The sequence below is a fragment of the Prosthecobacter fluviatilis genome (assembly GCF_055388355.1).
In genome coordinates this window covers 1547140-1601396 of the sequence record NZ_AP043782.1, presented here as the reverse complement: position 1 = coordinate 1601396, position 54257 = coordinate 1547140, and the positions used below count along the sequence as shown (strand labels likewise).

Sequence of the window (54257 nt, the reverse complement as noted above, 5' to 3'; positions counted from 1 at the left end):
TCGAGCGCGCGCAGCAGGCGGTGGCGGAGCGGTATGGCAGCGCGGATCTGAAAGTGATGAGTGATTTCCGCGAGTTGAACCGTGACAAGTCCATCGACGCGGTGCTGATGGCGCTGCCGGTGCATTGGCACAGCATTCCGGCCACGGATGCCATTCTGAATGGCAAGCACATCTACCATGAGAAGCCGATGGGCATGTCCATGCAGGAGTCCAAGCACGTGCGCGCGGCCGTGAAAAAGACAGGCGTGGTGTTCCAGTTCGGCACTCAGCAGCGCAGCGATCTGAAGTTTCGCTGGGCCTGCGAGCTGGCTCAGAACGCCCGCCTCGGAAAACTGAAGGAGATCCAGGTGGGCGTGCCGGGAGGCAAGATCGGGCCTGATTTCCCCGAGCAGCCAGTGCCGGACTACGTGGACTGGGAGCGCTGGGTGGGACCTGCGCCGATGACGACATTTAACGAGGGCAAGCTCAAGCGCGACAACCACGAGAACCTCACAAATTTTTCGCTCGGCATGATTTCTTGCTGGGGCATTCATCATCTGGACATCGCTCAGTGGGGCAATGGCACGGATGACACCGGCCCTGTGAGCGTGGAGGCGGAGGCCACCTATCCTGACAAAGGCGGCTGCGATGCCGTGCTGACGTGGAAGGTGCGCATGGAGTATGCAAACGCCGCGCCGATCACCTTTGTGAACGAGAAGAACATGGACATCGGCCACGGCACGCGCTTCATCGGCGAAAACGGCTGGGTGCATGTGCTGCGCGGCAACATCAAGGCGAGTGATGACGCGCTCCTGCGCGATCCCGCGAACAAGGAAGGGACGATGCCCATCAAGCTCATCGCCAGCCTCGAACACACCCGCAACTTTGTGGATGCGATCAAGAACAAGCAGCGGGCGATTTGTGACATCGAGACGGCAGTGCGTTCGGACACACTGCCGCAACTGACGGCGATGGCGCTGAAGGCGAAGCGCAAGCTGGTGTGGGATCCGAAGACGGAGAGCTTTGCGAATGATGAAGCGGCGAATGTCCTCATGAATGCGCGGCCTTTCCGCGGGGAGTGGAAGCTGCCGGAGATCGGGTGACTCTCCTTCGAACTGCGAGGCGCAGTTTTCGATAGCAATGCGAATGGGATTGCTATGCTGGTCCATGGGCGTTCGGCGCCATGTCACGTAAGCTCGCACCTCAAACCGTATGAAAACACTGGGCTCGCTGTTGCTTCTTAGCTGGGTGTTTGTGTTCGCGGAACCTGGCTGGGCAAAGGAGGTCAGTTTGGAGGCTTTGCTTTTGTCAGCATCGCCGGAACAAACGCTCAATTTAAAGGGAGACCTGGAAACGGAGGTGAACCGGATCCTTTCAGCTCTTCCGAGCACGGAGGCAGCGTTTCTCAGCGCAAAGGTCGAATGGTCGGCGGCTGCCAGAAAGACTTTGGCCGCCTCAGAAACGCCTCTGGTTCTTTCAAAAGACAGCCCGCTGATCGTTTCCATCCAGCATCTCTGCGAGCTTTATATCTGCAAGACCAGGCTGCGGGAGGGACGGCTGCAAATTCGATCGGTCATGGAAGATGCCGAGTTTGAATCCAGGGAATATCGCATGAGCCCCGCTCTCCTTGCCTTCATTTTGGGGGAGCCCTTGCGGGAAGGCGCAGATGTTTCCGAGTTGATTCAAAATGGCGCTCTCTTCAAAAAAATGGACCGGCGCCTTGAGGCCATGGGCCTGCGCCTCATGGACGGGGATGAAGACGGATCCAGGCTGGTGCTTCAAGGGGAGTCGTCCGCTCATGATCGGTTCCAGGCTCAGATCACACTGCTCATCGGCAAGGTTCTCGAAGCCGACCTGGATCAACGTACCATCCGAAAGTGAAAGCCAGCCGGGCTGTTTGCTTTATCGCAAGCCGCGCTGCCGCACTGCCTCAAACAAAATCGCCGAACCTGCCGCCGCCACGTTCAGAGATTCCACTGGCGCATGCAGGGGAATGCGGACCCGGGTGTCGCAGGCTCGCATGATGTCCGCGCTCGCGCCGCGTCCCTCATTGCCCAGAATCAAGAGCGTCGGCTGGCGCCAGTCGTAGTCGTAGTGGAGGAGATCGGCCTCGCCGGTGGCGACGACGGTTTTGATGCCACGGCTGCGGCAGGTCTCCAGCACGCCGAGGCCGGAGACGTCTGGCAGGATGGGCAGGCGGAAGGCGGAGCCCATGGAGCTGCGCAGGGTTTTGGGCGAGTAGGCGTCCGTGGAGCCAGCAAAGGAAAAGATGCCGCTGGCACCGGCAGACTCTGCAGTGCGCACCAGGGTGCCGAAGTTTCCGGGGTCCTGGATGCGGTCCAGTCCGAGGATGAGTGGGGCGGGGCTGGCGAAGAAGCTGTCCAGCGACGGCTGCGGACGCTCGGCGATGACGATGATGCCCTGGGTGGACATGGTGTCGCCGAGGGATTCCATCACAGACTCGGAAAGCTGATGCACCGGGCAGGAGATGCGCTCGAGCAGCACCTGCTGGGCGGGGGAGGGGGCTGCGGAGGTGAAGCAGGCGTGCAAGCCAAGCCCAGAGGAAAGGCACTCACCAACGAGACGCTCGCCCTCGACAAAGATCAGATCACGCTCGCGCCCTTCGCGCACGCGGCGGGCGTGTTTGATGCGTTCGTTGGAGGAGCTGGTGATGAGCATGGGGCGGGTGGGGATCATTCCCTGTCTAATCCTGTTGTAAATCCATTTGCCGAATGAAAGCACGCGTTTATTATGATGGCCCCTCACGAATGTGCCTGCATAGCTCAGTGGTAGAGCAGCGGTTTTGTAAACCGCAGGTCGTCGGTTCGACCCCGACTGCTGGCTCCATTTGAAGGTGATGGCAGGAGCCGATTCATCGGCCTAGGCAAAGCCAGTTCCGCCAGCCTTCAGGACAGAGTATCCTGATTATCGATTCGAACCACGACAAGGGCGGACGATGCTCAAATACTGCCGCCTGACATGGTGTCGATCCATCGGCGTAGCATTTCGAGTTCTGCGGGGGTGATAAAGGGGCCTTCCTTTTTGGGCGGCATTTCTTTGTAGTGGATCAGCTCGATGAGGAGGCTTTTTTTCGCGTTGCCGGGTTTGAGGGCCGGGCCGGTGTCGCCACCTTCGAGCAGGGCTGACAGGGTGCGCATGTCCAGCCTGCCACCGCGGCGTTTTGCGCCGTGGCAGCGGATGCACTTCTCTTCAAAGACGGGGAGGATGTCTTTTTTGAAATCGGGTGCGGGCACGTCAGCCGCTCCAGCCAGGCTGCCGAGCAGCAGCCCGCTGAAGGTGACTGAAAGGGGCATCCGGATCACCACAAGAGACAGGCCGATTTGCACCGCAGAGATTTGAAAAACGCAGAGGAAGGCATGATGGGCCGGATTTTGCTGCGCAGATGTGGCGCTGCGTGTCCCGGGAAGTCTGAGGGACTCAGGCCTGGCCGACGACGTTCACGAAGCAGTGGACGTGGGGTAGGACGCGGTAGTTCCAGACGAAGCCGGGGCCTTCGATGCGCCAGGCGTCCCAGCGGTCGTTGCCTTTTTCCGCGTTGTCCTTGTAGAAGGCGAGGCGCAGTTTTTCCATGCCGCCGTTGGTCTTGATGAGCTGCATCACTTCGTCGCCGTCTTCCTGGCGGAAGGGGTTGAGAAGCTTGCGCATCACATCGGCGACCAGTTTGCGCTGGGATTCATCGAGATCTGCGTAACCGACGCCGGTGGCGGGTTTGGCCACAAGCTTGGGGGTGAGCGCGCCCACGCCATCACCTGGAGAGCCGACGATGACGGCCTGCTTGCGCTGAGGTTCATTGAGCATGTCAAAGACGCTCATCACTTCGCGGGTCTGGTCGTTGTAGACATTGTTCTCGCTGTGGCCGTTGGCGGAGTGGCCGTAGTACATGGGGCCGCCAAAGGCGGTGTTGGGCTGGGAATTGCCATCGCAGCGCAGGGTCAGGTGGTGCCCGGCGAAGACCCAGGAGAAGGGATCTTTGCCGGAGGGATCGCCGAAGATGGCGATGCCGTTGCCCTCAAAGGAGCCGCTGCTGTCCCACTTGCCATGGCGGCTGATGCGGTCGTAGGCCTCGTCGCCGGAGAGGATGGACTTGAAGGTTTGTTTGATCAGATCCTGCTGAGGTGCGGTGAACTGCTCGCTCAGCTTTTTGCCCAGCGGCGCGGCATTGTGTGTCTTGAGTCGCGTGGGGAGGCCACCTGCCTCGGCACCATGGTCCCAGGGGCGCACTACGGCGGTTTTCTGCTCGGCAGTCAGCGTGGCAAAAAGCTCACGAATGAGTTCCTCCGCCGGCCTGGCCTTGCGCGGTGCTTCTGCCGGTGCGGCAAAAGCAGATGGCAGGGAGGATGCCGCCATGGCTCCCAGCGCACTGCCAGAGAGTGCGCGCATGAAATCACGACGCCCCAGGTATGGGCCCGGAGCGCTCTGTGCAGCGCATTCTGGGCAGGCCGGGGGATTCAAATCTGAAGGAGAAACGGCGTTTGGGTGGAAGTTCATGGCAGGGATCCTATACAGCCTTTGCGCCTGCCATCTTGCCGCCGGGCTACTCGTCGTCCTCTTCCCACTCCTGCATCAGGCGGGCCAGCTTGCGCTTCATGCCCACCTTGGCCACCGCGTTGAGGCGGTCAATGAAGAGGATGCCGTTGAGGTGGTCGATCTCGTGCTGAAAGGCGCGTCCGAGCAGGCCGTCTGCCTCCACGGTGACGGTTTTGCCGTCCAGATCCATGTAGGTCACCTTGACCTCGCTGGAGCGGCGGATGTCTCCGCGCAGGCGGGGGAAGCTGAGGCAGCCTTCTTCGCCGATCTCCTTGTCCTTGCCGAGGTCCAGGATGGGATTCATGAACACGATCGGCATGTGCTTCACCATGTCCACCTTCTCGCCGTTTACCTTCATGTAGGTGATGCAGTCCGGATTATGGGAGACATCGATGACGGCGAGCTGCACGTCCACGGCCACCTGTGGGGCGGCGAGACCGACGCCATTGGCCTCCTTCATGGTCTCCAGCATGTCCTCCGCCAGGGTACGGATTTCGGGCGTCACTTCGGTGACAGGACGGCATTTGGCGCGGAGCACCGGTTCGGGATAGCGGACGATTTTGCGGACCATATTCTTTCTAAATATCACCGGCTTTTGCCAGGCTCAAGCCAGGAGTGGTTTTGTCCTTGCCAAGATACGGCGCTCTCCCTAGCCTCGCGCCCACTTATGACCGCCTCTCCCGCGCAATCGTCCATCAAGTTCAAGCTTTTCCTCATGATGATTTTAGAGATCGCCATCTGGGGGGCATGGCAGATCAAAATCTTTTCCTACATGGGCATGCTGAATTTCACGCCGGATCAGCAGTGGCTGGTGGGCAGCTCCTTCGGCATCGCCTCCATCGTGGGCATTTTCTTCAGCAACCAGTTTGCCGACCGCAATTTCTCTGCCGAGCGCTTCCTGGCCTTCAGCCATCTGGTGGGCGGCATTGCGCTCATCGCCACGGCCTTCCAGACCTCCTTCTGGCCCTTCTTCTCCTGCTTCGTGGTGTACTGCCTGCTGTATGTGCCCACGATCTCCGTCACCAATTCGCTGGCCTTTGCCAATCTCAAGGACCCGGCCAAGGACTTTGGATTTGTGCGCATGGGCGGCACCATCGGCTGGATCATCGTCAGCTGGCCCTTCATCTTCCTGCTGAGCGAGAAAGCCGGCGCCTCTGAGACCAAGTGGGTCTTCATCGTGGCGGGCATCATCTCCCTGGTGCTGGCGGCCTTCAGCCTCACGCTGCCTCACACCCCGCCGCGCAAGGACGCCGAAGGCATGGACAAGGTGGCCTGGATCAAGGCGCTCAAACTTCTCGGCAATCCCTTCGTGCTGGTGCTCTTCATCGTCACCTTCATCGACTCCACCATCCACAACGGCTACTTTGTGGTGATCGACCCCTTCCTGCAGCGCGTGGGCATCTCGGCCAACATGAGCATGGTCGTCAGCAGCATCGGGCAGGTGGCGGAGATCCTGACCATGCTCATCCTCGGCTCGGTGCTCAAGAAGATCGGCTGGAAGAGCACGCTCATCATCGGCATCATCGGCCACGCGGCGCGCTTCAGCATCTTTGCCTTCTTCGGCACGCCGGAGAACCAGTGGCTCATCATCGCGGTGCAGGTGCTGCACGGCATCTGCTACGCCTTCTTCTTTGTGACGGTTTACATCTTTGTGGACGCTGTCTTCCCCAAAGACATTCGCTCCAGCGCACAAGGTTTGTTCAATCTGCTGATCCTCGGCATCGGCATGGTGGTGGCCAGCAAGATCTTCCCGCAGCTGGTGGCCAGCTACACGCATGACGGCCTGGTGGACTACCACAAGCTCTTCCTGGTGCCGACCGGTATGGCGCTGGCGGGCATCGTGCTGCTGGCCCTCTTCTTCCGCCCGCCCACACACGGCCCGGAAGGTGAAGTGAAGCACTAATTTCAATGCCTCCGCCAGCCATGAAGCTCCACCTTCTTCTCTGTCTCCTGCTCGCTCTCACCACAGCGCACGCGGCGGAGAAGAAGCCCCCGAAGCCCATGCGCCTGAAGGGCGATGTCATCCTGGCCGATGACTTCAAGGCGGAGAAGCTGGACGAAAAGTGGACCTTTGCGAAAGGCGAGCAGGCGGCAAAGTTTGAGGCCGCCGCCGGCACGCTGCTCATGGATCAGGCAGCGGCGAAAGGGGCCGTCATCTGGCGTGCGTTTGACGCTCCGGTGGAAGACGCCTCCATCCAGCTCCTGGTCAAGCCCTGGACCTGCTCATGGATCGCCTTCGGTTTTTACGCGCCTGGAGAGCGTCCCGGCGCGCAGCGCAAGATCAACATCGCCGTGACCCCAAAGGGCGTGGTGGCCGTGCGCGATGTGGAGAGCCAGACCAATCTCAAAACCGCCAACATCCGCGCGGATGCCGCCAAAGAATGGCAGCGCGTGGCCTTTGAGTCCAAAGGCGACAAGATCACTGTGCTGGTGAATGACCAGACCGTAATCGAGTTCAAAACCGAACTTACTCAGGGCCCCAAGGCCGGCGTGCTGCTCAACCTCTACGGAGGGAAGGGCAGCGTGGACGAGGTGGAGGTGAAGAAGCTGAAGTGAGGAAAGAGGCTGGCTTGCTGGCATTGATTCCGGCCCTGCATCAGGATCGAGTTCGAGGACGAGGACGAATTTGCTTTGGCGGTAGCGCTTGACCTATTGGCTGCTGCATTCGTCATTCCTTCACCATGAATCCCCCCGGCCTTGACCATCTGCTGACCTGTCTGCGTTTTCCCTCCGTCTCCACCGACTCCACTCGCCGCGCTGATACACGCGCCTGTGCCGAGTGGTTGCTGGCGCATCTGCGCTCCATGGGGCTCAGCGGCGCACTGCATGAGACGCCCGGGCATCCGGTGGTGCTGGTGAAAAACAAGCACATCCCCGGACGCCGCACGGTGCTGCTCTACGGGCACTACGATGTGCAGCCCGCCGAGCCGCTGGCCGAGTGGAAGACGCCCGCCTTTGAGCCCACCATCCGCGATGGCCGCATCTACTGCCGTGGCGCCACGGACAACAAGGGCCAGCTCATGGCCCACGTGCAGGGCCTTGCCGAAACACTGGCGCAGCACGCCGACCTGCCGGTGAATCTCACCGTGCTCTTTGAGGGGGAAGAGGAGATCGGCAGCCCGAACCTCAAGCCGTTTTTGCAGCAGCATCGCGAGGAGCTGAAGTGCGACGTGGTGGCCATCTCAGACACAGGCATGGTGGCCCCCGGCGTGGGCACCTTCACCTACGGCCTGCGCGGCATCGCCTGCATGGAGGCCAAAGTTTACGGTCCGTCGATCGATTTGCACAGCGGCATCTTTGGCGGTGCCATTGCCAATCCCGTCACCGCTGCCGCACGGCTCACCGCCACGCTGCACGATGACGAAGGACGCGTGATGATCGGCGGCTTTTATGACGGCGTGCGCCCCGTGCAGGACTGGGAGCGCAAAGCGTGGAACGAGCTGGGAGATGGCGATGCCGAGATGCTCGAACTCACCGGCTCTCCTGCACTCTTTGGCGAGCCCGGCTACACCGAGCGCGAGCGCCGCTGGGCAAGGCCCACGGCAGAGGTGAACGGCATCGGCGGTGGTTATCAGGGAGAGGGCTCCAAGACCGTCATCGGCCGCGAGGCCTTTGTGAAGCTCTCCTTCCGCCTCGTGCCGGACCAGCATCCCGATGTCATTCTGGAGCGTGCCGCCGCGCATCTGCGCGCCCATCTGCCCAAGGGCGTGCGTCTGGAGATCAAGCCCGGCCATACCGGCATGCCGTACATCATGGACCCGCATTCTCCGCTGGGCAGCGCTGCGCAGCGTGCGCTGAAAAAGGTGTTTGGAGACAAGACCGCGCTCATCCGCGAAGGTGGCAGCATCCCCATCGTGCAGGCGTTTAAAGACGTGCTGCATGCCGACACGCTGCTGCTCGGACTCGCGCTGCCAGACTGCCAGGCGCATGCGCCGAATGAGAACTTTCCCATCGACAACTTCATTGCCGGTGTGCGTCTCAATCAGGCGCTGCTGGCGGAGCTGGCGTGAAAAAACTTCTGCAAACTGCGCAACCATTGCTGCACCACCTTGTTTGAGTCGGCGTGCTTTCAATAACCAAACTCACGCACGATATGAAACTCAAAAAAACATTCCTCTGCGGGTTCAGTCTTCTGAGCCTTGCCTGCTTCTCCATCGCGCAGGATGCGCCCAAAGGCCCGCCGCCAGAGGGTGCTCCTCAGCCTCCCCGTGAAGGTGGTGCTCCCGGACGTCCTCCTGGCGGCCCTGGTGGTCCCGGAGGGGGAGATGCAGCCGGGCGTGCCGCAGAATTCGTCAAACGCCTGGACACGAATGGCGATGGCAAAATCAACAAGGAAGAGTTTGCCGTCATGAGCAGGAAGATGAGCGATGAGCGCTTTGGCCAGATGGACAGCAACGGAGATGGTCTCATCGATCAGGAAGAAGCTGGCAAGATGGCGCAGCGGCAGGGCGGGCAGGGAGGCCCGGGAGGTCAGGGCATGCGCCGTCCTGAAGGTGGTCCTCCAGGAGAAGGGGTCGGCTTCCGCCGTCCTGAAGGCGGCCCTCCAGGGGAAGGTGGAGGCTTCCGCCGTCCGCCAGGCGGTGAAGGCGGCTCTCCCGGCGGCCCGCCGCAGGGCAGCCCAGGCATGCGCCCCGAAGGCGAAGGCCAGGGCGGACGCCGTGGCATGGGAATGTTTGACCCGAAGGAAGCCTTCAAGCGCATGGACACCGACGCCAACGGATCTCTCTCTCCAGAGGAATATGCCCAGGGAGTGGAAAAAATGCGTGAGATGTTCCGCGGTCGTGGTGGACAGGGCGGCCCTGGTGGTCCTGGGGGCATGCGTCCCGAAGGTGGTCCTGGCGGTGCTCCCGGAGGCGCTCCTGGTGAAGGCGGCGGCTTCCGTCGTCCTCCAGTGGAAGGTGATGCTCCCACCCCGCCTCCTGCTCCCGACAAGCCCAAGGAATAATCCGGCTGTCTGAGCAGCGCACAGCTACTCACTCTCTCCTCACGCGGGATGGTCTCCGGACCATCCCGCTTTTTTATGAGCCCGGCAACAAGATGAACGAAAGCTGCGGCAGCTCTCGCGCAGCTCATCAAAGTCCCATCACCTGCTTCAGATACTGGATGCTCTGGCGCGCGATGGTGGGCGCATCGGGTGTGTAGTCAAAGACCTCCACGCTCAGGTAGCCATTGTAGTTCGTCTCGCGCAGGGCGGCGATGATGGGCTCATACTTCACCTCGCCCTGGCCGGGGCCGCGCAGGTTGGGGTCGTTGGTGTGGAAATGCACGGTCCACTCCTTGCTGTCGCGGATGATGTCGGGGATGGGCTTGGACTCGTCGCTCATGGCCTTCACGTCGAGGTGCAGCTTGCAGGAGGGGTGGTCCACCAGCTTGCAGAGGCGGATGGTTTCCTCGGCGGTGTTGAGGAAGTTGGTTTCCTTGCGGCCCAGGGGCTCCATGGCGATCACGACGCCGTATTTGCCGCACTCTTCGGCGACTTCGCGTACGCAGTCAGCGGCACGTTTGAAGGCGTCTTCATAATTCCACTCCGGCAGCACATTGCGTGCCTTGGGGCTGCCCCACACCATGATGCGTCCGCCCGTGGCGCCGCAGAACTGGGCGAGATGGCGGCCAAACTTCGCCGTCTCCTTGCGCTGCAGTGCATCCGGCGTGGTGATGTGAAACCAGGTGGGCTTGGTCAGCAGCCAGTGCAGGCCCAGGATTTCGAGGCCGAAGGACTTGGCCTTGGCGCACAACGTCAGCGCCTCCTCGACGGTGAGTTCACGCGGGTCCTCCTTCAAGGTGAAGGGGGCCAGCTCAATGGCGTGATAGCCTGCCGCTGCGGCATCTTCACACATTTTTTCAAAACTCCAGTTCTGGTAGGTCTCGTTGCAAATCGCGAATCGCATAGGCGGGCAGGGTGCGCGGCTGCCCGTGTACGTCAAGATGCCTTGCATTCCAGGGGGCGGGATGTGCTATATTTTCATATGCAAGCCAGCCGCCTCACTCTTCTTATGTTCGCGTTCGCCGCCACGGTGCATGCCGAACTCGCGCTCGATGTGCCCGTCATAGAGCTGAAGCCCAAGCCCGAGGACGAGGAGGTGCAGACCACTTTCAAATTCCGCAACAAGGGGGACAAGCCGGTGAAAGTGCTCAAGCTGGACAGCGCCTGCAGCTGCCTGAGCGCTGAGCTGGACAAGGCGGAGTATCAGCCCGGAGAGGTGGGCACGGGTACGGCGACCTTCAAAGTTTCCTCCTTCAAAGGAAGGTATGAAAAACACATCACGGTCAACACGGACGACCCCAAGCAGCCGGACTGGCAGGTGAATTTCATCCTGGAAGTGCCGGAGGTGGTGGACATCCAGCCCAAAAACCTGCAGTGGTGGATCGGGGATGATCCGAAATCCAAGGCCTGCCTCGTCAAGTTTGTGGGCAATGACCCGATGAAGATCATCAAGATCACGCCGACCCGGCAGAATGTGGAATTCGACTGGAAAGAGATCAGGGAGGGGAGGGAGTATCTCGTCACGGTGAAGCCAAAAAACACCCAGGATGTCACGATGGGGGCGCTGAAGATCGAGACCAACAGCCCGATCGAAAAATACCGCTACCAGCTCGCCTTTTTCACCATCACGCGGAAGCCGGAGCCGCAAGCCGCCCCTGCAGCTACGGAGGCCAAGCCCTGATCTGAGCGCTTTATGGTTGCCGCGATCCTTCAGTCCATGGTTCTCGTTTTCCTGGCCGCTGCGGCGGCCTGGGCCACTCACGTCTGGCATCCGCGTGCCCCGGCGCTATACCTGGTGCAGGAACCGCTGAGGAATGATGAAGTTTCCATGCAGCTCATCCAGGAGCGCTGGCAGGGCAAAGTGCTGTGGATCGACGCCCGCATTCAGGAGCAGTATGAGGCGGAGCACATTCCCGGTGCGGTGCTGCTGAACGAGCAGCATTTTGAGGAGCAGCTCTTCGGATTGCTCGACACGCTGCAGACGAACACCAAGCCCATCATCATTTACTGCAATGCTGCCAAGTGCGATGCCAGCCGCAAGATTCTTGAGCGGCTGAAGCAGACATTGCCCATTGAGAACGCCTTTGTGCTCAAGGGCGGGTGGAATGCATGGAAGCAAGTTGCAAAGTGACATAGGTATTGGAATTGACGGCAAGGGGCCGGACTCCGTAAGATGGCGCTATTATGTCACTCCAAGGACTTCTTATCTGGTCGGCGCTCGGATTGGTTGCAGGCATTCTTGCAAAGCTCATCATGCCCGGCAGGCAGGGCATGAACCCCATCACCACGGTGCTGCTGGGCATCATTGGCAGCGTCATCGGCGGCAAGGTCGGCCACCTCATAGGCTGGGGCGTGGCCGGGGAATTCAGCATCAAGGGTATCGCCACTGCGGTAGGAGGTGCGCTGATTCTCATGTACGCCTGGCGGCTGCTGTTTGGCAAAAAAGGCTGACGCAGTGCCGGTTGCGGCACAGACGACACACTCGTAATCTTGGGCATGCAATTCCTACGTTTCCTTCTGCCTGTCTGCCTGGGTGTGCTCTCAGTCACCGGCTTTGCCGCCCCACTGACCGGTCAAATGGCCCGTGTCGGGGTCACCGACTCAGACATCGAGGATCTGCGGCGCTGGCGCGAAATGAGACAGTGGATGGACGAAGCCATCGCACAAGGGGCGGAGGGGCTGATCCTCGACATCAATGTGACGCAGAGCCGTGCACAGGCTGCGCTGTCTCTGGCCGAGGAGATCACCCGGTTGAAGGTCAAAACGAAGGCCTATGTGAACACCTCCGCCATTGGGGGCGGGGCTCTGCTGGCGCTGGCCTGTGATGAGATCTGGATGGCTCCCGGCTCCCGCATCGGTGCGGCTCCGCCCAAGGTGACGGCGGATGAGGCGCTTTCTCCCAAGGCGCAGGACACGCTGCTGGCAGAGTCTCTGGCCGTGCTCAAGGCGGGGGCCCGCAGCCTGTGCAAACTCAAAGGGCATCGCCCTGAGATTGCTGATGCTTTTGTGGATCGAGACAAGGGGCTGGTGCTGGGGGCCACGACGCTGGCGGACAAAGGAGAACTGCTGCTGCTGGATGCCGACACCGCCGTACAGCCCATCGAGGGCAAGCCGCTGCTGGCGCGTGGGATCGTCCCCAACGTGGAGGCCCTGGCCAAAGCCGCCATGCCTGAGGGCAAGCTGCTTGTCTTGAACGGGGTGTGGTACGAGCAGCGGCTGAAAAAGGCGGAGGAGGCGAAACCGACCTCCCCGGTGGCAGCCAAGCCGGAGGTCCCAGCGCCTTCAGTCATCTCTCACAGCCAAAGTTTTGCAGGCAAGGTGGTCATCATTCCCGTGGGGCAGGACGACCTCATCATTCCGGCCCGGTTTGAGTTCATGAAGCGTACGCTCGGCCGCTGCAACCATGACGGTGCTGAGGCGGTGATCTTTGAGCTCGACACGCCTGGAGGGCTGGCCTGGGACACGATCAGCCTGATGATGAAGGACCTGCAGGGCCTCAAGGCACGCAGTTTTGCCTTTGTCAACACGCGGGCGATTTCTGCGGGGGCGATGATCGCGATGGCCACGGACGCCATCTACATGGCACCCGCCAGCGCCATCGGAGCCTCGACGCCTGTCTCAGGTGATGGCACACCCCTCGCCGAGGCCGAGCGGGCCAAGAACAACTCCGCCTTCATGGGCATGGCGCGCACCGTGGTGCGCGAAAAGGGGCACGATGTGCGCATTATCGAAGGGATGATCGACATGGACCGTGGGCTCAGCATCAACGGCCAGGTAATCATTCCCAAGGGGGAGATCGTCACGCTGGATTCCGCGCAGGCGACGATGCTGATCGATGGCAAGCCGCTGCTGGCCAGGGGCATCGTGAAGTCGATCGAGGAGATCAAGCAGCGCGAATCTCTGAAAGGGGAGGTCATCACCGCAGAGCCCACCGGCTTTGAGCGGATCGCCATCTGGGTGACGCGCTATGCGGCCATTCTGATCCTGATTGGTCTTGCTGGCGGATACCTTGAAATGCAGACGCCGGGGTTTGGGCTGCCGGGGTTTGTTTCTGTGGCGGCATTTGCGCTGTTTTTCTTCGGGCACTACGTGGCTGGAAGCCTGGCCGGACAGGAGACAATGGTGGTGGCCGCTATCTTCATCCTGGGCGTTGTTTTGATCGGGGTGGAGCTGCTGGCGGCGCCGGGGACTATTTTGCCGGGCGTGGTGGGTTTTGTCTGTGTGATGGTGGCGCTGGTCTATGCCATGTCCGGCTGGGAGGTGGTGGTGCCTGAGGGGGGGAGCGCTGGCGGCTTCAACTTGGGGGCCTATGCCGCGGGTCTCCGCAGTTTTGCGCTTGGAGTCACGGGGGCGGCGGTCCTCATCACTCTGCTGTGCGTCTGGCTGCCGGATTTGCGGCCGTTTCGCACCCTGATTCTGCAGGCTTCGGCAGGTGGTACGCTGGAGGACGCGCCCGCCATGCAGGCGGCCATCCGTGCCAGAGCTGGGGATACCGGCACTGCCCGCAGCGCACTGCGGCCCTACGGCACCATCGACATCGGGGGGCGGCTGGTCGAGGCCATGGTGGAAGGTGGTTATCTCCAGAGCGGAACCTCCGTCCGCGTGCGGGAAATCCGAGGCGAAAAGATCATCGTGGAAGCGGTTTAATCGCAATTTTTGAGCATGCATTCCCAGGTTTTGATCGTTACTCTTGGCAACCCAACCGCATGTCCAAAAATCTCAGCGCTCTCTCTTTCCGCAAAGGTGTCGAAAAAAACGTCTTTGAACGCATGGTCGATGCCGCCGACAAGGCGGGCACGGCTGAGAAGGACGACATCGTGCACCAGATGGGGCAGGACCACCTCTTTGGAGATGCCATCACACTGGGCGCAGTCAGCTTCTACGACTTCCTGAAAAAGGAGAACGAGGGCAAGAAGGTCTTTCTTTGCAACGGCAGCGCCTGCCTCTGCGCCGGGACCCAGGAAAAGCTGCACCACACGCTGGAGTCTCATTTCAAGAAAGACGAGATCGGCCACATCTGCTGCCTGGGCCGCTGCCATGAGGGCGGTGCCTTCCAGTACCAAGGCAAAAACTACTCCGGCCAGAGCGATGCTGCCGTGGCTGATCTGGTGAAGACAGGGAAGGGTGACTCCGAGGACCGCTACGCCGTCGTCTCCCACCTGCAGCCTGCCATTCTCACCGCTGAGTTTCCGGGCATCGAGGCCTACTACGAGCCGTTTAAAAAGCTCATCCTCACTGGAGATCGCGATGCGCTGGGCGCCGAGCTCAAGGACAGCGGACTGCGCGGCCGTGGTGGTGCGGGCTTCCCCATGCACTTCAAGTGGGCCAGCTGCCGAGCCGCAGCAGGCCCGGTGAAGTACATCGTCTGCAATGCCGACGAGGGCGACCCCGGTGCCTACATCGACAAATACCTCATGGAAAAGCAGCCGCACAGCGTGCTGCTGGGCATGATGGTGGCGGGCTGGTACGCCGGGGCAGAGACGGGCATCCTCTACATTCGTGCAGAGTATCCGGACTCGATCACCATCGTGAACGAAGCCATCGAAGACCTGCGTTCGGCGGGGCTGCTGGGGAAGGACATCCTCGGCACCGGCTTCAACTTCATGCTCAAGACCATCAAGGGCGCGGGTGCCTACATCTGCGGTGAGGAGACTGCGCTGCTGGCCAGCATCGAAGGCCAGCGCCCCGAGGTGCGCACACGCCCGCCTTTCCCCACCATCGAGGGCCTCTTCCGCAAGCCAACAATCGTCAACAACGTGGAGACGCTGGCGAACATCCGCGCCATCCTCACCCTGGGCGGCAAAGGCTACGCCAAGATCGGCACCCCGCAGTCCACCGGGCCGAAGCTGGTCTCGCTCGACTCCTACTTTGTGAAGCCCGGCATCTACGAAGTCGCCATGGGCACGCCCCTGCAGACGATCATCGACCTCGCCGGCGGTTTCAAAACCAAGGTCAAGGCCCTCCAGATCGGCGGCCCGCTGGGCGGCATCGTGCCGATGAGCCATGTGGGCAAGCTCACGATGGATTTTGAATCCTTCAAATACGGAGGCTTCATGAAAGGCCACGCCGGCATCGTCAGCATCCCGGAGTCGATGCCGATGATCGAGTACATCCAGCACCTCTTCCAGTTCACGGCAGACGAGAGCTGCGGCAAATGCTTCCCCTGCCGCCTCGGCAGCACGCGTGGCAAGGAGCTCATCGCCAAAGCCCGCACCGACAGCAGCTTCAAAATCGACCGCGAACTCATCACCGACCTCCTCGATACGATGGAGCAGACCAGCCTCTGCGCCCTCGGCGGCGGCGTCCCGCTCCCCATCAAAAATGCCCTGCAGCATTTTGGGGAGGAACTGAAATCCTATTTCCAAGACTAGACAAAATCCTCCTTAACGCGCGCACTTTATGGTCAAGGATCTCTCCACCCTCACCGCTTTCATCGACGGCGATGCCTACACCTTCAATGAAGGCGACACGCTGCTCAATTTCATCGACCGCCATCGCGGGCGCGGGCATGTGCCTACGCTGTGCGATGCGCCGCAGCTCGACCCCTATGGGGCGTGCCGCGTGTGCTCCGTGGAAGTAGCGCTGCAGGCCGACGGCCCACGCCGCGTGGTGGCCTCCTGCCACACGCCGCTGACGGCGGGCATGCATGTCTTTACCGAATCGCAGAAGGTGCGGAAGCTGCGCAAGAACATCGTCGAGCTGGTGCTCACCGACCACCCGCTGGACTGCCTGACCTGCGAAGTCAGCGGCAACTGCGAGCTGCAAACCGTGGCGGCCAAGGTGGGCATCCGCAAGGTGCGCTATCCGGCCGGTGCCAACCATCTGGACCGCAAGAAGGACCTCTCCCACGCCTACATGACGTCGGAGCTCTCCAAGTGCATCAACTGCGCCCGCTGCGTACGCGCCTGTGATGAGATCCAGGGCCAGCACGTGCTCTCCATGCACGGCCGCGGCTTCAATGCCAAGATCATCAAGGGGCTGGACCAATCCTTTGCTGACTCCGAGTGCGTCTCCTGCGGCGCCTGCTCCCAGGCCTGCCCCACCTCGGCTATCAGCGACGTGTTTTTCTCCAAGTCCATCGAGGCCACGAAGAAGACGCGAACCATCTGCACCTATTGCGGCGTGGGCTGCAATCTGAACGTGGCCACCAAGGGCGACCAGGTGCTCAGCATCCAGGCCCCGGTGGACGCCGAGGTGAACCACGCGCACACCTGCCTCAAGGGCCGCTTTGCCTTCAAGTTCTACAACCACAAGGACCGTCTGCGCACCCCGCTGATCAAGCAGCCGGACGGCCAGTTCAAGGAAGCCACCTGGCAGGAGGCCTACGATCACATCTTCACAAACCTGACCCGCATCAAGGCGAATCACGGCGGCCAGTCGGTGGCGGGCATCTCCTCCGCACGCTGCACCAATGAGGAAAACTACCTCATGCAGAAGTTCATCCGCAATGTGATGGGCACCAACAACATCGACTGCTGCGCCCGCGTCTGCCACTCACCCACCGCCTGGGGCATGCAGAAGAGCTTTGGCACGGGTGCCGCGACGAATTCGTACGAGGACATCGAGCACACCCGCTGTGTCCTCGTCATCGGTGCCAATCCGACGGAAGGCCACCCGGTCACGGGCGCACGCCTGAAGCAGCATATCATGAAGGGCACGCCGCTCATCGTCATCGATCCGCGCAAGATCGAGCTGGTGCCCTATGCCAAGCACCACCTGCAGCTCCGCCCTGGCACCAACGTGGCGCTGCTCAACATGTTTGCCCGCTGCATCCTCGATGCGGGGCTGGTGAAGACCGACTTCATCAAAAAGCGCTGCGAAAACTGGGAGGAGTTTGAGGCCGGACTGCGTGCGCTGGATCTCGCCGAGCTGGAAAAGATCACCGGCGTCAGCATTGATCTCGTTCGCGCTGCGGCCATCGAGTACGCCTCCGCAGAGGCCGCGATGAGCTTCCATGGCCTGGGCGTGACCGAGCATCAGCAGGGAGCCAAGACCGTCATGCTCATCTCCAATCTGGCGATGATGACCGGCAACATCGGACGCCCCGGTGTGGGTGTGAACCCGTTGCGCGGTCAGAACAACGTGCAGGGCGCCGCAGACATGGGCTGCCAGCCGCACCAGGGCGCAGGCTACTACGAAATGGCCGATCCGCAGGTGCAGCAGCGCTACGCCGACTTCTACGGCGTGCCCACGCCCACCGAGCCCGGCTGGAAGATCCCGCAGATGTTTGACGCCGCCATCGAGGGCAAGCTGAAGGCCCTCTGGCTCATGGGCGAGGACGTGGTGCAGACCGACCCCGACGCCCACCACGTGCGCCATGCCATGGAGAGCCTGGAGTTCCTCGTGGTCCAGGAGATCTTCATGACGGAGACCGCCAAATACGCGGACGTCATTCTCCCCGCCTCCTCCTTCCTGGAAAAGAGCGGCACCTTCACCAATGCCGAGCGTCGTGTGCAGCGTGTGAATGCCACGGTGAAGCCTTTGCCGGGCACCAAGCCCGACGGCCAGATCCTCTGCGAGGTGCTGCAGCGCTTTGGCGTGGCCCAGCCAGACTACACCCCGGACGGCGTGCTGGCGGAGGTGGCGCAGATCGTGCCCTTCTTCAAAGGCATCACCTGGGAAAATCTGGGCGAAAACGGCCTGCAGTGGCCGGTGAAGGAAGGCGGCGTGGACACGCAGATCATGCACCAGGAGCAGTTCACACGTGGCAAAGGGCACTTCCATTTCTTCTCCTGGAAAGAGTCCACCGAACTGGAAACCCACCGCGGCGAGTTTCCCTTCATCCTTACTACCGGCCGCATCCTGGAGCATTACAACTGCGGCACCATGACCCGCCGCACCGGCAATAGCGAGATCGTGGGGCAGGACTTCCTCTCTCTCAATCCCGCAGACGCGCAGCGCAAAGGCATCCGCAGCGGCGACATCGTGCGCCTCTTCAGCGCCCGTGGCGAGGTGGAGCTGGAGGCCCGCGTGACGGATGAGGTCAAGCCCGGCATCCTCTACACCACCTTCCATTTCCCCGACGCCATGGTGAACAATGTCACCGGCCAGGGCTGCGATGGGGATACGATGTGCCCCGAATACAAAGTCGTGGCGGCGGATGTGGAACTGGTGCGTGCTGGCAAGCCGAAGAAGAAGCAGAAGGACGGCTTTGCTCCCGCGCTGGTGTGAGCATTGCGCTCCAGATCTTTCCAAAGGCAATGAGGTTCGTTGTCACAGCGCTGCTGGTCATCCTGCTCGGCAGCGCCGTGCTGCGTGCCGAGACCTTGATCATACCCGTCGTGGGCGAGGGGTGGCAGATCAAGTTCAAGGGCCCGGTGCTTGCCGTGGAAAGCCAGCAGTACAATGCTGACGGGCAGGTCTTCCAGGGCAATGCAGGAAGGTTCAATGTCTCCGCTTTTGTAGGAAAGCCGGCCGGCAGCGGCGGTGACAGCAAAGCCTGCCGTGATCATTTTTGGAAGCTTGCAGGCGAGGGGGGGATGATCCAAAAAGACAGCGTGAAGCAATGGAGCACGCCCTACTGTGAATGCGTGGCTTATGTGACCAAAGACGAAAGCCAGGGGGAGGCATCGACCCGGGCAAACATCAGCTGCTGTTTCGAAATCCTGGGAAAATGGGCCCATCTGCATGCCTCGGTCATCTCGGCAACTGACGAAGAAACCCAGATGCTGAAGGAGCTGGCGGAGTCACTGATGTATTGCACGTTTGCCAGATACAAAGGCGGCAGCCAGGAGTTTTTGCTGGGCGGCATGGGCAGGTTGCGAATGAATGTTCCCGTGTCATGGCGCGCTGGAAACCACTGTGTCAACATGGGCATCGGAACCGCGGAGCAGCATGAGCTTTCGTTTTTTTCCACCACAGACCCCGGCAAGACCTGGAAGATGACCTTTTTCAACTGTGCCATGCGCTACAAGACGCAGGCAGACATCGAGCTGACCGCCAGGACCGCCCCCCGGCCCGCCAAAGGCGAACCGGTGGAGCAGGCGGTGGCTTTGCAGGAGATCAAGCTCAAGCAGGGCGTGGGGTGTCTGACCGTGTACACCCATGCCGAGCAGGGAGACAAGCCGGTGGCCACAGGCGCTGCCAGGGTCAGCGCCTCCGGCTTTGTGGCCCCTGTGCCCGATGTTTTGGGGACGATCACCCTCTCTGCCGATGATGCTAAGGATGCTGATTTTATGGCGGCGATTCAAGCTCTGGGAACGATCGAGTGGGAGCCGGTGGAGGCGAGGTGAGGGGACAAGGCTGAACATTCTCGTCCTTGCATGCAGGACATGCGCATCCGAACCAACGGCAGGCCGCCGCACAAAAACATGTCCGCCCGAATTCTCATCGCCACAGATCTCCATCAGCGCGCCGTGCTTTACGCGGCGTTGGTGAAGCTTGCCGCCGAGGTCAAACCGGACGCGGTCATTCTGGGGGGCGATTTTCTGCACGGCACGGGCATGCAGCCCTATGGAAGCACGCGGCAGCTGACACCCACGCTTTGCTCGGTGGAGCTGCAGGAGCTGGCACCGCCTCTTTTCTTTGTGCGTGGAAATCATGAAGATGAAAACTGGATTGAGTTCCGCGATGCGTGGAAGTCCCTGCATGGCTCAACTCCGATCCGCCTGAACGGCAGCTTTGCCATGATTGGAACGGCAGGCGTGGTGGGCTTTCCCTGCGCCATGGGGATGGAGGAGGCCTTTAGCGAGGGGGCGATGCTCGGCGGGAAGCATTACTCTGCATGGCTGAACCCACTTTTGGCCGTCCATGGCGACCTTGCACGCCAGCTCTGGGTGATGCATGAACCACCCACAGGCACGCAGCTCTCGCTAGCGGGCTCACTGGTCGAAGGCCATGAGTGGTGGTGGGACGCCCTCGAAGAGCATCAGCCCGAGCTGGTGGTCTGCGGCCACGATCACACCACCCCGATTCGTCGCGGTGTATGGCGGGACCGTATTGGAAAGACCACTGTTATCAATGTGGGCCAAAACATGGACGGTCCTCTGCATGCCACGCTGGTGACCCAGGATGCTGCCACGGGTGATCTGCGGTGCGAAAGACTCCAGAGGGACTGAGTGCTGCTGCCGACATTTCATGCGGTATCTCCGAGCTGGACGGGAACTCCATAGCTGCGCTTACTCCGGCAGGTCTTCGCCATGCGTCTCCGGCAGGCAGGCCAGAAAGATGAGCCCGAGCAGGAAAAAGCCGCCAAGGCTTGTGATGGCCACGCGCAGGTCCAGGGTGGACTTCATCCAGGCGCTGAGCCAGATGAGCACCGGTGCGGCGAGCAGGCGGCCTGTATTGAAGCAGAAGCCCGAGCCTGTGGCGCGCAGGTGCGTAGGAAACAGCGCTGGAAAAAAAGCCGCGTAGCCTGCGTGGATGCCCTGCGCGCAGAAGCCAAAGACGGGCAGCAGCACAAGAAGTAGTGTGTAGCTCCCCGCATAGGAGGGCAGCCAGCAGATGGCGGGCGTCATGACCAGCGCGGCCAGATGCAGCACCACAAAGGTCTTCTTGCAGCCCCAGCGTGCGCTCAGCGGGCCAAAGGCCAGCATGCCTGCGCCTGCGCCTGCGGTCTGGATGAAGCCGAAGGCGATCTTGGATTTGCTTGCCCAGTCGGTGTCTCCGGTTTTTTTGAGAAAGTCAGCCGCGATGTCCTGCCCGGCCACCACCACGCCCCAGAAGGTGGCCAGCCCCACCATGGCCAGCAGCGCACCGAAGATCGCGCGACTGCGCCAGCGCGGCGTGCCGAGGAGCTCGCTGAAGCTGCCCATGCGTTTCGCTTTGGTGGCACGTGCCTCTTTCCACGTCTCGGGTTCCTTGATGCTCATGCGCACCCAGAGCACCAGCAGCGCGGGCACCACGCCCAGCAGGTAGGCCGTGCGCCACTGCGCGCCCACATACAGCCCCGCTGCTGCCGCCAGCCAGAGTCCTGCAACGCTCGTGGCGTGGAAGATGCCGCCGGCGCGCTCGCGTGCTTCTTTGGGAAAGACCTCCGCCACCAGCGCCGCACCCACCGCCCACTCGCCGCCCACGCCCATAGCTACGAGAAAGCGCAGCGCACCCACCTGCCAGATCTCGCTGGCAAAGGCGGTGACTCCGGAGAAGAGCGAGTAAAAGAGAATGGTGAGCGCCATGACCGGATTGCGCCCCCACTTGTCCGCGAGCGAGCTGAAGAGCAGCCCGCCAAAGGTGCCTCCCAGGAGGAAAATGCCCAGAAAGCGCTCTCCCCACACCTTTACCAGTGGATCATCCGCCTTCACATGCAGCAGGTCGGGCAGCATGTCCGCACGCGTGAGATTGTAGATCTGCCCTTCAAACGCATCAAACACCCAGCCGAGCGAGGCGACGAGAAGAACCAGCCACTGGTAGCGGGTGACGGTGGAGTGCCATTGGGGAGAGGTGGAAGACATGACGGGAGGAGGACTGAGACCGGTTGAGCGCATGAGTGACGCACCGGAGCGGAGCCACATTTCACGAGCTTTGAGGTTTTACTCAAAACGCCAGCCGCGGCACAAGACGGGAAAGCGCTGTAGACATGATTTAAGGCGCCGCCGGACTTAGGGTCCTGCTTGCCAGATGGTCTTGCCGACTTGATTCTCCGCCTCTTATGCAGCCTGCAGAAGTCGCCCGAAGTTACGATGAGATCGCCCACCAGTGGCTTGAGCCGCATCTGGAAACCAATGGCATGCGTCAGCATGAGCATGCGCTGAAGTTCAGCACGCAGCAGGGCGGACGGGCGCTGGATGTGGGCTGCGGTTGTCATGGGCGCTTCATCTGTCTGCTCTCGCAGCACGGCTACAAGGTGGAGGGGCTGGACATTTCCGCACGCATGATCGAGCTGGCGCGCCAGCGGCACCCTGGCGTGGTCTTTCATCATGCAGATGTGTGCCAGTGGTGCCCGGAGGGGGCGTATGACTTCATCACCGCGTGGGACAGCATCTGGCACCTGCCGCTGGCACAAAACGCGGGAGTGATGGGCCGGCTGTGCGGTGCGCTCGCCCCCGGCGGCATCTTCATCTTCACGCTCGGCGGGTTGGACGCTCCGGCGGAGAAGCAGGACTCCAGCATGGGGCCGCCCATGCACTACAGCACGCCCGGCATTCCCCAGATGCTGGAAACACTCGCTGCGTCTGGGTGCATGCTGCGCCACCTGGAATATGATCAGCACCCGGAACTGCATGTGTTTGTCATCGCGCAAAAGCTCTGAGTCTTCGCCTTTTTTTTTCGCGCATGGCCTTCTCTCCGCCACTCCCTTCCCCCCATTCTCAGTGTCAGAGCTGCGGAGCGTGCTGCGCACAGTATCGCGTTTCGTTCTACTGGCAGGAGGCGGTGCAGCGTGGGCTGGATGAAAGCATGCTGGTGCAGGTGAGCCCGTGGCGGGTGTGTTTTCTCGGCACGGAGCAGAACCCCGTGCGCTGCGTGAATCTGGAGGGCACTGTGGGCTCATGTGTCTCCTGCCGCATTTATGAGCAGCGCACGACGCCCTGCCGCAGCGTGGAGGCAGGAGATGAGAAATGCCTGCAGGCCCGCGCCGCGCATGGGCTGGGACCATTGCGATGAACGACAGTCTCACATCGGCATCGTCGTGCCAGGAATGGCCACGGGATACCACCCTTCGGAATCCGGTTTGACCGGCGGCTCGGTGGCCCAGGTGATGTTGTCTGGCACGAGGTTTTCCTGCGAGTTCTGCGCCTGCTCCCAGGTGATGATCTGCCCCGTGTAGGTGGCCATGCGACCCATCACGCCCATGAGGGTGCTGTGCGCGGCGTAGTCTGCGTCGTTGCGCACCTTGCCGGTGCGGATGTTTTCAAACAGCGCATCGTGCTCCAGCTGGTAGGGGTCCTCCTTGTTGCGCGTGCGCTTGCCCCCGGGCGGCTGACCGTTGATGAGAAACTTGCCGCCGTTGGCCAGATCCGCCGCGCCTTTGGTGCCATGGAAGTGCTCGCTGACATCGCGCGCGCATTTGCCGCCGATCTGGCAGCACTGGCTCAGAATGCGCATGCCGCTCTCGTATTCAAACTCCACCGTGTGATGGTCAAAGATGGTGCCATTTTCCCGTGCGCGGCGCACCTGCCTGCCTCCCTGGCCCACAGCCCGGATGGGCATGACGCCTTTCATCACCCAATTGGCCACGTCGAGGTTGTGGCAATGCTGCTCCAGGATGTGGTCTCCGCTCATCCAGGTGAAAAAGTACCAGTTCCGGATCTGGTAGTGCAGCTCGCTCTCTTCTGGCAGGCGGGGGAAGCCAGGGCGGGAGGTACCGTTCCAGTACACACGGCCAAAGACGAGGTCGCCGATCTCGCCGGTGTGGATGCGGTCGATCATGTCGATGTAGCCCGGCTGGTAGCGGCGCTGAAAGCCCACGCACACATTGAGCTTCTTTTTCTTCGCCTCCTCGGAAGCTGCCAGCACGCGGCGCACGCCAGAGGCATCCACGGCCACGGGTTTTTCCATGAACACATGCTTCCCGGCCTTCACTGCCTGTTCAAAGAGAAAAGGCCGCGGTCCGGGCGGCGTGGTGATGAGCACCACATCTGCCAGAGCGAAGGCCTTGGTGTAGTCCTCAAAATTTGTGAAGACCTGGTCCGGCGGCACATCCACCTGTCCTTCATGCTTGGCCTTGAGGATGTCCAGAGCCGCCTGCGCCTTGCCCTCCAGAGGATCGACCACAGCCACCAGTTTGATGGTGGAGCCCGCGCTCAGCGCCTGATTGCACGCTCCCGTGCCGCGCCCGCCGCAGCCGATGAGGGCGATCCTGATGTCGCTGTCTTTTGGTGCCGCAAAAGCATGTGTCGCGGCAGACAGGGCGGTGGTGGCGAGGAAGGAGCGGCGGGTGGTCATGGTGCTCGGTTGGGCTGCAACCAAGAACCGCCTCAGTGCCCGCGACCTTTCAGGGGAATGCGCAGATGCCCATGCAGGCAGGGCCGCCTGCATGACCGCACTAGCGCAGCAGTCCTGCCCAGGCCTTGCGCTCAGACCACAGGATATACAGCGCCACTGCGGAGATGGCGATGAGCATCGGCTGTGCGATGATATCTCCTGCTACGAAGTGGTGGTAGGCCAGGATGTTCAGGATCACAGGGCCGAGGCACAGCAGGCCGAGGTTTCGCGTCTTGGGAATGATGAGCAGGATGCCGCCGATGAGCTCGACCACCTTCACAAACGTCATGTAGCCCGTGGGGCCAAAGGCCGCCATGAAGTGTGAGATGGCCGAGTCTTTGGGAAACTCTGGCGATGGAGCCTTTCCCAGCAGCACCAAGGAGGAGAAGAAGATGAAAAAGAGGCCAAGAAGGCTGGAGGCAATGGCAGGCGTGTATTTCATGGGGGGAGAAGGTGAGACTATTCAAGATGGGCCGCGAGCCGGTCAAAGTTTTCCTCATTGGCAGGAACACAGATGGGCTTGAAGCGCTCGCACATCTCGGAGGTGGGAAACTGCATGCACCACGTCATGCGAGTGCACGCTCCCTCCTCGGCCAGGGTGATGGTCATCTGGAAATGTGGAGCGATGTGCTCATACACGATACGCTCAGCGGGCAGGATCTCGATGAAGCGGGTGTGGTTGGCGTAGTCCGTGCCGTCCGGGCCGTGCATGGTGAACTTCCAGTCGCCGCCGGGGCGGAAGTCAAACTCGTCAAACGTGTTGGTAAAGCCCTTGGGACCCCACCATTGGGCAAGCTGGCTTGGGTCGCTGAAGGCGGCAAACAGCCGCTCCCGGCTGGCAGGAAAAAGGCGGCTGCTGAGGATTTCGGATGCAAGCTGGCTCATGAGATGAAGGGGCGCTGTGTCAGCTATTCAGGGGATCTGCGTTCGGAGCCAGGGTGACCATCCACCCCATGCCAAACTTGTCCTGCAGCATGCCAAAGCAGGAGGACCAGAAGGTTTTGCCCAAGGGCATGTTGACACTGCCGCCTGCGGAGAGGGTCTCAAAGACACGCTTTGCCTCCGCCTCGGTGGGCAGGGCGAGAGAGAGCGAGAAGCCGCGGAAGCCCTTGCTTTCCTCGCCACCACAGCCGTCAGAGGCCAGGATGACGCTGCCGCCCACCTTGAAGCTGGCGTGCATCACCTTGCTCTCATAGCCGGCGGGCAGCATGCCCGGTGGCGCGGGCTCGGGGCTGTCGCTGTAGCGCATGAGCATCTGCACCTCGGCGCCGATGGCGGTTTTGTAAAACTCGAGTGCTTCCTCGCAGCGGCCGCCGAAGAAGAGATAGGGCTGGATGTAGGACTGGGACATGGTGGTATGAGGTGGGGGTGGGGTGATTATTTGCTCATGAGTTCGACGAGCTGGTCAAACGCTTTGCCCCAGCCTTCGGCGAAGCCCATGGAGGCGTGTTTTTCACAGGCTTCCTTGGTCCAGTGCAGGGCGCGGGCGGTGTAGCGGGTTTTGCCGCTCGGCAGTGTCTCCCAGGTGAGCACGGCGGTGAAAAAGTGATTCGGGTTGGGCTCCCAGCCGGGCAGGTAGGCATCGGTAAAGACGAGCTTCTCATTGGGCACGACCTCCAGATACACGCCCACATTAGGAAACTCCTGGCCTTCAGGGCTGCGCATGGTGGTCTTGCAGGTGCCGCCGGGGCGGAGGTCGATTTCGCACGCGGTGGTGGTCCAGGGGGCTGGCGTGAACCACTTCACGAGCAGGTCTGGCTGCGTCCATCCGGCGTAGAGTTTGGCGGCTGGAATGTCGGTTTCACGAACGAGCACAAGCTCACGTTCGGAGAGCGGAGATTCGATGGGTGTTGGGAGTGGCATGGGGTATCAGATGGTTGAAATAGGGGATGTTCAGGTGGCGGTGCTGCAGCCGCAGCATGGCTTTGCCGTAGTGCGGCCGTCGTTGTCGTAGCGATCATGGCGCTTCACCCAGTCCATGAGGTTGCCATTCACGTTCTCCATGCGGCCTTTCGGCGTCTGGTCGATGAACTGATACGCGCCCAGCAGGGCTTCACCGCCACGGCTGAAAGAGGAGTAGGTGTGGAAGATCTGTCCCGAGTCGTCTTTGAAAAAGACGGAAAAGCCTGGCAGCTCCTGGCAGTCGGGGCTGTAGTCCTGTTCGGTGAAATTGTAAGTGAGCCGGCCGTTCGTCACACGCTCTGGTGGGAAGGAGACATGGAAGTCGTAGTTGAAGTCCGTGTGTGCGGAGGACACCCAGCGGAAGCCCCAGCCCATGCGCCTGCGGTAGGCCTCCAGCTTTTCGAGCGGTGCGCGGGAGACCGCCACAAAGGTGAGGTCATGATGCTCAAAATGCTGACGTGCGCCATCCACGTGATCGCAGAGAAAAGAGCAGCCGGTGCAGCCCTCCTCCCAGTCCGGGCCAAACATGAAGTGGTAGAGAAAGAGCTGGCTGCGGCCGTCAAAGAGATCGCTCAACGTGGCCTGACCGGCGGGTGTGTCAAAGACGTAGGGCTTGGTGATCTTCACCCAGGGCAGCTCGCGGCGCAGGCGGGCCAGTTCATCATTGGCCTCCATGTGGGCTTTTTCTTTGGCCAGCAGAGCGCGGCGCGCCTCCAGCCATTCATCCTGGGAGACGATGGGATGTGCATTCATGACAGGGTGTGTATTGGTTCAGTCCTGAATCGTTTGATTCAGCTCGGTGCGGAAGGTGGCGGGATCATCGCTGGCCTCGGGGCCTGAGAGGTAGCGCTCCCAGAGGCTGGGGCCCAGCGTGTGGCCCCGCGCCTCGATGAGGTCCTGAAAGTCTCCCCATGCCTGACCCAGCCCCTCGTACGGGCCGGTGTACACGGTGCGGATGATGGTTGCGGCGGGGATCTCGCCCGCCTTGACCCGACCTGCTGGCTGCAGCTCGCCAGAGATGGGCACGCCCACTTCAAAATTAAAGATGCCGGGTGTCATGCCAAAGTGGTGTGCAAACACCGGCCCATTGGGGCCAATGCCCTGCGTGCTGGCCGTGCCGATCACCTCGTGGATGGCTGGGCCCATCACCTGTTGGATCTCATCTCGCGGCACGGTGATGTGGATCACCACCGCAGGCTGCGCGGTGGTGGAGATGGGCGCTGAAATGTCGTCAAGCATGGCTGGGCATGGGGGGATGGGGTGGCTCAGGCTTTCGGTGCTGTCTCGGCCAGCTTTTTCAGATTGGCCAGACCTTCCAGGAACTGGTCTCCGCACATCTTCTCGCAGTCCATGAACATGCCCATGATTTTGCCGATGAAGGGCTTCTTGCTCTGCATGGCCCAGGTGATCTTGGTGCCGGTGCCTTCCGGGACAAAGGTGAACTGCACATCGCTCGTGCCTGCAAAAGGGCGCACGAACTCCAGCTTCATGGCGACTTTTTCTCCCGGCCTGCTTTCGACGAGCGTGGTGCTGCCTTCGCCCACTTCGTTGTTGCCGTTCCAGCGATAAACCGCACCCACGCCTTCGGGCGGGCCTTCCAGTGTCTTCTTCATGGCGGGGTCCAGCTTGGACCAGGGAGACCACGCATCCCACTGGCGGAAGTCGTTCACGATTTTAAACACCGTGGCCGGCGCCGCTGTGGTGGTGGCGCTGCGAGTCACCGTCATGTCGTCCGACTGAAACGAGGCGGCGATGCAGATGAGGGCGATGACGGCCACGAGGCCGAGGATGATTTTTTTGATCATAGGGTGCGCGTTGGGTGGGTGGTGTTACTTGTCTGAGTCCTTGGAGGCCGGGCACTTCTCCGTCATGGAGTTCCAGCGCTTCTGCATCTCCTCAGGGGAGACTTTTTCGATCTCGTGCTGCAGCATCCAGATGTGGCCGGAGGGATCGCACACACAGCCGCTGCGGAAGCCGTAAAACATGTCTGTTGCTGGCATCTGCACCGTGGCTCCCGCCGCTGCCGCTTTGGCTATGGCGGCGTCTGCATTTTCCACCATGAGGGAAAACTTCACCGGCGTGCCGCCCAGTGTCTGCGGTGACTTGTTCCAGGCGGGATTTTCGTCGGAGAGCATGAGGAGGCCGCCATTCAGATTGAGTTCGGCATGGCCAATCTTTCCGGTGGCGGCGTCCACGAGGCGGAAGCGCTCGGTGGCGCCAAAGGCCTCCTGGTAAAAGGAGATGGCCTTGGCGGCATCCTGCACGGTGATGTAGGGGCTGAAGGCGGGGTAGCTGTGGTCGGGGGTGCTCATGGTGGTGGTGGGTTGAGATCATTCCTGGCTGGCGGCCTTCACCTCCGCCATGGGGCGGCAGAGATCGGCGATGGGGCGTACCTCGATGCTGGCGCCGTATTGCAAAATCGGGCATTCCTGAGCGATGCGCACCGCCTCGTCCATGCTGCCTACGGCGATGCGGAAGTACCCGGCAATGGCCTCCTTGGATTCGGCAAAGACACCGTCGGTCACGCTGGTGCCCTTTGGGCCGGAGACAATCCTGCCCTCTTCCATCAGCGGCTGCGCGCCACGGTGGATGCCGGTTTTTCCCAGGCGGTCCACCCAGGCGTAAAAGTCGGTCATCACCTGCTGCAGCTCGGAGGGGGACATGCCGTGGTTCCAGTGGGTGCCGCGAATGAGGAGGAGGTATTCGTCAGTGGGGTTTTGGGGATTCATCGGGGAGGAGTTTCGTTGGTGAGATCTGAGGCGGTGCAGCGCTGGGACTCCAGCGGGCGCACCTCGTAGTGAATGCCGCAGAGCAGTGTCGGGCTGTGGGAGAGCAGCTCGGCGGCCTCCTGCAGGCTGGGGGCGCTGACAAACCAGTAGCCGCCCACTACTTCCTTAGCCTCGCCGAAGGGGCCGTCGGTCATGACACCTGCTTTGGAAACGGAGGCTCCCTCAGTGCTGAGGCGGCTGCCTGCGCGCATGCGGCCTGCGTCGATGTGGGCGTACAGCCATGCGTAGAAATCGGTGATGGCCGCGTCGATCTGCTCCTTGGACTTGTCCCTGTCCCAGTGGCCGCGCGAGATCACAAGGTAGTCATTCAGGGGGGCTTCGGCGTTCATGGGAAGGGAGGAAATGAGGTGGCTTCAAAGGGACGACGAACGGGCGGGACGGAAAAGGACAGCGGGACAAAAGTTTTTTTTATTTTGTGTCAAAATCGGAGGCTGCGGCTTCACAGTCGGCGATCCGGCTTTCAAAAAAGCGGCGCTCGGACGGCAGGGATGAGAGCGCCAGCGCGCGGCAGTAGTGGGTGGCGGCGGTCTGGTGCTGCCCCAGCTCAGCTGCAAAGGCGCCGCGTGCGGCGTGCAGTGAAAGGTAGGTGTCAAGCCCCTTGATGGCGGCCAGTGCGTCCAGCCCGGGCTGCGCGCCATGCACACGCCCCACGGCGATGGCACGGTTCAGCGCCACCACGGGGGAGGCGGTGAGCTGCACCAGCTGGTCATACAGCAAGAGAATGCGCGGCCAGTCTGTGTCTTTGTGGTTTGCAGCGGTGCTGTGGCATGCTGCGATGCCCGCCTCCAGGTGGTACTCTGTGAGAGTGTCTCCGCATGCCGAGAGCTGCAGGTGGTGAATGCCGCGCTGGATGAGGCCCTGGTCCCAAAGGCTGCGGTTTTGCTCATGCAGGCGGAGGATGTCTCCTGCAGAGTCCGTGCGTGCGGGCAGGCGCGCGGCGCTCAGCAGCATGAGCGCCAGCAGAGCGTGGCACTGTGGCAGATCGGTGGCTGGGTGGGTGGCCAGCAGATCGGCTAGACGGATGGCCTCATGGCAGAGATCTGCACGCACCAGATGCTCGCCGCTGCTGGCCTTGTAGCCTTCATTAAAGAGAAGGTAGAGGGTGGCGAGGACGGCATCCAGCCGCTGCGGCAGCTCGGGTGCTTCCGGCAGCTCAAAGGGCAGCTCCAGCTCACGGATGCGCGCGCGTGCACGCACCAGCCTCTTGGAGATGGCGGCCTCCGTGGTGACAAATGCCGCCGCGATCTCCGCCGGGCTCAGACCGCACAGCGTGCGCAGCGCCAGCGCGATCTGCGCCTCTGTGGAGAGCTGCGGGTGGCAGCATACAAACATCAGACGCAGGGTGTCGTCGCGCAGATGGGAGTCATCCCACGAGGGCTCCTCCACTGGCACGGCCATCCAGCGTGCCTGCTCTGCGGAGATGCCCTCTTCGCGCTCGTCCCAGCGCTGCTCGCGGCGCAGCTGGTCCAGAGCCAGATGGCGCGCGGTCTGCGTGAGCCATGCGGCCGGGTTGTCAGGCACCCCGCGGTAGGGCCAGGTCTGCAGCGCACGCACCAGCGCCTCCTGCACCACGTCCTCCACCCATTGGAGCCGCTGCGCGCCAAACTGCCCGGCCAGGGTGGCCACCAGGCGCGCCGACTCGTGCCGGAAGAAGTGCTCCGTGGCCAGCTGCGCGCAGGTGTCTTTACCATTGAGTTCGGTGGATGGTGCCGGTTCGTTCATGCAGAGTCTTGGGAGTGGTGTCAGATCTTGGCAAAGAGGCCGTCCACATAAGTTCGGGCCTGTTTGAGGTTGTGACGAATCAATTCCTGGGAGCGGGAGGTCTTGCCCACGAGCATGGAGCCCTGCCATAGGCTGTTGAGAAACCAGGCCACCTGCACGGGGTCAAACTTCGCCCCCGGATTGTGCTTCCTCTTCGCAGCGGCCAGCATTTTGGCCGTGTTGGAGGTCCAGAGGTTCAGCTCCTTTTCACACGCGGCCCGCAGGGCGGGGCTGGTGGCGGCCATCTCCTGGGACATCATGCCCACCATGCACGCGCAGTGCTCTCCCGGCCGTTTGGCAAAGCCTGCCATGATGTCCAGCATGCTGTGCAGCTGCTTGAGGGGATCGAGCGTCCTGTCCTTCCATGCCTCTGCATACAGCGCGGTGCCCATGCGTCCCCACCATTCCACCGCAGCGATGGCCAGCGCCTCCTTGTTTTCAAAGTGGTGAAAAAACCCGCCTTTGGTCATGCCCGCCTCCTGGCAGATCATGTCCACCGAGGTGCCTGCAAACCCATGCCGCAGCATGAGCCGCACCGTGGCGTCGATCAGCCGCTGCCGGGTTGCGGCAGGGTCACGCTTGATGCTGGTGGCTTTCTTAGACATACAGACCGGTCGGTATGTAACGGGGCAGGGATTACGGGCAAACTTTTTTTGTTTTCTCCGGGCCTGTCCTGAGCCTGGTCTGTGCTCTTAGTCACCTACGCACCACAGATACTCCTGCCGCGTGGGGCTGGTCTTGGCGGAGCGGAGGTAGATGCGGCCGTCGCAGATGGCGGGCGTGCTGAAGGATTCGTCTCCCAGCTGGTTTTGAGAAAGCAGGGTGAACTTTTCCGGTGTGGCTTCAAACACGGAGGTGACTCCGCCTTTGCTGGTCACATAGATGCGCGAGTCGGCCATGACGGGAGATCCGTAGAACTCGCGGTCCACTTTCTCCGACCACAGCTCTTCGCCTGTGGCGGCTTTCCAGCACACGGCACGCCCGCCGTCGCCCACGGCAAAGACATGGCCGTTCTTCACGATCATGGACGGCACATAGGTGCGAGTGACGTTTTCCCACGCGATCTTGCCGGAGCCGTCTGCCTCCACGGCCATGGTGTGGTTCTTGGGATAACCACCGCCAAGGAAGATGCGGCTGCCATCGGTGACTGCTGTGACCACGGTTTCCTCCGTGCTGCCGTCGATGCTCCAGAGCTTTTTGCCGGTGAGCGGGTCAAAGCTTTCCACTTTGTTGCAGCCTGCCAGCACAGCTTGCGTTTTGCCCGCTGCCTGCACCACAGCCGGAGATGCGTAGTTGGCCACCGGCGGGCGGTTCTGCTGCCACACGATCTCGCCTGTGAGCTTGTTGAGGCCGGTCATTTTGCCGCCGCCGCGATGGTCTGCCGAGACGAGTACGATGGACTGGTAAATGACCGGCGAGGAGCCAAAGCCCTGATGCACCTGAAAGTCGCACACACGGCGCTGCCAGAGCTGCTTGCCGGAGAAGTCCAGCGCGGTGGTGAAAATGGCGCCGTTGTTGAGAAAGTTCACGAACAGGCGCTCGCCATCGCTCACCACATCCGAGGAGGCCTGCGAGGAGATCTTGTGCCCCTTGGTGTTGAGATTGCCGCGGTGCACCACGGCTTCCCAGAGCTTTTTGCCGGTCTTGCGGTCATGGCAGAGCACGAGCTGCTCCTCAGTCTCCATGTCAGCCGTGGCCAGATAGACGTGATCAGCCACGATGGTTGGCGAGCCATGGCCACGACCACGCACTTCGGCCTTCCACAGCACCTTTTCGCCTTCGCTCCATTTCAGCGGCAGCTTTTGCCCCGCTGCGGCATGGCCATCCATTGTGGGGCCCCGCCAGGCCGGCCAGTCGCCGGCAAAGAGGGAAGGGGTGATGAGCGCGGTGGCAAGCAGCAGGGCGTGGATTTTCATGGAAGCCCTGCACTACGCTATGAAAGCGGGGGCACTGTCAAAATGTGCGCGATTTGCGCGTCTCAGAACTTCAGCATCTCGCCGACTGGCAGCGGCCTGCCCTGACGGATGGATTCTTCGGCGACGAGGCAAAGGCCTGCGCTCCAGAGGCCGTCGAGGCCGGTGGCGATGGGCTTCTTGTTGCTGCGCACCATGTTGATGCATTGGGCTATTTCCTCGCGCAGCTCAAAGACTTCGCCGCTGTGCTTGGCGAGCTTCACGTTTTCGAGTTTTTCGCCATCAAACACCTTGAGGAAATACTCGGGCTCCAGTGTGCGGTCCAGCGCGCCGCTCCAGGAGGCCCACAGCGCGCCCTTGGTGCCGCTGACTTTCACGGTTTGATGATGCTCAAAGGCCGCCAGTGTTTGTGACACCACGGCGTAGCTGCCATTGGCGTATTTGAACATGGCGCTGAAGTTGTCATAAAGCGTCGGCCGCTGTGGATCGCGGGAGTTTGCATACGCATGCAGTTCCACGGGGTCGCCGCTGCCTTCCAGGTACCAGCGCGCCAGATCAAAGAAGTGGATCGGCTCCTCCAGCACCCAGCTGCCTACGCGGCTCTGATCGTAGCGCCAGCCGCTTGCGCCCAGGCGGTAGGGTTTGCGCGAGAGCTCGACCAGGACGTACTGTGGCGTGCCGATGGTGCCGGCGTCGATGATCTCTTTGATGTGGCCCCACTGGCTGGAAAGACGCAGCTCATGGCCTACAGCCAGATGCACGCCGTGATCCCGTGCTCCGGCCACGATGGCCTTGCAGTCATCGAGCGTGATGGCCATGGGCTTTTCCAGCAGCACGTGCTTCTTCCTGGCCATGGCCGCGAGCGCAATTTCGCGGTGGGTGTGGCTCGGCGTGGCGATGTCGATGATATCAAACTCCGCCTTCGCGATCATCTCGAGGCTGTCGGCAAAAATCAGCGCGTCCGGGTAAAGCCTGCGCGCTTCTTCGCGCGAGGCCTCCGAAGGCGCGGAGATGGCCACCAGCCGTGCTTCAGGATTGCCAGCGATGGATTGAGCATGAAATTTGCCCCAGGCGCCGAAACCGGCGAGTGCGAAACGAACAGGTGCTGGCATATCAATCAATGGCGGGGTGCGGTGGTGAGCGGTGTGACAGGATCTGGAACGCGGCGGCCCTGCAGTTCATTCAGACGGCAGGACGGCAGCCGGGGCAGCACATGCTTGGCAAAGAGGTCGCACTCATCCAGATGCGGGTAGCCGCTGAGCACAAAGGCGCGCATGCCCATGTCCATGTAGCGGTTCAGTTTGGCGAGCACCTGGTCCGGGTCTCCCACGATGGCGCTGGCACAGCCGCTGCGGGCCAGGCCGATGCCGCTCCAAAGGTGAGGCTCAATGTAAAGGTCTTTGCTCTGCGCACGCAGCTCGTCCTGCCTTTTCACCCCCGCGCTCTGGCTGTCCTGGGAGCGGGCTTTGATCTCGGCCCCTTTGGCGGCATCCAGCTTGGAGATAAGCCTGTCCGCTGCAGCTCGTGCTTCCGCTTCGGTCTCGCGAACGATCACATGCGTGCGGAAGCCGAAGTCGATTTTGCGCCCGTAGGATGCGGCCTTTTCAGACATCACACGCATCGTCTCGGCGATGCTGTCCTCCGTCTCCGGCCACATGAGGAAGACGTCGCAGTGTTTGGCGCAGAGATCCTGTGCCGCCGGGGAGATGCCGCCAAAGTAGAGCAGGGGCCCCCCGTTTTGCTGGTAGGGCTTGGCAGGCTCAGTGCTTGGCAGGCTGATGTTGTAAAACTCCCCCTTCCACTCAAAGGGGCCGTCAGTACGCCACAGTCCCTGTAGGATCTGGATGATCTCGCTGGCCCGGGCGTAGCGCACTTCGTTGCTCTCCCTGATGCCCGGCATGTCAGAGGAGATGATGTTGATGCAGAGCCGCCCTTTGGCAATGTGGTCCACCGTGGCCAGCGCGCGCGCCAGCATGGGTGGCCAGACCTCACCCATGCGCAGGGCTACCAGCTGGTTGATCTGTGCTGTCTGCGGGGCCATGGCGGCGGCAAAGGCCAGTGCGTCCTGCCCGGCGACCCAGCCGGAGGGTAGCAAAATATTCTGGTAGCCCAGCGCATCCGCCTTTTTCACAATGTCGCCGCAATGCTCGTAGCTGGAGCGGATGGCCCCGTCCGGAATGCCGAGAAATTCGTAATCGTCTGAGCAAAGGGCCGAAAACCAAGCGACTTCACACTTGCGATCACTGGTGCGGATGGGTAATTCACTCATGAGAAGAATGTTGAAGTCAACACACTGATCCTGCTGGACAGGAAGAGATCAACCGGCTTTTTATTCGAATGCGAAAAAACCCAATTGTTCAACGCGAAACGCTCGGTGCTGCAGTTCTGCAGATTCGCAGCGGTCGTGCAACCTCGCGCACCACTTTGGCCAAGGTGCTCGGAATTTCACCTTCAACCACCGGGCTGTATGTGGATCATTTGATTGCCGAGAAATATCTCAGCGAGTCCGGCTTGAATCAGGGGCCCATGGGGCGTCCTCGGCGCATCTTGAGCACCCAGGCGGAGGCGGGCTGGTTTGCGGGCGTGGAATTCAATGCCCAGCGCATTCAGGTCGTCGGGGTTGATTTTTCCGGCGGCTTGAAAGCGACTGTGGAGATGCCTCTGCCTGCAGATGTGATGTCAGACCATGTGATCAAGTCGATACTCAACTGCGTCTCAAAACTGGCGACGACGATGCAAGGGCCCTTGCTGTCTGTGGGGCTGGGGGTGCCTGGACTGGTGGATGCTCATGCCGGCGTGGGCCTGTATTATGCGTTCATTCCAGATTGGAATCAGGTTCCGCTGGTCGAGAAGATCGGTTCCCGGCTCAAGGTGCCGGTCATTTTGCAGAACAATCTGCGCGCAATCGCCCTGGCGGAGCGCTGGTTTGGCATGGGGCACGAATTGAACAATTATGTCATCCTCGGGCCTCGCAGCGGTTTCGGAGTTGCCATGGTCCAGGACGGCAAGCTCATCGAGGGGGCTCATCATGCGGCAGGAGAGCTGGGCCGCTGGCTATGGCCGCTGATGAATCCAGCCGGCGGAGGCAAGGAACTGCACCACGCGCTAAGTGCTCCTGCGACATGGAGGCGGTTGGCTGGCGTGGGTGACCGGACTGCCCTGCCGGGAGATTTGCGTTCAGGTCTTGCTGCACTGGCTGAGTTGCCAGGGCCGGAATGGGATGCCGTATGCACGGACTATGCACGCGTGATCGGCCTGCTCCATCTGGTCGTAGATACGGGGGTGTTCATCCTGCATGGCCCTCTGACGGTTCTGGGGGAGCGTTTCTGCAATGCGATCACGCATTCAGCGTACGCACTGATGCCAGTCCTGAGAGATTCCGGGCTGAAGGTGGTGCCTTCGGCGCTGGGCGACAATGCCGGTGCCCTGGGGGCGGCGAGCCTGGCCATGGAAGCATGGGCGCCGGCCTGATGGCAGGCTGAGACCACAAAAAACCGGGTGGCAGGACTGATGTCCGCACACCCGGCGTGAGGGAGCCTGTGGAAAGTTACTTTTCCAAGGTTTCTTTGGCGGCCTTCCAGCCGGAGATGCCAGCGGAGAGGTGCTTCACATTGGTGTAGCCAAGCTGGTTCGCTGCATTGGCTGCGGCTTTGTAAGCGCTGCAGGCAGGGCCGCCGCAGTAGGCAACGACGAGGGAATTCTTGTCAGCCGGCAGGACGCTGGCAAGGTTGGAACCCTGGGTGGCGAAGTCAATCGCGGTTGGCACATGGCCTGCCTTGTAGGAGGCAGCTCCATTCACGTCGATAACGGTGACCTTCTTTTCTGCGATGGCCTTCTTGAGATCGGCGATGCTGATGTCCGGGAACTCGGCGGCGAAACCGGCGGTGGCGACAAGGGCGAAGACGAGGGCGATGAGTTTCTTCATGATTGAGTTAGGATGGTTTGAGTTAAGTTGAGCGCTTTGGACTGTGCGCGGCAGTGGCCCCGTCTGCCGGGGCAAAGAGTTTAGGTGTGCGGGCATAGAGCCAGCATGAGTTCAGATGAGATGCACAAGCGTGCGTCCTTATTCCCGAAAAAAAACGGGTTCATGCCTCCGTGGCAGCGGCCGGGGCGGAGAATGAATGATGGAGACCCTTGGGGCATCATGGCTGGCAGGAATTTACAACGTTCCTAAATACGGCTGGTTTAGCCAAAAGATTCAAAACTTCTTACAGTGCTGGAATGAACAAGCGCGCAAAGCCGTTGCGCAAGCGCTGCCCCACAGGGGTGTTTTCCAGAACTTCCCGCGTGATTTCACGGCTGGAGGCCAGCTTGGCGTCCATTTCCTCAGCGAGCCGCTGGCACAGCTCTGCATCGTGACAGGCGAGGTTAAATTCAAAGTTCAGGCGCAGGCTGCGGGGATCCCAGTTTGTGGATCCGACAAAAGACCAAACACCATCGATAATGAATAATTTTGAGTGGTCGAAGGGCGGGGGCGACTCGTAGATGCGGCAGCCCACCGCCAGCAAATCTGGATACAAGGTGCGGGCAGCCCACCCTACAAACGGGATGTTGTTCTCTGCCGGGGTCAGGATGCTGACCTTGACCCCGCGAATGGCACAGAGCCGCAGCGCTGCCATGAGCACGCCGTTGGGCAAAAAGTAAGGGGTGATGATCTTCACCTCTTCCCGGGCCGCATTGAGGGCCGCAAAAAACGCCGCAGGCATCACCTCCAGGTCTTCGTCAGGGCCATCGACGATGCCGATGGCGGTGGTGCTTCCGGTGGCGGCAAGTTTCGGAAACCAGAGAGGGCCTTCCAACCCCTCGCCAGTGCAAAAGGCCCAGTCTTCGGCAAACACCCTCTGGATCTGTGCCACGCAGGGACCGGTGACTTCAAAGTGAAGGTCATGCACGGGATGTGCGGGTGAACGTGCGACCATGTTTCCTTCGCGGATGTTCATCCCGCCGGTAAAGGCTTTCCGGCCGTCCACCACCAGGATTTTGCGGTGATTGCGGAGGTTCATCGTGATCAGGCGAAGAATCAGGTGGTTGGGCATGAAACGGCGTGCGGTCACACCTGCCTGCGTCAGAGCCTCCACCACCGGCGGCCAGGAGTAGCGGGTGCCTGCGTCGTCCACCATGACCCTCACCTGCACTCCGCGCTTCACCGCCTTGGAGAGCTCGGTCACGAATTCAGCCCCGATGCCTGTGGCCTCAAAGATGTAGCTGGCCAGGGAGATGCTCTGCTTCGCATCACGGATGGCTTCCAGCATGCGGGGCATCGCTTCGTCACCGTTATGCAGGATGTCGAAGTGGTTTCCCAGGGTGTGGCTGAACCTGGATATGCGGTCCAGCGTGCGTGCGAGCTGCTGGTGCTCCTGCATAGCACAGCTTTCAGTGTCCGTGACGGGCAGGGGATGTTCCGGCACCGGGTCGCGCCATGGTTCGTTCATTCCGCTGCGGTAGCGCCGGCCGCTGCGACGCAGAATATTGATACCAAGAAAAAGGTACAACAGCGGCCCGATCAGGGGGGTGAAGACCACAAGCGCCGTCCAAAAGGCAGCGGAACGGTAGTCATGGTGCCGCAACAGCAGGTGCAGCAGCGCAATGACCGAGCCAAAGACCGACGCAACCGCCAGCACCAGCGTCCAGAAATTGTGTTCGAACCAAGACATGGTGCAGCATGCGCGAACCGGGGCGAAGTGCAAAGCACAACCCAATCATGCATTCTCAAACTTCCGCCAGTAAAGCAGGGCGATCGGCACCATGCTGAGGCATTCGCTGCCGGCTTTGGCGACGCCTGCCATGGTATGGGTGCTCCATGCCCCGATGATGAGGGAGATGGCGATCAAAATGGCTGACCCAAAGGTGAAGACCGCCCGGGGGGCGATGGTGAGATGCACTGGCCTTGTTTCCTCCCCGAGGAGGTCTATGAAGCGTGCAGCGCAAAGTATGAGCACGATGACGGACAGCCAGCCATTGTCATCGAGCCTGCCAGGAGAAAGATAATCATAGGCTCCGTGAGCAGCCACCGTCAGCATGAAAGTGATGATAAACTGGTCTGCACGGGCAAAGCGGGTCAGGAGCATGCTGTAGAGGCTGTGTGCGCAAATGCCCGTGAGGGAAACATGCAGAAAATTGGCTGAGAGGAAGCGTGTCCATGCGATGCTGCCGCCAAAGTTCTGATAGTAGCCGATGTTTTCCTCCAGCGAAAACCCCAGCCCGACAAATGCGCCTGTGAGCAGTGCGAGTCCCGGTGTCCGCCGCCACAGCAGCCAGGGCAGGAACAAAGAAAACAGGAGCAGCTTGCAGCCTTCCTCGCGCAATCCCACGCCCACTACATAGTAGATCAAATCGTGTGGAAAAGGTGCTGCAGATGTCATGCCCTGAAAGAACTCCTGATAGGCCAGAATCGTGAGCGTGGGCCATACGCTGGCCACACCAGCCATGATGGCGACGAATGGCCGTGCCCAGCGCCAGCTCTCGTGGTCGCTATGCTGCACCAGAATGAAATACCAAAGGGCTGCTGCGAAGAGCGCGAGGCCGAGCATGCCGAAGGGGAGCTCATTGAAGCGGTGGCGCACCAGGCCCAGCCACTGCATCCAGACATCGCCAAGCAGTGAGCCAGCATGGTGCTGGAGCAGCGGGGGGCAATGCTCGATCCAGCCAGGCTGCGTGGAAATCGCACGCAGGAGCTTGAGATCCCGCTGGGTGACGGCCAGCCGCAGTGCCTCCTCACGAGAGGTGGAGGCGTCGGCAAAATGCAGGCCTTCCGCATAGAAGGCCTGCATGGCGGCCGAGATGTTGTTGTTGCGTTTTTGCACGCTGCCCAGCAGCTCTGCTGCGAGCATGGCAGGGGGCTTGGCACGGGCATCTTGATCGAGCTGCTGCAAGGAGGCCGCATCTCCCGCCAGAGCTGCGGCAAGAAAGCTCCTGAACAAGCCTGCGGGGGCATCTGTGGTGGCGTGTTGGTGGATGAGCTGCGCCACCTCATAGGCTCCTATTTTTCCTGTTTGGACAAAGGACTGAAACAGCTTCGACTCAGACTTTTCTGTCAGCTGAGGCAGCTGTGCCAGAAGCATGCGCAGCCACAGGGCCAGCTGACGTGGCTGCGGGGTGTCTTCACGGCGCAGGCGATTGAACTCCTCATGCAGCCGGCTCAAGGCGGAGGCTGCGGCCTGGCTCTGTGCAGGTGCTCCGCGCGGGGTGTTGCCGATGACGATCACACAGGCGATGATCATTCCCACGGAGACGATGCTGGCGGCCGTGCGCAGCAGAAAGCGACGGTTCCGGGTGAGATGATGCGTGCGTGCACGCCATCCGTGAAACGATGAACGCAACTCGTTCATGGCTGAATCATGGATCCGTTCTTTGCCACCAGTCTGGAGCCTTTTCCCAAGGGGCTCTGCTTTCCGGCTCCTCATCCAAGGTGGTTTTGCGGGCATTCGCTTCGGATTCTTCTTCGAGCTCCATGAGCAGTTTGACGTGTGGCTCCGGCTTGGTGGTGCGCCGCCAGATCAGCCAAGCCCACATGGCAAATGCCCCCAGAAGAAAAAACAGCGTCCCGAGTGTGAAAAGCACAAACCAGTCGGAGGCTTCCGCCCACTGCCGTGACACTTTGGCGGTATCGCCTTCGGGCCGGGGGAGGAAGGCAAGCAGCGTGTGCATGTTGTGAGCGTCTTTAGGTTTCGTTAAAAACGAGGCGCATCGGGATCATCTTGGAAAACTGGAAGCCGTGTTGCTGAAAGAAGGACTGAGAGTCTGCGCTGATACGGTCTGTGAGCAGGGTGATACGACGGAAGTGCTTCTCTCTGGCGAACTCAATGGCATGATTGAGCAGGCGCCCGCCATAGCCCTGGCGGCGGTGCTGCGGATGCACAATGACATCCTCCATGATGAGCACCAGTCCGCCCTCTGCCGTGCTGATGGTGAACAGAAGGTTGATCATGCCGATGACCTTGTGCTCCGTGCGCAGCACAAAGATGCGGCCACGGTTTGGCTGCTCCAGAATGAGGCGCAGGCCGTGCTCCTGTTTGGAGCGGTCCGGTTTGAAATCCTCTTCTTCACTGAACAAGGCAAGAAGGAGCTCCACCAGCTGAGGCAGGTCTTCGATGGTTGCCGGTTCAATGTGGGGTTCAATTTCAGAGGCGGGCATGGCTCACAGAATAACGGGCTGGAGGACAAAGGCAATTCGTTCGATGCAGCGAGTCCGTGATGTGGTGCCTTCCGCCGCGGCATGCTGCTGATTCAACAGTTCCGACACAATCGGCTGCGACCTAAGGCTTTTGCATGGCCTCCCGCAGGTTCTCCCAGGCACGGCGAAAGTCCTGCTTCATCATATACAAGGTGGCGATTTCCTGGCGGATGTACGCCGGGGCGTTGGGGTAGGCTGCCGCTTTTTCCAGCGTGCTGAGGGCTCCATCTACATCCCCCTGGCTTTTTTGTGCCTGAAACAGATCGATGGCGCGCCTGACGTCAGTCGGATTGTAAAGAAGGGCGCGCTCCAGGGCTGCAACATCCGTGCTCGTTCCCGGGGTGGTGCGAACGACGGATGGCAGATAGGGGAGGGCAGTCTGACAGGCGCGCTGGAAGTCTGAATTGCGGGCGTAGTGCTCTGAGAGTATCCGCCAGCCGTCATCGCGCCATTTGCGGTTGGCTTCCAGGGCTGTGATCAGGGCCTCCTGATTGCCATGCTGATACCACAGGCTGAAGAGGGTTTCCCGATGTGCGGGATCCAGACCTCTGAGGTCAGGCTGCTGGGCGAGAAGGCTTTTGAGGCACCGGTCAAATTCCTCCCGGGTCTGCACGGTTCTTAGAAATTCAAATTTCAACTCCGATGTTGTGGCCAGCGTCCAGAGAGGCTCACGCAGCTCCGGGTGCTGGAAAGAATAGCCGAGCATCTGGCGGTAGTGGCCGTAGTCTCCGGGAGCTGAATCGGGATCTCGGCGCAGGAATTCGCGCCAGCCGACGACTGCGTACTGCGGGTCATAATCGAGCCAGAAGAGGCCTTCGGTGAAGCAGGTCACAGAGTAGGTCGGGTCAAGCAATCGGGAGCGTGAAAAGTCCAGCAAAGCCAGATCCTTCGGCTGCCCGAGCCGGAGACGCAGGCATGCTCGTTCGTAATAATAACGAAAATCCAGCGGTGCCATTTCGATGGCTTGGTCCATGAGTGGCAGCGCGCCGGCAGGCGAGCCGGAGTCGGCCAGTTTTCCTGCCCGGGTGCGCAATGCTTCCGCTGCGCTGGTGCCAGGCAAAACCGGATGTCCTAGGGCGATGGCCGTCCAAGCCGCACCAAGTGCCAGCAGCGCGGCTCCGCTCAGGCGAAAGAGTGCATTTTGAGGCAGTCTGGCGGCATCCGGCAGCCTGCGTGGCCGGATCGATATGCCTGCCAGCAGAGCCATGAAGAGCGCATAGCCGAGGCCATGGCTGGGCACATCCCCCAGCCCGTGGATGGCGCCGAGGCCGAAGACGATTGCGGCGGAGTTTCGCAGGCGACGGTCCTGCATGCTTGATTTGCGCTTCTTTTTCTTGCCATACCAAGGACCGGTGGAGGAAAAAATCCAAAACAGCAGCAGCAGCGCAGGAAGCACAGTCAGCAGCCCGCCCTCAGCCAGCAGCCAGAGCAGATCACTTTCAGGATGCAGGAAACGGAATCTCGTTGCCGGCAGGTGGGAGAAGTGAGGGAAAACGGCGGCAAAATTTCCAAGTCCGATCCCCGTCCATGGGGCGTCCAGGGTCATACTGAGGGATTCCAGAAAGAGGGAGCCACGGCCGTTGTCTGATGCAAACTGTGCAATGCCACCTTCCGATAACCGCTTGGAAACGTTTCCGCCCGACATGACCAGCAAGGTGGAGATGATAAAGACCAGGGATGTCGAAACGGCGAGTTTCTGCAAAAAACCGCGGCGCATGGCAATGCTGCCAAACCAGGCCGTCATGCCAAAAAACAGCAAGAGCAGTCCTGCCCGTGAGCTGTTCATGAAAAGGCAGACGAGCGGCGGGATGAAGCCCAGCAAACAAGGGATCCACAAACGGGATTTGCGCCGATGCGCATCAAATCCTGTCGCCGCGCAGAGCACGCATGTCATGGCGGCGATGCTGCTGATGTGGTTGCGGTTGGCAAACGGGCCAAAGCCATCTCCCCATTCCTTGGGGTTGCGCGGCCACCAGGGGATGCTGATGGCTCCTGTTCTCTCGAAGATGGACAGAATGCAAAGCAGGATGCTGCCGAAGGTGAGGGTTTGCATCATCGCCCGGCGCTGGCTGTCTGAAAATCCTCGTGTCAGGCACCATGCCAGCCAGAGGCAGCAGGTGGCAAACAGCAGCCAAGCCTCCAGGGTTACAAAGGCCTGAGGGGTCAGTGTTTTGGACAAATGGATGTCCCAGTCCTGCACCAGTGTGGTTTGCCAGGCCGGTGGTTTAAACAAAAAATTGGCAGGCAGAAACGAAAGCAACGGGGCAAGGGTGGCCCCCAGCAGGCCGCATAGCGCCAGCAGGGGCAGCTTCCGCTTTGAGGCGAAGAAAAGCAGGATCAACGCCATCAAAAGCGTGATCACCCCCTTGGACCAGGTGTCGCGCCCGGCACCAAACAGGCAGGCAAAAATCGGGAATGCGGCAAAAAGATATCCCTGCCATGCCGGTCCAGGAATGTCATAGCTGCGCACCTGGGCTGCGGCGCCGTCGTCATCAAAGTCGTCCTCCTGAAAGTCATCAGGCCTTTCGGGCAGCTCCGCAGCCTCGGTTTCATCCCCGACAAGCACCGGACGCTGATTGGTTGACTCATCAGACTGAGCGGAATCTTGTTTCATGCCGTGGTTGAGAGCGGAAGATGAGGGGGCGTTGCCTTGGTTGCAGCGCCTGCGGTGGATGGCAGCGCATTCCATTTCTCCAGGCAACGTTCGAGGGCTGGCAGCAGCACATCGAGCCGGAGGTGCCATTCGCCGAGATCTGTGCCATCCTGGGGGCGGTAGATGGTAAAGCTCCTGCCTCCGCCCAGCGCCAGGACTTCCGGCCTGCAGCCGGCCTTCTCGTGCATGCTCAGATCCATGCGTTCAAGCCCATGCTGAAACATGGTGGCAAAGCTCTCCAAGTCCATGCAGCGCTCGACCTCAAAATCCAGCACCCGGCCATAGGCCCTGAAGAATTCCCGCTGTCTGCGCCGCTCCATGGTTTCGTTGATCTGGCTGCGGAAATTGGACCAGCTGCGGATGTATCCCAGGTAGCGTGCGGCACCCAGCGCCAGCAGGAACAAGATGGCACCCGCCACTGGCAGCGCGCTGCCCTTGATCATCAAGATGCTCAATCCCACGAGGCTGAGCGCCAGGCAGACGCAGTACATCGCGGCCAGTGCGCCTCCTTTGCTGTAGCCAAGCAGAATCAGCCGATGATGAATGTGCTCGGCATCCGCATTGAAGATGGAAACACCCCGGATGGCTCTTCGGATGATGGCAAACAGGGTGTCCAAAATCGGGACTCCCAGAGCGATGATGACCACGAGCAGCGCGCCGATGATGGAGCCTTTGTTCGAGGTGAACAGCGAAACAGAGGCGATGAAAAAGCCAATTAAATAGGCGCCGCCATCGCCAAGGAAAATTTTGGCGGGCGGAAGGTTGAAGATAAGAAAGCCCGCCAGTGCGCCTGCCATCGCCAGCGAGACAACCAAGACGTCAGGCTGACGGCTGTAATAGCCGAGGAAGGCAAGGGTCAGGCTCAGAAACAGGCCGAATCCGCCAGCCAGCCCATCCATGCCATCGATCAAATTGACGATATTGGGAATGCTGACCAGCCAGATCAAGGTCAGCGGCAGGCTCCACCAGCCCAGTGACAAGGCACCTTCTCCGAACGGGTTGCTAAGAATGTCGATTGAAACCCCCAGGGAGTACAAGATCAACGCCGTGCCGATCTGGCCCACCAGCTTGACCTTGGCACCGAGAGGTTTGAGGTCATCCACGAACCCAACGCTGAATATCAAGGCGTTGCACACTGCCACAGGCAGCCAGCGGGTCCAGCCGAGTCCGCCAATGTAACCTGCTACCAAAGAGGCAAGGCCTACTGCCAGGAAAATAGGGGCACCGCCAAGCCGTGGGATCGGCTTTTCGTGCAGTTTGCGCCGTGTGTCCGGTTCATCCAGCCCGATCTGCCCGCCACGACGGAGAATCCACAGCGTCCCGAAGACGGCCACCAGGAGGGCTCCGCTAAAATAGCAGGCCATTTCCAGCCATGACACCTGCCTGGGTGCCCACGGACCCATGGCGGTTTCTTGGATGGCAGGAACAAACATCTGTGAACGGCAAATTCAGGTTGGAAAGACAGCGAGCATAAGCGTTGCAGATTCAAGGATCAAGACTTCAGCATCAAAGAAGTCTTTTGTTGCAACTTCCAGGAACGCTTCTTGAACTGTGGCCGCGTCTCCCTCACCATCGCCCATGCTCAACGACACCATAGCAGCCATTTCCACCGCCTTGGGAGAGGCTGCGATCAGTGTGGTTCGCATTTCCGGTCCGCAGGCGCTGCAAACAGCCTCCCGCGTTGCGCGTTTGCCAGCGAACATCCGGCCTCGGCAGGCGCATCTTGTGCAGATTCTTGATGCTGAGGGCGGGGCGTTGGATCATGGCCTGATGATCTATTTCAAAGGGCCGGCAAGCTACACAGGTGAAGATGTCATCGAGTTCCACGGTCATGGCGGTGTTCTTGTCACCCAGCGTGTTCTGGAACGGTGGCTTTCATGCGGGGCGCGTGCAGCGGAGCCGGGGGAGTTCACCCAGCGTGCCTTTTTGAACGGCAAGATGGACCTCACGCAGGCTGAGGCTGTGATGGATTTGATTCATGCCCAAAGCACCCTGGCTCTTCGCGCAGCCAATGAGCAGCTTGGCGGGGTCATCGGGCGTGAAGCGGCCGCCATGCAGCAGGAGATCATCCCGGTGCTGGCCCACATCGAGGCTTACATTGATTTTCCGGAGGAGGACATCTCGCCTGAGACAGGGGAGAATTTGAAGCGTCGCATGGATGGCGTCCTTGGGCGTGCTCAAAAACTCATCGCCACCTCAGAGCAGGGCCGCATCCTGCGGCATGGCGCACGGACAGTCATTTCCGGGTCCCCGAATGTTGGCAAAAGCAGTCTGCTCAATGTGCTGCTGGGCTTTGAGCGTGCCATCGTCAGTCCTACGGCGGGAACGACCCGTGACACGATCGAAGAAGTCATCCAGGTCCATGGCATACCGCTGCGGCTTGTGGACACCGCAGGTCTGCGTGATTCTGACGATGACGTTGAGCGCGTGGGAATTCAGCGCACTGAGCGTGAGCTGGAGCGTGCCGATCTCGTCATCGAAGTCGTCGATGGCAGCCTCGGTGCCAGTGCCGCGCGGCTGCAGCTTCCTCCCGCACTCGTCAGCCGGCGCATTCTCATTCTTAACAAAAGCGATCTGGGCATCCATGCTGACTGGGCCGGCGAGCAAGGCGCCATTCCATTTTCATGCCTGACCGGGGAAGGCACCGAGGCGCTGCGTGATGCCATCCGCGCTGTCATTGCCACTGCAGGGCCGCTCGCCACAGATCATCCCATCGCGATCAACGCACGGCACAAGGCTGCCTTTGAACGCTGCGCTGAGCGTCTCGTGGCAGCCAGGGCGGCGCTCGCGCGCAATGAAGCGCCGGAATTCATCGCCCTCGAGATTCGAGAGGCGCTTCAGGCTTTGGGAGATGTCATCGGTCAGGTCGATGTCGAGCGCATCTTGGACGTGATCTTCTCGACCTTCTGCATAGGAAAGTGAGTTTCCCTCCGTTTGACTCCACCTGCCATGAAACGCCGCCATTTTTTCACCACCGCGCTCGCCGCCACCGCTGTGTCCCGCCTCAGTGCTCAGTCTATCGCCAAAGCAGCCGCTGATCCTGCCTACGTGATCAAAAACCACGGCATCAAGCACACTGTCATGGGCTGGTGCTTCAAGCCCATGGACATGATGGTGCTGGCAAAGCACTGCAAAGACATCGGTCTCGTGGGGATGGAGGGCATTGACCGCAAATACTATCCTGATGTGAAGGCTCTCGGCCTCGATATTTCCCTTGTCGGCTCACATGGCTTCGCCAACGGTCCGTGCAATCCCAAGTTCCGTGACGAAGTCATCGCCAAGCTCAATGACGCCATCGATGCCGCTGCGGATGTGGGCTGCAAAAAAGTCATTACCTTCACAGGCATGAAATTCGAGGGGATGGACCGGGAGCAGGCGATCAACAACTGCCGCGACACCTGGAAGGCTGTCCTTCCGAATGCGGAGAAAAAAGGCATCACCCTGGTGCTGGAGCACCTGAATTCACGCGACAGTTCGCACCCGATGAAGGGCCACCCCGGCTATTTTGGCGACGACGTGGATTTCTGTGTGGATCTCATCAAGCAGATCGGCAGCCCCAATTTCAAGCTGCTCTTTGACATCTACCACGTCAGCATCATGAACGGCGACATCATCCGCCGCCTGCGTCTGCACAAAGATTACATCGGGCATATCCACACAGCCGGCAATCCAGGGCGCTGTGAGCTCGATGAGCACCAGGAGATCAACTACCCGGCAGTGATGCAGGCCCTGCTGGAAATCGGCTACCACGACTTCGTGGCGCATGAATTCATCCCCACCTGGGACGATCCGGTGCTCGCACTGCGCCACGCCGCGATGGTTTGCGATGTTTGATCTGGGGCCGGCCGGGCCGTCAGCCTGAATAAAACAAACGAAAAAAACCCGCCGAGGAACAGCCCGGCGGGGTTAATCAATGAATCAAAAGAAGAATCAGCCTTCGCCGGCGACCTTGCTGATCACCTGACGACCGCGGTAGTAACCGCAGGAAGGGCAGGCGACGTGACCTGGGACGCTGGTGCCGCATTCCGGGCAGCTCTTGAGTGTGGGTGCCTTCCAGCGGTTTGCGCCTTGACGCATGCGTTGGCGGCTCTTGGATTGTCTGCGCTTCGGATTGGCCATGAGAGTATCGAGGTGGGGTCTGTTCTAGTTTAACTTGTTCAAAGCTTCCCACACACCCGGACCCGCACTTTGAGGCTCGTCGGGAGCTGGTTCCAACTCCGGTTCAAACCTGCCTTCGGCGGGACACTGACGAGGATGGACATTGCCAGCATCGCAGCGTGGGTAGCTCGGAAGGGTGAGCAGAATATCTTCCCGTACGGTATCCGTCAAGTTGATCGTGTCATCCTTTGCAATCTCGACCTCGGAGGAGTAGTTTTCGAGTTCCACCCGGTAGTCGAAGCGTTCCAGGCAGGCGCCGCATTCCAGGCTGAAAGTGGCCCCCAGGCGGCCAGTGACAATGAGATCTGCGCCGTCACGCTCCACGTGAAGATCATATTTCAGAGGGGAAACAGCTTGGATGCTGTCTTTGGGGTCGAGGTCAAAGAAGGTCGGGAGTTCCTGCCCGGAAATATCTTTGCCGCCTTCCGGCAAGGTGCGCAGATCAATGAATAATGGACGGTGCATGGTCGGGGAAGGGTTAAAAATCAACTAATCTGAAGTTTATTGCGGAGAGCTGAAACCACATTCGGCGGGACGAACTGTTCGATGTGGCCTCCGAGGCGGCAGATTTCCTTGACCAGCCGGCTGCTGATGTAGGTGTATTCTTCGCGGGGCATGAGAAAGAGTGTCTCAAGGTTAGGCTCTAGTTTACGATTCATGAGCGCAAGCTGGAACTCGAATTCAAAGTCAGACACCGCGCGCAGGCCGCGGACCAGGGCGCAGGCCTGGTGTTTGCGGGCGAAATTGACCAGAAGGCCGTCGAAGGGCATGACCTCGATGCCTGGGATTTCAGCAGCCGCATTGCGGATGAGCTCGACCCGTTCTTCGACGCTGAAGAGGCTCTGCTTGGCGTTGTCGCGGGCGACGGCGATGATGAGATTGTCAAAAATGCCTGCCGCACGCTGCAAGACGTCGAGATGGCCGTTGGTGATGGGGTCGAAGCTGCCCGGATAAATTGCTCGTCGCATGAGGTTGTATGGAGCCAGACTGTAGCGGCTGGGGGAGTGCCTGAAAAGAGAAAGCTCAAGCCAGAAGCACCTGCGCCATGGCCATTTCACGTGTGTGAGTCAGGCTGACGAGGCAGGTGGCGTCACCGGCATGCTGCCTGGCGGCGCCGTGGAGAAGGATGGAGGGTTTGCCGTTCTCTGCGCGCAGGACTTCGATGTCGGTCCAGTTCACCCCTTCCGCCCAGATCCCGGTCCCGAGAGCTTTGGCCACGGCTTCCTTCGCGGCAAATCTGGCGGCATAATTCATGGCGGGTTCCGCGCAGGAGTCACAATAAGCTATTTCGCCAGCAGTGAAAGTGCGCTCCTTGAAGCGCTGACCATGGCGCTCCAGCATCTCACGGATGCGGGACACTTCCACGAGGTCTATGCCGATGCCGGTGGCTTTCATGCAGGATCAATGGCGGTAGGTTGCCATGACCGCGAGCATCTCGCGCACTGCTCCGTGCAGGCCGATGAAAACTGCACGGGAAATGAGGTGGTGGCCGATGTTGAGTTCCGCCAGATGGGGCACGGGCCAGAGGGAAGGGAGGTTTTGGGTGGTGAGACCATGCCCGGCATTGATTTGCAGGCCCAAGGCATGCCCCAGCTCTGCGGCGGCACACAGGCGCTCCACCTCGGCGGCTCGCTTTTCTCCGGTGTGGTTGGCAAAGGTGCCTGTGTGGAGTTCGATCATGGCCGCTCCGATTTCGGCACTGGCCCGGACCTGATCGAGGTCGGGATCGATAAACATGCTGACACGGGTGCCATTGTCGCTGAGTGACTTGACCGTCTGACGCAGGGCATCGCGCTGACCGTTCACATCGAGTCCTCCCTCCGTGGTGACTTCTTCACGGTTTTCAGGCACCATGCAGACGAAATCGGGACGCACCTGGAGTGCGATGTTCAAAATTTCCTGCGTGTTGCCCATCTCCAGATTCAGCTTGGTGGCGATGTTTTTGCGCAGCAAAAACACATCTGCATCCTGGATATGGCGGCGATCAGCACGCAGGTGTACGGTGATGGAATCCGCACCTGCTGCCTCTGCTGCCAGGGCGGCTGCCAGGGCTGTGGGTTCGGCCTGAGGAGACTCCGGCATGGTGCGGTAACGTGCCTGACGCAAGGTCACGACATGGTCGATGTTAACACCGAGTAGCAGGTTGGTTTGGGGCATGAGTGCTATTTAGCGCGGTCGATTCCTGCCGCAAGCGTCTGGTCTATGCGGCTTTTGACACAAACTTTACAGAAAAATGTAACTGCATTCCCAAGAAATTGAAGTACTCAATCGGTGTATCATGCTGAGAGGTGTGAACTTTCATCTATAAATAAACCCATGAAATCCCTATTCTATACAATCCTTATCCTTGGTGGCGCCTTTCTGGCCTACGACTATTTCGGGGCACCGCCCGGAAAGAAGCTTGTCTTCAAAAGCCTCAATCCAACGGCAAAGCCCAAGGTGGTGGCGGTGAAGCCTGCCGAGGAGGAAAAGCCGGTTGTGCAAGAAACGAAGCCTGCCCCTGTGAAGCCCGTGGTGGTGGAGGCTCCTAAGCCTGCGGAAAAGGCACCTGAGCCAAAATCCGCTCCGGCGAAGGCGGAACCGAAATTTGAAACCATCGAAGCCCTTACCGGCAACTGGCTGAAAATTCCCGCATCTGCATTCCCGCGGGAGGTAAAGCTTGTCCAGGACGCCATGTTCAAGATGAGCGTGGGGTCGAGCAAGATCGCTGCTGGGGGGAAGGCGTATGCTTTGTCTGCCGACAACGGGGTGATCACTCTCGCTCCTACTGCGGCCTCTCCGGCGCGTGCGCAGCTTCCCATCGATGGCACGGACTTGAAGGCGCAGCTCAACGCATCCTACGAGAAGTGGAAGATTACCCGAGCTGAAGAGCTCAAGGCCATAGCGGCCAGCAAGCAGCAGAGTCAGTCTCAGGCAGCGGATGTGGGCCCTTCCAGCAGTGAGGTGGATGCAGGCGGCAAACCTGTGCGCGATTCTGCGGGAGGTTACCCGCTGCTGATCGCCAGCATGAAGCGCGGGCAAATTACCGAGATCAAACCTGAGAATGTCACCAGCTGGCAGGATCCACAGCCCACGGCGGTTCAGGGCAAGCCTGGTTGGGCGGTGAAGGTTGGTTGCAATGTGAAAACAGTTTTTGGAATGCAACCAACAGAAGCGCAGGCGCTGGTGCTCAATGGCAAGGTCATGGGCTGGTACTACACAGGCTCTGGCGAAGAAGTGCCCTGATGTTTTTTTCAAGAATAACAAGTTTCCGTTTGCCAGGCGGCACTGAGCGTTTACTATCGCGACCCCAAACGGCAAAGGAGCGGTAGTTCAGTTGGTTAGAACGCCAGCCTGTCACGTTGGAGGTCGCGGGTTCGAGCCCCGTCCGCTCCGCCAGTTGGGTTATACAGGCCGCCTTGCATTCATGCAGGCGGCCTTTTTTCTTGGAGGCCATGCGCATGCCAGCTGATGAGAGAATGCATTCATTAGCTTGCGCCTGATTAAAGCAGGGCATGCCCATGCGCTCTGCATGATGCTGAATGAGCAAAGGCTGGAGATAGGCCTACTTTTTCGCCAGGACGCTCTCAAAACAGCGTTGCTCTTCGGGGAGCATGGAGGCCTTGGGATTGATGGCCTTGATCACGCCGAGTGCCTCATTGTGAAATCCTCCGCTGTTGGCAATGGCTGCAAAAACGGCGCGCTGTCCCTCAGTGAGGGGGTTTAGATCGATGTACTGAAGATTTTGCACCGCCTGTTGGATGTCGTGCAGCCTCCAGCGGGCAAGTGCGACCGTGAGCTTGCGCTGATTGTCTGAGGGCTGAATTTTCAGCAAATTAACGGCATTCCGCAGGGCGAGTTCGATGTTTTTGCCCGCCAGCAGGCTGACATATAGATAGGATTCGACAAAATGCGTGTCATCCGGCCAGCGGGTCACCGCTTCCTGTGCCGCTTGTATCAGGGACTCTGTGCTGCGATTGGCCAGGCAGGCTTTGATCAGACCGGTGAAGGCGTCGCGCTCGATGCGGGGAGAGGCGGAGGCACGCTGGGCCGCCTTGATGGCGAGGCGGTATGCATCCTCAGCGATGTCAAAATGGCCACGCTCCTCGCCATACCTGGCGATTTGCAGCAGCGCTGCGTAGCGTCCGTTGAACTGTGCTGCATCTTTGGCCGCGATCAGCTTGGTGCGCAGCTCTTCGGTGGGCTTTTTCAGGATGTAGGCCAGGTGTGCGCGGAACATGGCCATGGTGGTGGGATCGAGCACACCAGCGACCTTGGGGTCATTGACCAGACGTTCGAGGTCATCGTAGCGCTGCAGCACGGTCAGAGCATTGAGGTAATTTTCCAACAAGCCCTGATGGGCTTTGGCTTCCTCCTCCGGCAGCACGGAAAGGAGCTGACGGAATTCTCCCTCTTCCACCAGCCAGCGTATGAAGGGGAGCAGTTGGTCACGCTTTTTATCCTGATACCTCGCCGTGGCTTCCATCACGATTTCCTTTTTGCGACCGGGATTTTGCTGAACTTCACGCTTCAGCGCGCTCACATAGTGCCTGTCATCTGCCTTGGGGTGTTGTTTGAGGCGCTCAATCAAGCGGGTGGTGTCTGCTGGGGTCAAGGACGTCAGGCTGTCCATGTATTCCAGAGTCTGAAGGCCGATGTCATCATCACCTGAGGCAAGCTTCCAGAGGGAGTCCATGCCCAGCCCGACTTCCATCGGATTTCCAGAGGACATCTGCACCTTGGCAAAGCGCAGCAGCGCCTCCTTGTCATCCGGATGTTCCTGGGTGTAGTTGCGCAGTACCTTGAGCAGGGGCTTGTTTTGCTCGCGATCTCCCCAAACTTCTTCGGCCAGCTTGATCAGGGCCTCGCTGGGCTGCTCCACCCGCATCAGCTGTTCGAGAGCCTGGGAGGCGTCCTTGGTCTTCCCGAGGTTCATGAGGCAGCGCACATGGAGCAGCTCGTCTGCCGGGGTTAGGACGTCGAGGTTCTTCAGTTTGTCATAGAAAAACAGCGCCGTGTCGCGCTTCAGCAGGGTGAAGTATTCAAAATTCAGCCTGATGGCCTCCTCACTTTCCGGAGCTTTGGTGTAAGCTTCCTGGGCTTTCATCACCGCATTGACCCCCTGGCCGTTCTCCATCATCTGTCGCGCCTCTTTCACCATGCTGCCCGCGCGCATGTTTTTGATGGAGTTTTTCAAGGGGCGCGCATACGCGATGCCAAGGGCAAGGAGGGAAAGGCAGATGATGACGATCACCAGGGCGGCCACCCACCGCGCCAGCGGTGACTGACGGTCACGGTGAGCCACTGTCGGGGGCACCAGCCATTCCCAGAGGGCAATGAAAGGCCGCCACAAAACGAAGGGCTTTTGTGTGAGGTCCTTGGTTGGATCAATGTTTTGGTTCCAAAGCATGGTGGTTCGCGGCCGAAATACGTAGTGTAGGTGTGCCGGAAGCGCCGTCACGTTGAAATTTATTCCGTGATCTGATTGTCTGTAGCGGCGTTTGTGGCGCTCCTTCCGCCTGAGAGAATTCAGTTGAAAAGACCTGCGTACCCCCTAAAAAAGCGCTCCGCGATTGAACGTCCGGAGGGGGCGAACAACCAGAACCGTCTCCCTGTGGCGTTCATTTCCCCCCAACCAACCGATCCAACGACGTTATGATCCAAGTTAAGAACCTCATCAAGGTGTTTGGCACCAAAGTGGCTGTCGATGATGTCTCCTTCTCAGTGGAGAAAGGCGAAGTCCTGGGCTTTCTCGGGCCGAATGGTGCCGGCAAATCCACGACCATGCGCATGGTCACCGGCTATTTCCGCCCCACCAGCGGAAGCGTGAACCTTTGCGGGATCAACATGCTTGAAGAACCGGAGCTGGCCAAGCAGCGCCTGGGCTACCTGCCTGAAAATGCGCCGCTTTATTCCGACATGACGGTGGCCAGTTTCCTGGGCTTCTGCGCCGAGCTGCGCGGCTTGCATGGCGCGGAGCGCACAAGGGCCATCGACCGCGTGCTGGACCTGTGCTTTCTGGACAAGGTGCGCAATCAGAGCGTGGACACCCTGTCCAAGGGCTACCGCCACCGCACCTGCTTTGCGCAGAGCATCATTCACGACCCTGATGTGCTGATTCTGGACGAGCCGACGGACGGTCTTGACCCCAATCAGAAGCACGAGGTGCGCGGCATGATCAAGCGCATGGGCCAGAACAAGGCCATCATCTTCTCCACCCACATTCTGGAAGAGGTGGAGGCTGCATGCTCCCGCGCCATCATCATCGACCGTGGCAAGGTGGTGGCCGACGGCACCCCAGACAGCCTCAAGAAACTCGTCCCTGGTGCCAACACCCTCGACGAGGTCTTCCGCAGCATCACCAAATCAGAGACCGCCGGCAAAAAGGCGGCCTGAGATCCTTTCTCCTTTTCACCCCCCAATCCAACCAACGCATGAGCAATCGAGACATCCAAAACACTCTGGCCGTCTTCAAGCGGGAGTTTATGGCCTACTTCAACTCTCCCGTGTTTTACGTCATTGTCGTTATCTTCCTGCTGGCGACGAATGGCTTCAC

At 60.4% G+C, this 54257-nt stretch carries 57 protein-coding genes and 2 tRNA genes (2 of these 59 only partly in view); 24 read left to right on the top strand and 35 right to left on the bottom strand.

Annotation, left to right across the window (positions count from 1 at the left end; translation table 11 throughout):
- A protein-coding gene (locus tag ACZ5WW_RS06240) for a Gfo/Idh/MocA family protein (RefSeq protein ID WP_377166655.1) crosses the window boundary here: on the top strand, window positions 1-1082 show its 3' portion. It extends 217 nt beyond the left edge of the window; only the last 1082 of its 1299 coding nucleotides appear in the window; its start codon lies beyond the left edge, outside the window; its stop codon occupies window positions 1080-1082.
- 109 nt (window positions 1083-1191) lie between these two features.
- On the top strand, window positions 1192-1860 hold the full coding sequence (locus tag ACZ5WW_RS06235) for a hypothetical protein (RefSeq protein ID WP_377166657.1): 669 nt from the start codon (window positions 1192-1194) through the stop codon (window positions 1858-1860).
- A 21-nt stretch (window positions 1861-1881) separates the two neighbouring features.
- Here the strand turns inward: ACZ5WW_RS06235 and ACZ5WW_RS06230 are convergent, their stop codons facing one another.
- On the bottom strand, window positions 1882-2676 hold the full coding sequence (locus ACZ5WW_RS06230; RefSeq protein ID WP_464694218.1) for a TrmH family RNA methyltransferase: 795 nt from the start codon (window positions 2674-2676) through the stop codon (window positions 1882-1884).
- Between the two features lie 75 nt (window positions 2677-2751).
- Here ACZ5WW_RS06230 and ACZ5WW_RS06225 point away from each other — a divergent pair.
- A tRNA-Thr gene (locus tag ACZ5WW_RS06225) sits at window positions 2752-2826 on the top strand.
- A gap of 113 nt (window positions 2827-2939) precedes the next feature.
- Here the strand turns inward: ACZ5WW_RS06225 and ACZ5WW_RS06220 are convergent.
- From ACZ5WW_RS06220 to def, 3 genes are all read right to left on the bottom strand, one after another.
- The gene (locus tag ACZ5WW_RS06220) at window positions 2940-3293 is read right to left on the bottom strand and encodes a c-type cytochrome domain-containing protein (protein ID WP_377166661.1); all 354 of its coding nucleotides are present in this window, start codon (window positions 3291-3293) and stop codon (window positions 2940-2942) included.
- Window positions 3294-3417: 124 nt separating this feature from the next.
- Complete coding sequence (locus ACZ5WW_RS06215; RefSeq protein WP_377166663.1) at window positions 3418-4380, bottom strand: DUF3500 domain-containing protein; 963 nt, start codon at window positions 4378-4380, stop codon at window positions 3418-3420.
- A 154-nt stretch (window positions 4381-4534) separates the two neighbouring features.
- A complete protein-coding gene (gene def, locus ACZ5WW_RS06210; protein WP_377166665.1) occupies window positions 4535-5098 on the bottom strand; it encodes a peptide deformylase in 564 nt (187 codons plus the stop codon).
- Window positions 5099-5194: 96 nt separating this feature from the next.
- Between def and ACZ5WW_RS06205 the strand changes: the two genes are divergently transcribed.
- The 4 genes from ACZ5WW_RS06205 to ACZ5WW_RS06190 all read left to right on the top strand — a co-directional run bounded on the left by ACZ5WW_RS06205 (window position 5195) and on the right by ACZ5WW_RS06190 (window position 9472).
- Window positions 5195-6430, top strand: coding sequence for a nucleoside permease (locus ACZ5WW_RS06205; protein WP_377166667.1), 1236 nt, complete (start codon window positions 5195-5197; stop codon window positions 6428-6430).
- A 20-nt stretch (window positions 6431-6450) separates the two neighbouring features.
- Window positions 6451-7083 (top strand): hypothetical protein, encoded by a 633-nt coding sequence (locus ACZ5WW_RS06200; RefSeq protein ID WP_377166669.1) that lies wholly within the window; start codon window positions 6451-6453, stop codon window positions 7081-7083.
- A gap of 125 nt (window positions 7084-7208) precedes the next feature.
- Window positions 7209-8537, top strand: a complete 1329-nt coding sequence (locus ACZ5WW_RS06195) for a dipeptidase (protein ID WP_377166671.1) — start codon at window positions 7209-7211, stop codon at window positions 8535-8537.
- A gap of 83 nt (window positions 8538-8620) precedes the next feature.
- Entirely contained in the window at window positions 8621-9472 is an 852-nt protein-coding gene (locus tag ACZ5WW_RS06190; RefSeq protein WP_377166673.1) for a hypothetical protein, read from the top strand.
- Window positions 9473-9599: 127 nt separating this feature from the next.
- Here ACZ5WW_RS06190 and ACZ5WW_RS06185 read toward each other — a convergent pair whose 3' ends face one another.
- Window positions 9600-10415 (bottom strand): sugar phosphate isomerase/epimerase family protein, encoded by an 816-nt coding sequence (locus ACZ5WW_RS06185; RefSeq protein ID WP_377166675.1) that lies wholly within the window; start codon window positions 10413-10415, stop codon window positions 9600-9602.
- A 105-nt stretch (window positions 10416-10520) separates the two neighbouring features.
- Between ACZ5WW_RS06185 and ACZ5WW_RS06180 the strand changes: the two genes are divergently transcribed.
- From ACZ5WW_RS06180 to ACZ5WW_RS06145, 8 genes are read left to right on the top strand one after another with little or no spacing between them, the layout of a single operon-like run.
- The gene (locus ACZ5WW_RS06180) at window positions 10521-11192 is read left to right on the top strand and encodes a DUF1573 domain-containing protein (protein WP_377166677.1); all 672 of its coding nucleotides are present in this window, start codon (window positions 10521-10523) and stop codon (window positions 11190-11192) included.
- A 36-nt stretch (window positions 11193-11228) separates the two neighbouring features.
- On the top strand, window positions 11229-11642 hold the full coding sequence (locus ACZ5WW_RS06175) for a rhodanese-like domain-containing protein (protein ID WP_377166679.1): 414 nt from the start codon (window positions 11229-11231) through the stop codon (window positions 11640-11642).
- A gap of 53 nt (window positions 11643-11695) precedes the next feature.
- Window positions 11696-11962 carry a GlsB/YeaQ/YmgE family stress response membrane protein gene (locus ACZ5WW_RS06170; protein ID WP_377166681.1) on the top strand — a complete coding sequence of 89 codons (267 nt, stop codon included), beginning with the start codon at window positions 11696-11698 and terminating at the stop codon, window positions 11960-11962.
- Window positions 11963-12007: 45 nt separating this feature from the next.
- Window positions 12008-14158, top strand: coding sequence for an NfeD family protein (locus tag ACZ5WW_RS06165; RefSeq protein ID WP_377166683.1), 2151 nt, complete (start codon window positions 12008-12010; stop codon window positions 14156-14158).
- A 59-nt stretch (window positions 14159-14217) separates the two neighbouring features.
- Window positions 14218-15882, top strand: a complete 1665-nt coding sequence (locus tag ACZ5WW_RS06160; protein WP_377166685.1) for an NADH-ubiquinone oxidoreductase-F iron-sulfur binding region domain-containing protein — start codon at window positions 14218-14220, stop codon at window positions 15880-15882.
- A gap of 28 nt (window positions 15883-15910) precedes the next feature.
- Window positions 15911-18682 carry a formate dehydrogenase subunit alpha gene (fdhF, locus tag ACZ5WW_RS06155; protein WP_377166687.1) on the top strand — a complete coding sequence of 924 codons (2772 nt, stop codon included), beginning with the start codon at window positions 15911-15913 and terminating at the stop codon, window positions 18680-18682.
- A 29-nt stretch (window positions 18683-18711) separates the two neighbouring features.
- Window positions 18712-19743: a hypothetical protein gene (locus ACZ5WW_RS06150; RefSeq protein WP_377166689.1), complete on the top strand. Its 1032-nt coding sequence runs from the start codon at window positions 18712-18714 to the stop codon at window positions 19741-19743.
- A gap of 39 nt (window positions 19744-19782) precedes the next feature.
- Window positions 19783-20568 (top strand): metallophosphoesterase family protein, encoded by a 786-nt coding sequence (locus ACZ5WW_RS06145; RefSeq protein ID WP_377166691.1) that lies wholly within the window; start codon window positions 19783-19785, stop codon window positions 20566-20568.
- Between the two features lie 60 nt (window positions 20569-20628).
- On the opposite strand, the gene ACZ5WW_RS06140 is transcribed toward ACZ5WW_RS06145, so the two are convergent.
- Window positions 20629-21903 carry an MFS transporter gene (locus ACZ5WW_RS06140; protein ID WP_377166693.1) on the bottom strand — a complete coding sequence of 425 codons (1275 nt, stop codon included), beginning with the start codon at window positions 21901-21903 and terminating at the stop codon, window positions 20629-20631.
- A gap of 197 nt (window positions 21904-22100) precedes the next feature.
- Between ACZ5WW_RS06140 and ACZ5WW_RS06135 the strand changes: the two genes are divergently transcribed.
- Together ACZ5WW_RS06135 and ACZ5WW_RS06130 are read left to right on the top strand one after the other, a co-directional pair.
- Window positions 22101-22700 (top strand): class I SAM-dependent methyltransferase, encoded by a 600-nt coding sequence (locus tag ACZ5WW_RS06135; RefSeq protein WP_377166695.1) that lies wholly within the window; start codon window positions 22101-22103, stop codon window positions 22698-22700.
- Window positions 22701-22723: 23 nt separating this feature from the next.
- Window positions 22724-23053 carry a YkgJ family cysteine cluster protein gene (locus tag ACZ5WW_RS06130; RefSeq protein WP_377166697.1) on the top strand — a complete coding sequence of 110 codons (330 nt, stop codon included), beginning with the start codon at window positions 22724-22726 and terminating at the stop codon, window positions 23051-23053.
- Window positions 23054-23062: 9 nt separating this feature from the next.
- Here the strand turns inward: ACZ5WW_RS06130 and ACZ5WW_RS06125 are convergent, their stop codons facing one another.
- The 16 genes from ACZ5WW_RS06125 to ACZ5WW_RS06050 all read right to left on the bottom strand — a co-directional run bounded on the left by ACZ5WW_RS06125 (window position 23063) and on the right by ACZ5WW_RS06050 (window position 35007).
- Window positions 23063-24334 carry a Gfo/Idh/MocA family protein gene (locus ACZ5WW_RS06125; protein ID WP_377166699.1) on the bottom strand — a complete coding sequence of 424 codons (1272 nt, stop codon included), beginning with the start codon at window positions 24332-24334 and terminating at the stop codon, window positions 23063-23065.
- A gap of 100 nt (window positions 24335-24434) precedes the next feature.
- Window positions 24435-24815: a hypothetical protein gene (locus ACZ5WW_RS06120; protein ID WP_377166701.1), complete on the bottom strand. Its 381-nt coding sequence runs from the start codon at window positions 24813-24815 to the stop codon at window positions 24435-24437.
- 17 nt (window positions 24816-24832) lie between these two features.
- Window positions 24833-25258: an SRPBCC family protein gene (locus ACZ5WW_RS06115; RefSeq protein WP_377166703.1), complete on the bottom strand. Its 426-nt coding sequence runs from the start codon at window positions 25256-25258 to the stop codon at window positions 24833-24835.
- Window positions 25259-25277: 19 nt separating this feature from the next.
- Window positions 25278-25724 carry a VOC family protein gene (locus ACZ5WW_RS06110; RefSeq protein WP_377166705.1) on the bottom strand — a complete coding sequence of 149 codons (447 nt, stop codon included), beginning with the start codon at window positions 25722-25724 and terminating at the stop codon, window positions 25278-25280.
- A gap of 26 nt (window positions 25725-25750) precedes the next feature.
- Entirely contained in the window at window positions 25751-26236 is a 486-nt protein-coding gene (locus tag ACZ5WW_RS06105) for an SRPBCC family protein (RefSeq protein WP_184338050.1), read from the bottom strand.
- A gap of 30 nt (window positions 26237-26266) precedes the next feature.
- A complete protein-coding gene (locus ACZ5WW_RS06100) occupies window positions 26267-27028 on the bottom strand; it encodes a DUF899 domain-containing protein (protein ID WP_377166707.1) in 762 nt (253 codons plus the stop codon).
- Between the two features lie 18 nt (window positions 27029-27046).
- Entirely contained in the window at window positions 27047-27514 is a 468-nt protein-coding gene (locus ACZ5WW_RS06095; RefSeq protein WP_377166709.1) for a GyrI-like domain-containing protein, read from the bottom strand.
- A gap of 26 nt (window positions 27515-27540) precedes the next feature.
- Window positions 27541-28080, bottom strand: coding sequence for an SRPBCC family protein (locus ACZ5WW_RS06090; protein WP_377166711.1), 540 nt, complete (start codon window positions 28078-28080; stop codon window positions 27541-27543).
- Window positions 28081-28104: 24 nt separating this feature from the next.
- Window positions 28105-28587: a VOC family protein gene (locus ACZ5WW_RS06085; protein WP_377166713.1), complete on the bottom strand. Its 483-nt coding sequence runs from the start codon at window positions 28585-28587 to the stop codon at window positions 28105-28107.
- A gap of 18 nt (window positions 28588-28605) precedes the next feature.
- Window positions 28606-29004 carry a YciI family protein gene (locus ACZ5WW_RS06080; protein ID WP_377166715.1) on the bottom strand — a complete coding sequence of 133 codons (399 nt, stop codon included), beginning with the start codon at window positions 29002-29004 and terminating at the stop codon, window positions 28606-28608.
- Complete coding sequence (locus tag ACZ5WW_RS06075; protein WP_377166717.1) at window positions 29001-29393, bottom strand: YciI family protein; 393 nt, start codon at window positions 29391-29393, stop codon at window positions 29001-29003. Before ACZ5WW_RS06075 ends, ACZ5WW_RS06080 begins: the two co-directional genes overlap by 4 nt.
- 79 nt (window positions 29394-29472) lie before the next feature.
- Complete coding sequence (locus ACZ5WW_RS06070; protein WP_377166719.1) at window positions 29473-30786, bottom strand: RNA polymerase sigma factor; 1314 nt, start codon at window positions 30784-30786, stop codon at window positions 29473-29475.
- 20 nt (window positions 30787-30806) lie between these two features.
- Window positions 30807-31430, bottom strand: coding sequence for a TetR/AcrR family transcriptional regulator (locus ACZ5WW_RS06065; RefSeq protein ID WP_377166721.1), 624 nt, complete (start codon window positions 31428-31430; stop codon window positions 30807-30809).
- An 87-nt stretch (window positions 31431-31517) separates the two neighbouring features.
- Window positions 31518-32741 carry an outer membrane protein assembly factor BamB family protein gene (locus ACZ5WW_RS06060; RefSeq protein WP_377166723.1) on the bottom strand — a complete coding sequence of 408 codons (1224 nt, stop codon included), beginning with the start codon at window positions 32739-32741 and terminating at the stop codon, window positions 31518-31520.
- A 62-nt stretch (window positions 32742-32803) separates the two neighbouring features.
- A complete protein-coding gene (locus tag ACZ5WW_RS06055; protein ID WP_377166725.1) occupies window positions 32804-33850 on the bottom strand; it encodes a Gfo/Idh/MocA family protein in 1047 nt (348 codons plus the stop codon).
- Window positions 33851-33855: 5 nt separating this feature from the next.
- On the bottom strand, window positions 33856-35007 hold the full coding sequence (locus ACZ5WW_RS06050) for an LLM class flavin-dependent oxidoreductase (RefSeq protein WP_377166727.1): 1152 nt from the start codon (window positions 35005-35007) through the stop codon (window positions 33856-33858).
- 68 nt (window positions 35008-35075) lie between these two features.
- On the opposite strand from ACZ5WW_RS06050, the gene ACZ5WW_RS06045 reads away from it, so the two are divergent.
- Entirely contained in the window at window positions 35076-36209 is a 1134-nt protein-coding gene (locus ACZ5WW_RS06045; protein WP_377166729.1) for an ROK family protein, read from the top strand.
- Window positions 36210-36285: 76 nt separating this feature from the next.
- On the opposite strand, the gene ACZ5WW_RS06040 is transcribed toward ACZ5WW_RS06045, so the two are convergent.
- The 7 genes from ACZ5WW_RS06040 to ACZ5WW_RS06010 form a co-directional block, all read right to left on the bottom strand.
- The gene (locus tag ACZ5WW_RS06040; protein WP_377166731.1) at window positions 36286-36663 is read right to left on the bottom strand and encodes a rhodanese-like domain-containing protein; all 378 of its coding nucleotides are present in this window, start codon (window positions 36661-36663) and stop codon (window positions 36286-36288) included.
- A gap of 283 nt (window positions 36664-36946) precedes the next feature.
- On the bottom strand, window positions 36947-38392 hold the full coding sequence (gene cls / locus ACZ5WW_RS06035; RefSeq protein ID WP_377166733.1) for a cardiolipin synthase: 1446 nt from the start codon (window positions 38390-38392) through the stop codon (window positions 36947-36949).
- Between the two features lie 45 nt (window positions 38393-38437).
- The gene (locus tag ACZ5WW_RS06030; RefSeq protein WP_377166735.1) at window positions 38438-40066 is read right to left on the bottom strand and encodes a PrsW family glutamic-type intramembrane protease; all 1629 of its coding nucleotides are present in this window, start codon (window positions 40064-40066) and stop codon (window positions 38438-38440) included.
- A 7-nt stretch (window positions 40067-40073) separates the two neighbouring features.
- Window positions 40074-40385, bottom strand: a complete 312-nt coding sequence (locus ACZ5WW_RS06025; protein WP_377166737.1) for a hypothetical protein — start codon at window positions 40383-40385, stop codon at window positions 40074-40076.
- A gap of 13 nt (window positions 40386-40398) precedes the next feature.
- Window positions 40399-40872: a GNAT family N-acetyltransferase gene (locus tag ACZ5WW_RS06020; protein ID WP_377166739.1), complete on the bottom strand. Its 474-nt coding sequence runs from the start codon at window positions 40870-40872 to the stop codon at window positions 40399-40401.
- Between the two features lie 121 nt (window positions 40873-40993).
- On the bottom strand, window positions 40994-43525 hold the full coding sequence (locus ACZ5WW_RS06015; RefSeq protein ID WP_377166741.1) for an O-antigen ligase family protein: 2532 nt from the start codon (window positions 43523-43525) through the stop codon (window positions 40994-40996).
- Complete coding sequence (locus tag ACZ5WW_RS06010) at window positions 43522-44967, bottom strand: MraY family glycosyltransferase (protein WP_377166743.1); 1446 nt, start codon at window positions 44965-44967, stop codon at window positions 43522-43524. Before ACZ5WW_RS06010 ends, ACZ5WW_RS06015 begins: the two co-directional genes overlap by 4 nt.
- A 175-nt stretch (window positions 44968-45142) precedes the next feature.
- On the opposite strand from ACZ5WW_RS06010, the gene mnmE reads away from it, so the two are divergent.
- The gene (mnmE, locus tag ACZ5WW_RS06005) at window positions 45143-46486 is read left to right on the top strand and encodes a tRNA uridine-5-carboxymethylaminomethyl(34) synthesis GTPase MnmE (protein WP_377166745.1); all 1344 of its coding nucleotides are present in this window, start codon (window positions 45143-45145) and stop codon (window positions 46484-46486) included.
- Window positions 46487-46513: 27 nt separating this feature from the next.
- Window positions 46514-47398 (top strand): TIM barrel protein, encoded by an 885-nt coding sequence (locus ACZ5WW_RS06000; protein ID WP_377166747.1) that lies wholly within the window; start codon window positions 46514-46516, stop codon window positions 47396-47398.
- Window positions 47399-47494: 96 nt separating this feature from the next.
- On the opposite strand, the gene rpmF is transcribed toward ACZ5WW_RS06000, so the two are convergent.
- Genes rpmF through ACZ5WW_RS05975 form a run of 5 tightly spaced genes read right to left on the bottom strand, consistent with a single transcriptional unit; the run spans window position 47495 to window position 49879 of the window.
- Window positions 47495-47683 carry a 50S ribosomal protein L32 gene (gene rpmF / locus ACZ5WW_RS05995; RefSeq protein WP_377166749.1) on the bottom strand — a complete coding sequence of 63 codons (189 nt, stop codon included), beginning with the start codon at window positions 47681-47683 and terminating at the stop codon, window positions 47495-47497.
- Window positions 47684-47707: 24 nt separating this feature from the next.
- Entirely contained in the window at window positions 47708-48187 is a 480-nt protein-coding gene (locus ACZ5WW_RS05990; RefSeq protein ID WP_377166751.1) for a YceD family protein, read from the bottom strand.
- Window positions 48188-48207: 20 nt separating this feature from the next.
- The gene (coaD, locus tag ACZ5WW_RS05985; protein WP_377166753.1) at window positions 48208-48690 is read right to left on the bottom strand and encodes a pantetheine-phosphate adenylyltransferase; all 483 of its coding nucleotides are present in this window, start codon (window positions 48688-48690) and stop codon (window positions 48208-48210) included.
- A gap of 55 nt (window positions 48691-48745) precedes the next feature.
- The gene (gene acpS, locus ACZ5WW_RS05980; protein ID WP_377166755.1) at window positions 48746-49117 is read right to left on the bottom strand and encodes a holo-ACP synthase; all 372 of its coding nucleotides are present in this window, start codon (window positions 49115-49117) and stop codon (window positions 48746-48748) included.
- 6 nt (window positions 49118-49123) lie between these two features.
- Entirely contained in the window at window positions 49124-49879 is a 756-nt protein-coding gene (locus ACZ5WW_RS05975) for a pyridoxine 5'-phosphate synthase (protein WP_377166757.1), read from the bottom strand.
- Between the two features lie 159 nt (window positions 49880-50038).
- Between ACZ5WW_RS05975 and ACZ5WW_RS05970 the strand changes: the two genes are divergently transcribed.
- Both ACZ5WW_RS05970 and ACZ5WW_RS05965 read left to right on the top strand, forming a co-directional pair.
- Window positions 50039-50947 carry a hypothetical protein gene (locus tag ACZ5WW_RS05970; protein WP_377166759.1) on the top strand — a complete coding sequence of 303 codons (909 nt, stop codon included), beginning with the start codon at window positions 50039-50041 and terminating at the stop codon, window positions 50945-50947.
- Between the two features lie 76 nt (window positions 50948-51023).
- Window positions 51024-51100: transfer RNA gene (locus ACZ5WW_RS05965), tRNA-Asp, on the top strand.
- 166 nt (window positions 51101-51266) lie between these two features.
- On the opposite strand, the gene ACZ5WW_RS05960 is transcribed toward ACZ5WW_RS05965, so the two are convergent.
- Window positions 51267-53111 carry a hypothetical protein gene (locus ACZ5WW_RS05960; RefSeq protein WP_377166761.1) on the bottom strand — a complete coding sequence of 615 codons (1845 nt, stop codon included), beginning with the start codon at window positions 53109-53111 and terminating at the stop codon, window positions 51267-51269.
- A gap of 245 nt (window positions 53112-53356) precedes the next feature.
- On the opposite strand from ACZ5WW_RS05960, the gene ACZ5WW_RS05955 reads away from it, so the two are divergent.
- Together ACZ5WW_RS05955 and ACZ5WW_RS05950 are read left to right on the top strand one after the other, a co-directional pair.
- Window positions 53357-54097, top strand: coding sequence for an ABC transporter ATP-binding protein (locus ACZ5WW_RS05955; protein WP_377166763.1), 741 nt, complete (start codon window positions 53357-53359; stop codon window positions 54095-54097).
- A 38-nt stretch (window positions 54098-54135) separates the two neighbouring features.
- On the top strand, window positions 54136-54257 hold the beginning of the coding sequence (locus ACZ5WW_RS05950) for an ABC transporter permease (protein ID WP_377166765.1). Its footprint extends 637 nt past the window's final position; 122 of the gene's 759 nt are visible here — the first part of the coding sequence; its start codon is at window positions 54136-54138; its stop codon lies off the right edge, out of view.

Excerpts from the sequence above, each read along its gene's own strand:
- ACZ5WW_RS06160 (WP_377166685.1), top strand. The coding sequence starts at position 14,218 with ATGTCCAAAAATCTCAGCGCTCTCTCTTTCCGCAAAGGTGTCGAAAAA.
- ACZ5WW_RS06095 (WP_377166709.1), bottom strand. The coding sequence starts at position 27,514 with ATGCTTGACGACATTTCAGCGCCCATCTCCACCACCGCGCAGCCTGCG.
- acpS (WP_377166755.1), bottom strand. The coding sequence starts at position 49,117 with ATGAAAGCCACCGGCATCGGCATAGACCTCGTGGAAGTGTCCCGCATC.
- ACZ5WW_RS06010 (WP_377166743.1), bottom strand. The coding sequence starts at position 44,967 with ATGGGTCCGTGGGCACCCAGGCAGGTGTCATGGCTGGAAATGGCCTGC.
- ACZ5WW_RS05960 (WP_377166761.1), bottom strand. The coding sequence starts at position 53,111 with ATGCTTTGGAACCAAAACATTGATCCAACCAAGGACCTCACACAAAAG.
- ACZ5WW_RS06230 (WP_464694218.1), bottom strand. The coding sequence starts at position 2,676 with ATGATCCCCACCCGCCCCATGCTCATCACCAGCTCCTCCAACGAACGC.
- ACZ5WW_RS06015 (WP_377166741.1), bottom strand. The coding sequence starts at position 43,525 with ATGAAACAAGATTCCGCTCAGTCTGATGAGTCAACCAATCAGCGTCCG.
- ACZ5WW_RS06145 (WP_377166691.1), top strand. The coding sequence starts at position 19,783 with ATGCGCATCCGAACCAACGGCAGGCCGCCGCACAAAAACATGTCCGCC.
- ACZ5WW_RS06080 (WP_377166715.1), bottom strand. The coding sequence starts at position 29,004 with ATGAATCCCCAAAACCCCACTGACGAATACCTCCTCCTCATTCGCGGC.
- ACZ5WW_RS06175 (WP_377166679.1), top strand. The coding sequence starts at position 11,229 with ATGGTTCTCGTTTTCCTGGCCGCTGCGGCGGCCTGGGCCACTCACGTC.
- ACZ5WW_RS06055 (WP_377166725.1), bottom strand. The coding sequence starts at position 33,850 with ATGCCAGCACCTGTTCGTTTCGCACTCGCCGGTTTCGGCGCCTGGGGC.
- fdhF (WP_377166687.1), top strand. The coding sequence starts at position 15,911 with ATGGTCAAGGATCTCTCCACCCTCACCGCTTTCATCGACGGCGATGCC.
- ACZ5WW_RS06050 (WP_377166727.1), bottom strand. The coding sequence starts at position 35,007 with ATGAGTGAATTACCCATCCGCACCAGTGATCGCAAGTGTGAAGTCGCT.
- ACZ5WW_RS05955 (WP_377166763.1), top strand. The coding sequence starts at position 53,357 with ATGATCCAAGTTAAGAACCTCATCAAGGTGTTTGGCACCAAAGTGGCT.
- ACZ5WW_RS06110 (WP_377166705.1), bottom strand. The coding sequence starts at position 25,724 with ATGTCCCAGTCCTACATCCAGCCCTATCTCTTCTTCGGCGGCCGCTGC.
- ACZ5WW_RS06030 (WP_377166735.1), bottom strand. The coding sequence starts at position 40,066 with ATGAACGAGTTGCGTTCATCGTTTCACGGATGGCGTGCACGCACGCAT.
- ACZ5WW_RS06060 (WP_377166723.1), bottom strand. The coding sequence starts at position 32,741 with ATGAAAATCCACGCCCTGCTGCTTGCCACCGCGCTCATCACCCCTTCC.
- ACZ5WW_RS06130 (WP_377166697.1), top strand. The coding sequence starts at position 22,724 with ATGGCCTTCTCTCCGCCACTCCCTTCCCCCCATTCTCAGTGTCAGAGC.
- ACZ5WW_RS06205 (WP_377166667.1), top strand. The coding sequence starts at position 5,195 with ATGACCGCCTCTCCCGCGCAATCGTCCATCAAGTTCAAGCTTTTCCTC.
- ACZ5WW_RS06105 (WP_184338050.1), bottom strand. The coding sequence starts at position 26,236 with ATGCCACTCCCAACACCCATCGAATCTCCGCTCTCCGAACGTGAGCTT.
- ACZ5WW_RS06020 (WP_377166739.1), bottom strand. The coding sequence starts at position 40,872 with ATGCCCGCCTCTGAAATTGAACCCCACATTGAACCGGCAACCATCGAA.
- ACZ5WW_RS06090 (WP_377166711.1), bottom strand. The coding sequence starts at position 28,080 with ATGATCAAAAAAATCATCCTCGGCCTCGTGGCCGTCATCGCCCTCATC.
- ACZ5WW_RS06075 (WP_377166717.1), bottom strand. The coding sequence starts at position 29,393 with ATGAACGCCGAAGCCCCCCTGAATGACTACCTTGTGATCTCGCGCGGC.
- ACZ5WW_RS06045 (WP_377166729.1), top strand. The coding sequence starts at position 35,076 with ATGCGAAAAAACCCAATTGTTCAACGCGAAACGCTCGGTGCTGCAGTT.
- ACZ5WW_RS06190 (WP_377166673.1), top strand. The coding sequence starts at position 8,621 with ATGAAACTCAAAAAAACATTCCTCTGCGGGTTCAGTCTTCTGAGCCTT.
- ACZ5WW_RS06025 (WP_377166737.1), bottom strand. The coding sequence starts at position 40,385 with ATGCACACGCTGCTTGCCTTCCTCCCCCGGCCCGAAGGCGATACCGCC.
- ACZ5WW_RS06040 (WP_377166731.1), bottom strand. The coding sequence starts at position 36,663 with ATGAAGAAACTCATCGCCCTCGTCTTCGCCCTTGTCGCCACCGCCGGT.
- ACZ5WW_RS06195 (WP_377166671.1), top strand. The coding sequence starts at position 7,209 with ATGAATCCCCCCGGCCTTGACCATCTGCTGACCTGTCTGCGTTTTCCC.
- coaD (WP_377166753.1), bottom strand. The coding sequence starts at position 48,690 with ATGCGACGAGCAATTTATCCGGGCAGCTTCGACCCCATCACCAACGGC.
- ACZ5WW_RS06220 (WP_377166661.1), bottom strand. The coding sequence starts at position 3,293 with ATGCCCCTTTCAGTCACCTTCAGCGGGCTGCTGCTCGGCAGCCTGGCT.
- def (WP_377166665.1), bottom strand. The coding sequence starts at position 5,098 with ATGGTCCGCAAAATCGTCCGCTATCCCGAACCGGTGCTCCGCGCCAAA.
- ACZ5WW_RS06215 (WP_377166663.1), bottom strand. The coding sequence starts at position 4,380 with ATGCGCGCACTCTCTGGCAGTGCGCTGGGAGCCATGGCGGCATCCTCC.
- ACZ5WW_RS06180 (WP_377166677.1), top strand. The coding sequence starts at position 10,521 with ATGTTCGCGTTCGCCGCCACGGTGCATGCCGAACTCGCGCTCGATGTG.
- ACZ5WW_RS05990 (WP_377166751.1), bottom strand. The coding sequence starts at position 48,187 with ATGCACCGTCCATTATTCATTGATCTGCGCACCTTGCCGGAAGGCGGC.
- ACZ5WW_RS06115 (WP_377166703.1), bottom strand. The coding sequence starts at position 25,258 with ATGAGCCAGCTTGCATCCGAAATCCTCAGCAGCCGCCTTTTTCCTGCC.
- ACZ5WW_RS06085 (WP_377166713.1), bottom strand. The coding sequence starts at position 28,587 with ATGAGCACCCCCGACCACAGCTACCCCGCCTTCAGCCCCTACATCACC.
- ACZ5WW_RS06140 (WP_377166693.1), bottom strand. The coding sequence starts at position 21,903 with ATGTCTTCCACCTCTCCCCAATGGCACTCCACCGTCACCCGCTACCAG.
- ACZ5WW_RS06125 (WP_377166699.1), bottom strand. The coding sequence starts at position 24,334 with ATGACCACCCGCCGCTCCTTCCTCGCCACCACCGCCCTGTCTGCCGCG.
- ACZ5WW_RS05970 (WP_377166759.1), top strand. The coding sequence starts at position 50,039 with ATGAAATCCCTATTCTATACAATCCTTATCCTTGGTGGCGCCTTTCTG.
- ACZ5WW_RS06065 (WP_377166721.1), bottom strand. The coding sequence starts at position 31,430 with ATGTCTAAGAAAGCCACCAGCATCAAGCGTGACCCTGCCGCAACCCGG.
- ACZ5WW_RS06235 (WP_377166657.1), top strand. The coding sequence starts at position 1,192 with ATGAAAACACTGGGCTCGCTGTTGCTTCTTAGCTGGGTGTTTGTGTTC.
- cls (WP_377166733.1), bottom strand. The coding sequence starts at position 38,392 with ATGTCTTGGTTCGAACACAATTTCTGGACGCTGGTGCTGGCGGTTGCG.
- ACZ5WW_RS06165 (WP_377166683.1), top strand. The coding sequence starts at position 12,008 with ATGCAATTCCTACGTTTCCTTCTGCCTGTCTGCCTGGGTGTGCTCTCA.
- ACZ5WW_RS06070 (WP_377166719.1), bottom strand. The coding sequence starts at position 30,786 with ATGAACGAACCGGCACCATCCACCGAACTCAATGGTAAAGACACCTGC.
- ACZ5WW_RS06200 (WP_377166669.1), top strand. The coding sequence starts at position 6,451 with ATGAAGCTCCACCTTCTTCTCTGTCTCCTGCTCGCTCTCACCACAGCG.
- ACZ5WW_RS06120 (WP_377166701.1), bottom strand. The coding sequence starts at position 24,815 with ATGAAATACACGCCTGCCATTGCCTCCAGCCTTCTTGGCCTCTTTTTC.
- ACZ5WW_RS06185 (WP_377166675.1), bottom strand. The coding sequence starts at position 10,415 with ATGCGATTCGCGATTTGCAACGAGACCTACCAGAACTGGAGTTTTGAA.
- ACZ5WW_RS06150 (WP_377166689.1), top strand. The coding sequence starts at position 18,712 with ATGAGGTTCGTTGTCACAGCGCTGCTGGTCATCCTGCTCGGCAGCGCC.
- ACZ5WW_RS06100 (WP_377166707.1), bottom strand. The coding sequence starts at position 27,028 with ATGAATGCACATCCCATCGTCTCCCAGGATGAATGGCTGGAGGCGCGC.
- ACZ5WW_RS06135 (WP_377166695.1), top strand. The coding sequence starts at position 22,101 with ATGCAGCCTGCAGAAGTCGCCCGAAGTTACGATGAGATCGCCCACCAG.
- rpmF (WP_377166749.1), bottom strand. The coding sequence starts at position 47,683 with ATGGCCAATCCGAAGCGCAGACAATCCAAGAGCCGCCAACGCATGCGT.
- ACZ5WW_RS06170 (WP_377166681.1), top strand. The coding sequence starts at position 11,696 with ATGTCACTCCAAGGACTTCTTATCTGGTCGGCGCTCGGATTGGTTGCA.
- ACZ5WW_RS05975 (WP_377166757.1), bottom strand. The coding sequence starts at position 49,879 with ATGCCCCAAACCAACCTGCTACTCGGTGTTAACATCGACCATGTCGTG.
- mnmE (WP_377166745.1), top strand. The coding sequence starts at position 45,143 with ATGCTCAACGACACCATAGCAGCCATTTCCACCGCCTTGGGAGAGGCT.
- ACZ5WW_RS06000 (WP_377166747.1), top strand. The coding sequence starts at position 46,514 with ATGAAACGCCGCCATTTTTTCACCACCGCGCTCGCCGCCACCGCTGTG.